36 protein-coding genes and 1 tRNA gene (2 of these 37 running past the window's edge) are annotated in these 57671 nt (G+C 68.5%); 23 read left to right on the top strand and 14 right to left on the bottom strand.

The features are described from left to right. From HMH01_RS07900 to HMH01_RS07945, 10 genes are all read left to right on the top strand, one after another. Window positions 1–20206: the 3' portion of an LEPR-XLL domain-containing protein gene (locus HMH01_RS07900; protein WP_171324068.1), read on the top strand. The gene continues 11108 nt to the left of window position 1, outside the view; 20206 of the gene's 31314 nt are visible here — the last part of the coding sequence; its start codon lies off the left edge, out of view; its stop codon occupies window positions 20204–20206. A 69-nt stretch (window positions 20207–20275) separates the two neighbouring features. Next, complete coding sequence (locus HMH01_RS07905; RefSeq protein WP_171324070.1) at window positions 20276–20590, top strand: DUF3467 domain-containing protein; 315 nt, start codon at window positions 20276–20278, stop codon at window positions 20588–20590. Next, window positions 20587–22497: an efflux RND transporter periplasmic adaptor subunit gene (locus tag HMH01_RS07910; protein ID WP_171324072.1), complete on the top strand. Its 1911-nt coding sequence runs from the start codon at window positions 20587–20589 to the stop codon at window positions 22495–22497. Before HMH01_RS07905 ends, HMH01_RS07910 begins: the two co-directional genes overlap by 4 nt. A 4-nt stretch (window positions 22498–22501) precedes the next feature. Next, window positions 22502–24646, top strand: coding sequence for a PqqD family peptide modification chaperone (locus HMH01_RS07915; RefSeq protein WP_171324073.1), 2145 nt, complete (start codon window positions 22502–22504; stop codon window positions 24644–24646). Then, window positions 24639–26681, top strand: a complete 2043-nt coding sequence (locus HMH01_RS07920) for a preprotein translocase subunit SecA (RefSeq protein ID WP_171324075.1) — start codon at window positions 24639–24641, stop codon at window positions 26679–26681. Before HMH01_RS07915 ends, HMH01_RS07920 begins: the two co-directional genes overlap by 8 nt. Further along, entirely contained in the window at window positions 26678–27475 is a 798-nt protein-coding gene (locus tag HMH01_RS07925; RefSeq protein WP_171324077.1) for a hypothetical protein, read from the top strand. The genes HMH01_RS07920 and HMH01_RS07925 overlap by 4 nt, the downstream gene beginning before the upstream one ends. Further along, window positions 27472–28353, top strand: coding sequence for a hypothetical protein (locus HMH01_RS07930; RefSeq protein WP_171324079.1), 882 nt, complete (start codon window positions 27472–27474; stop codon window positions 28351–28353). Before HMH01_RS07925 ends, HMH01_RS07930 begins: the two co-directional genes overlap by 4 nt. Further along, on the top strand, window positions 28340–29353 hold the full coding sequence (locus HMH01_RS07935) for a radical SAM protein (RefSeq protein ID WP_216366771.1): 1014 nt from the start codon (window positions 28340–28342) through the stop codon (window positions 29351–29353). Before HMH01_RS07930 ends, HMH01_RS07935 begins: the two co-directional genes overlap by 14 nt. Window positions 29354–29477: 124 nt before the next feature. Then, window positions 29478–30197, top strand: coding sequence for a SapC family protein (locus HMH01_RS07940; protein ID WP_171324081.1), 720 nt, complete (start codon window positions 29478–29480; stop codon window positions 30195–30197). 10 nt (window positions 30198–30207) lie between these two features. Next, window positions 30208–31719, top strand: coding sequence for a tryptophan 7-halogenase (locus HMH01_RS07945; protein ID WP_171324082.1), 1512 nt, complete (start codon window positions 30208–30210; stop codon window positions 31717–31719). Window positions 31720–31727: 8 nt separating this feature from the next. On the opposite strand, the gene HMH01_RS07950 is transcribed toward HMH01_RS07945, so the two are convergent. From HMH01_RS07950 to HMH01_RS07965, 4 genes are read right to left on the bottom strand one after another with little or no spacing between them, the layout of a single operon-like run. Beyond that, complete coding sequence (locus HMH01_RS07950; RefSeq protein WP_171324084.1) at window positions 31728–32204, bottom strand: DUF6505 family protein; 477 nt, start codon at window positions 32202–32204, stop codon at window positions 31728–31730. Next, window positions 32201–32923 carry a biotin/lipoate--protein ligase family protein gene (locus HMH01_RS07955; protein ID WP_171324086.1) on the bottom strand — a complete coding sequence of 241 codons (723 nt, stop codon included), beginning with the start codon at window positions 32921–32923 and terminating at the stop codon, window positions 32201–32203. The genes HMH01_RS07950 and HMH01_RS07955 overlap by 4 nt, the downstream gene beginning before the upstream one ends. Next, the gene (gene apbC, locus HMH01_RS07960; RefSeq protein ID WP_171324088.1) at window positions 32920–33984 is read right to left on the bottom strand and encodes an iron-sulfur cluster carrier protein ApbC; all 1065 of its coding nucleotides are present in this window, start codon (window positions 33982–33984) and stop codon (window positions 32920–32922) included. The genes HMH01_RS07955 and apbC overlap by 4 nt, the downstream gene beginning before the upstream one ends. After that, entirely contained in the window at window positions 33981–34184 is a 204-nt protein-coding gene (locus HMH01_RS07965) for a DUF6494 family protein (protein WP_171324090.1), read from the bottom strand. The genes apbC and HMH01_RS07965 overlap by 4 nt, the downstream gene beginning before the upstream one ends. 94 nt (window positions 34185–34278) lie before the next feature. Here HMH01_RS07965 and HMH01_RS07970 point away from each other — a divergent pair, with 94 nt between their 5' ends. Beyond that, window positions 34279–35082: a cytochrome c family protein gene (locus HMH01_RS07970; RefSeq protein WP_171324092.1), complete on the top strand. Its 804-nt coding sequence runs from the start codon at window positions 34279–34281 to the stop codon at window positions 35080–35082. Window positions 35083–35115: 33 nt separating this feature from the next. On the opposite strand, the gene HMH01_RS07975 is transcribed toward HMH01_RS07970, so the two are convergent. Next, window positions 35116–37056, bottom strand: a complete 1941-nt coding sequence (locus HMH01_RS07975) for a 4Fe-4S binding protein (RefSeq protein ID WP_171324094.1) — start codon at window positions 37054–37056, stop codon at window positions 35116–35118. Window positions 37057–37297: 241 nt separating this feature from the next. On the opposite strand from HMH01_RS07975, the gene HMH01_RS07980 reads away from it, so the two are divergent. The 11 genes from HMH01_RS07980 to rlmJ all read left to right on the top strand — a co-directional run bounded on the left by HMH01_RS07980 (window position 37298) and on the right by rlmJ (window position 47845). Beyond that, window positions 37298–37858, top strand: coding sequence for a DUF3305 domain-containing protein (locus HMH01_RS07980; protein WP_246237292.1), 561 nt, complete (start codon window positions 37298–37300; stop codon window positions 37856–37858). Beyond that, complete coding sequence (locus tag HMH01_RS07985; RefSeq protein WP_171324096.1) at window positions 37855–38469, top strand: DUF3306 domain-containing protein; 615 nt, start codon at window positions 37855–37857, stop codon at window positions 38467–38469. Before HMH01_RS07980 ends, HMH01_RS07985 begins: the two co-directional genes overlap by 4 nt. Before the next feature lie 96 nt (window positions 38470–38565). Continuing rightward, complete coding sequence (locus HMH01_RS07990; RefSeq protein ID WP_171324098.1) at window positions 38566–39183, top strand: molecular chaperone TorD family protein; 618 nt, start codon at window positions 38566–38568, stop codon at window positions 39181–39183. A gap of 23 nt (window positions 39184–39206) precedes the next feature. Beyond that, complete coding sequence (locus HMH01_RS07995) at window positions 39207–39401, top strand: twin-arginine translocation pathway signal protein (protein WP_171324100.1); 195 nt, start codon at window positions 39207–39209, stop codon at window positions 39399–39401. Window positions 39402–39501: 100 nt separating this feature from the next. Continuing rightward, a complete protein-coding gene (locus HMH01_RS08000; protein WP_171324102.1) occupies window positions 39502–42411 on the top strand; it encodes a formate dehydrogenase subunit alpha in 2910 nt (969 codons plus the stop codon). A gap of 18 nt (window positions 42412–42429) precedes the next feature. Then, entirely contained in the window at window positions 42430–43023 is a 594-nt protein-coding gene (gene fdh3B / locus HMH01_RS08005) for a formate dehydrogenase FDH3 subunit beta (protein ID WP_171324104.1), read from the top strand. A 186-nt stretch (window positions 43024–43209) separates the two neighbouring features. Then, complete coding sequence (locus HMH01_RS08010) at window positions 43210–44421, top strand: formate dehydrogenase subunit gamma (RefSeq protein WP_171324106.1); 1212 nt, start codon at window positions 43210–43212, stop codon at window positions 44419–44421. Window position 44422: 1 nt separating this feature from the next. Continuing rightward, on the top strand, window positions 44423–45742 hold the full coding sequence (locus tag HMH01_RS08015) for a c-type cytochrome (RefSeq protein WP_171324108.1): 1320 nt from the start codon (window positions 44423–44425) through the stop codon (window positions 45740–45742). Then, the gene (locus HMH01_RS17935) at window positions 45739–45864 is read left to right on the top strand and encodes a hypothetical protein (protein WP_281365949.1); all 126 of its coding nucleotides are present in this window, start codon (window positions 45739–45741) and stop codon (window positions 45862–45864) included. The genes HMH01_RS08015 and HMH01_RS17935 overlap by 4 nt, the downstream gene beginning before the upstream one ends. Before the next feature lie 98 nt (window positions 45865–45962). Beyond that, a complete protein-coding gene (locus tag HMH01_RS08020; protein WP_171324110.1) occupies window positions 45963–47027 on the top strand; it encodes a flavin monoamine oxidase family protein in 1065 nt (354 codons plus the stop codon). Between the two features lie 44 nt (window positions 47028–47071). Beyond that, entirely contained in the window at window positions 47072–47845 is a 774-nt protein-coding gene (rlmJ, locus tag HMH01_RS08025; protein WP_171324112.1) for a 23S rRNA (adenine(2030)-N(6))-methyltransferase RlmJ, read from the top strand. Here the strand turns inward: rlmJ and HMH01_RS08030 are convergent. From HMH01_RS08030 to HMH01_RS08065, 8 genes are all read right to left on the bottom strand, one after another. After that, window positions 47794–48798: a hypothetical protein gene (locus tag HMH01_RS08030; protein ID WP_171324114.1), complete on the bottom strand. Its 1005-nt coding sequence runs from the start codon at window positions 48796–48798 to the stop codon at window positions 47794–47796. The genes rlmJ and HMH01_RS08030 overlap by 52 nt on opposite strands. Window positions 48799–48909: 111 nt before the next feature. After that, window positions 48910–49848 carry an AEC family transporter gene (locus HMH01_RS08035; protein WP_171324116.1) on the bottom strand — a complete coding sequence of 313 codons (939 nt, stop codon included), beginning with the start codon at window positions 49846–49848 and terminating at the stop codon, window positions 48910–48912. Beyond that, window positions 49845–50645, bottom strand: coding sequence for an MBL fold metallo-hydrolase (locus HMH01_RS08040; protein WP_171324118.1), 801 nt, complete (start codon window positions 50643–50645; stop codon window positions 49845–49847). The genes HMH01_RS08035 and HMH01_RS08040 overlap by 4 nt, the downstream gene beginning before the upstream one ends. Further along, window positions 50638–51435, bottom strand: a complete 798-nt coding sequence (locus HMH01_RS08045) for a TatD family hydrolase (RefSeq protein ID WP_171324120.1) — start codon at window positions 51433–51435, stop codon at window positions 50638–50640. The genes HMH01_RS08040 and HMH01_RS08045 overlap by 8 nt, the downstream gene beginning before the upstream one ends. A 38-nt stretch (window positions 51436–51473) precedes the next feature. Then, window positions 51474–52598 (bottom strand): DNA polymerase III subunit delta', encoded by a 1125-nt coding sequence (locus HMH01_RS08050; RefSeq protein ID WP_171324122.1) that lies wholly within the window; start codon window positions 52596–52598, stop codon window positions 51474–51476. Next, window positions 52595–53224: a dTMP kinase gene (gene tmk, locus HMH01_RS08055; RefSeq protein ID WP_171324124.1), complete on the bottom strand. Its 630-nt coding sequence runs from the start codon at window positions 53222–53224 to the stop codon at window positions 52595–52597. The genes HMH01_RS08050 and tmk overlap by 4 nt, the downstream gene beginning before the upstream one ends. Window position 53225: 1 nt before the next feature. Then, window positions 53226–54380 (bottom strand): D-alanyl-D-alanine carboxypeptidase family protein, encoded by a 1155-nt coding sequence (locus HMH01_RS08060; protein WP_171324126.1) that lies wholly within the window; start codon window positions 54378–54380, stop codon window positions 53226–53228. 16 nt (window positions 54381–54396) lie between these two features. Beyond that, window positions 54397–55230, bottom strand: a complete 834-nt coding sequence (locus HMH01_RS08065) for an SPOR domain-containing protein (protein WP_171324128.1) — start codon at window positions 55228–55230, stop codon at window positions 54397–54399. A 240-nt stretch (window positions 55231–55470) separates the two neighbouring features. On the opposite strand from HMH01_RS08065, the gene HMH01_RS08070 reads away from it, so the two are divergent. Beyond that, window positions 55471–55558, top strand: a tRNA-Ser gene (locus tag HMH01_RS08070). A 169-nt stretch (window positions 55559–55727) separates the two neighbouring features. Here the strand turns inward: HMH01_RS08070 and HMH01_RS08075 are convergent. Continuing rightward, on the bottom strand, window positions 55728–57671 hold the 3' portion of the coding sequence (locus HMH01_RS08075) for an ankyrin repeat domain-containing protein (protein ID WP_171324130.1). 177 nt of this gene lie beyond the right edge of the window; 1944 of the gene's 2121 nt are visible here — the last part of the coding sequence; its start codon lies off the right edge, out of view — the gene reads right to left on this strand; it ends in the stop codon at window positions 55728–55730.

Genomic DNA, 57671 nt, shown 5'->3' on the forward strand with positions numbered 1-57671 from the left:
GACGAACTCGAAGCTGGTGTCCACCGCGGGCGACGTGGATGTGTCGGCCGATGCGCTGCAATCGATCAGCGCGCTGACCTTCGCGGGCTCTGCCGCGATTGCCGGCGGCTCCACCGGTGTCGCGGTCAGCGGCGCCGGCGTCTGGAACGAGAACGTCATAAATGTCAGCGTGCTGGCCGCCCTCGACGGCGATCACGCCACCGCCGCCGGCCCCATGGTCGAGGGCGGAAACGTCACCGTCGCGGCGACCAACGACAGCGCGATCACCGCCTTTGCCGGCGCGGCTTCCGTTGCCGCGGCCTTCGGCTCGACCGGCGCGGCCGTGTCGATCGGCGTGGCCCTGGCCCACAACGTGATCGGCGGCGCGGTCGAGGCGCGGATCATGGGCGTGGATGGCGGCACCGCAGAGGGCGTTCTTGCCCGCAGCGGCAATGTCGAAGTGTCCGCGACCGACAGCGCCGACATCACCGTCACATCTGCTGCGGCCGCGGTTTCCGCGGCGTTCGGTTCGGTCGCCGTTGCGGTCAGTGGCGCAGGTGCGGAATCCACCAACCAGCTCAACACCGCGACGCGGGCGCACATCACCGATTCAGATGTTGATGCGACCCTCGGCGACGTAACGGTCAAGGCCGATGCCGAGGGCGCGATCCGCGCCGTGGTCGTCGCCGCTTCTGCCGCGGTGGCTGTGGGGGCCACCGGGGTCGGTGCCTCCATCGGCGTGGCGGTCGCGCGGAACTTCGCGGGCTACGGCTTCGACGACACGGCGGCCCTGCACGACACCGGCGATGCGCTGAACGGGCTGACGAAGAACGTCACCACCGTGAAGATCCTGTCGGGTGCGCGCGCCGGGGACGTCTACCGCTATGTCGGCGAGAGCGTCGACCGCTCGGACAACAACGACGAGGTCTACAACCTCAATCAGCAGGATTACGGCAACACCGACCTGTGGCAGCTTGTCAACCTGGCCGAGGACCGCTCGACCGTCGAGGCGGCGATCGCGAATTCCGAGGTCGATGCCGGGGATGAAGTCCTGGTCGATGCCGAGTCGCGCCAGTCGATCCGCGCGACCACGGTTGCCGGTTCGGTCGCCGTCGCCGGCGGGTCTGTCGGCGTGGCGCTGTCGGGCAGCGGCGCCGCGGTCGTCAACATGATCGCCACCGATGTGGTCGCAGCGATCCGCGGCGCGTCCTCCGACGTGTCGGGGCGCACCGTGACGGTCAATGCCGACGACATCTCGGTGATCGACGCCTTCTCGGCGGCCTTCGCGATCTCGGCCGCCTTCGGGCAGGTCGGCGTGGCCGGTGCGATCGGGATATCGCTGGCGTTCAACCAGATCGCCACCGACGTGCTCGCCACCATCGAGACGGGGGCGCAGGTCAGCGCCTCCGGCACGAACGCGCTGGACGCGGGGATCACGGTTTCCGCATCGACGCCGGAACTGACGCTGGGCGAGACGCCGGTCCTGCCGACGCTTGCGGGCCTGTCGGGGGCCACGGCGCAGGACAAGGCGGATCTGCTGGACGACGCGGCCGCGGTCGACCAGGACGAGGACGGCAACGCCACCGTCGCCGACATCGACGACGACACCGACGTTCTGGCCGCGCTGAAGGCGGCGCTGGCCAACGCCGGCTACGAGGTAAAGCGCGACCTGCGCCTGAGCATGGTCGAGGAAGGCAAGCGCTGGACCGCCATCGACGCCGAGGGCAACAGCTTTGCCATCACCAACGAGAACGGCACCTTCAAGGCGGAACGCGCCGGCATCAACGCCGTGGCGCTGGCCGCGGCGCTGGCGGTCGGCGGCGGTCTTGTCGGTGTCGCCGTGGCGGGCGCCGGTGCGGTTTCGCTGAACGCGATCCTGGGCAACGTGACCGCCAGCATCGACGGCGCAAGCGCCATGACCACGAATGGCGGGGATATCGTCGTCGATGCCCGGTCCGACAAGGCGATCAATGCAGCGGTGCTGGCAGCGTCCGCCGCCGTGGGGATCGGCGCGGGTGGCGTCGGCGCATCGATCGGCGTTTCGGTCGCGCAGAACTATATCGGGCGCGACATCCATGGGACCGACATCGCCGATACCGGCATGGTGTCCGCGATCCTGCGCAATTCCAGCGCCGTCACCGGCGGCGCCGGCGATCTGCTGGTGAATGCCGAAAGCAGCCAGACCATCCAGGCGCTGGTCGTGTCGGGTTCCATCGCCGTGGGCGGCGGGGCCGTGGGCGTGGGGGCCGCGGGCGCGGGCGTCTATGCCGAGAACATCATCGATGCGACGACGCAGGCCGTCATCGACGGCGACGGGACGGGCGTGTCGGCGCGCAGCGTGACCGTCAGCGCGCGCGACGCCTCCACGATCGACGCTCTGGGCGGCGCGGTTGCGGTGGCCGCTGGCATCGGCGGCGTGGGGGCTGCCATGTCCGCGGGTATCTCGATAGGCGAGAACCGCATCTACAGCGACACGCTGGCCGAGATCCGGAACGCCGATACGGAGGTTCTGGCGCGCAACGGGTCGGTGCAGGTCACCGCCCAGAACGACGCCAACATCTCTGCGCTTACGGCTGCGGCCGCGGCGGCGGTCGGGCTTGGTGCGGTCGGCATCAGCTTTGCCGGTGCCGGCGCCACCGCCACCAACATCATCGAGACGACGACCACGGCAGCGATCACCGCATCGAGCGTGCGGGCGAACGGTCTTGCCGGCGACGTGATCGTGCGCGCCACCAGCGACGCCGAGATCGATGCGATGATCCTGGCCGCATCGGCCGCGATCGGCGGTGGCGCGGTCGGCGTCGGCGTGTCGATCGGCTTCTCGCTGGCCGAGAACCGGATCGGCGCGGGCGACGGCACCGGCGTCTTTGCCACCGTCACCGGCAGCACCATCACCGCAAGCCGCAACGTCACCGTCGAGGCGCTGATGGACCAGGCCACGATCCGCGCGGAGGTGGTGGCGTTGTCCGTCGCCATCGCCGGCGGGGTGGTCGCAGGTGCCGGGGCAGGCGCCGGGTCGGATGCGGAAAACACCCTCGACTACGCGGTGAAGGCAACGGTTTCGGGCGGGTCGATCACCGCCACCGGCGATGTCGTGACCGTCCGGGCCGAGGACAACAGCGTCATAGACAGCCATGTGGGCGCGGCTTCGGTCGCGGCCTCGGTGGGCGCGGTGGGCGGTTCGGTCTCGATCGCGGTCTCGCTGTCGCAGAACACCGTTTCCAACAGCGTCGAGGCGAGCGTCTCCAACGCGGACGTCACCGCCGGGGACCTGGTCGTCGAGGCCATCGACGACAGCACCGTGAACGCCTTTTCCGAGGCGGCGGCGCTATCGGCGACAACCGGGCTGGGCTTCAGCGTGTCGGGTTCCGGCGCGCGCACCGTCGTGAGCCACGAGAACACCGTCACCGCATCCGTTACCGGAAATGGCGGCGATATCATCAACCTGTCGCGCGATCTTCGCGTGCTGGCCTTGTCCGAGCCGAAGCTGACCGGCGTGACCGGCACCGCCTCGCTGGCGCTGGGTCTTGCGGCTGTCGCCGCCAATGGCGGCGTGGTCAGCGTGACCGCCGATCCCACGGTCAAGGCTTTCGTGCAGAACGTGACCGTCAATGCCGACGAGATGATCGTGGATGCCCGCAGCCGCATTGCGGCCAGCGGCGTCGCCTATGGCATGTCCGTGTCCACGGGCCTTTCGATGGGCGCGAACGTCGTCACCGTCGAGACGAGCCCCACGATCGAGGCCTATGCCGGGGGCTCCCTGAGCGATTTCGACATCCGCGACCTGACGGTCCTTGCCTCGGCCGAGCGGCTGGGCTCCTCTCACAATGCGCAGGCCATCGCCAATTCCTCGGCCGGGGGGCTGCTGATCGGCGCCACCTCGACCAATGCGGTGGCGCTCAACAGCGATGTGGTGCGCGCGTTCCTCAGCACGGGCGCGGATGTCACCGCGACCGGCACCGTCAAGGTCATCGCCCGCAGCCTGTCGAGCCAGTTCGCGCTTGCGGATTCCGCGGCGGCCGGCCTGATCGGGGCGGGTGAGTCCACCTCGCTGGCGGAATCCGACACCGACATCGAGGCGACGATCCGCTCGGCCGCGATCGTGAACGCGAACCGGCTGGAACTGACCGCCACCGGCACCGCGGCCAATGTCGCCGATACGGTCGCAGGCTCCGGCGGGCTTGTCAGTGTCGCGGGGGCGGCACCGACCTCGCGCACGGTGGCCAATGTCCTGAGCCAGGTCTGGGACGGCGCCACCGTCACCGTGGAAGGAACGGACGGCGCCTTTGTCCAGTCGGCCAGCCATGTGACGCAGCCGAATACCTTCGTCACGACCGACAGTTTCGGCGCCATTGCCGGGGCAGGTGCCGTGGCCAACACCATCGTCGACACGACGGTGCTGACGCGCATCGGCCAGCAGGATGGCGACCTGGCGGGCGCGTCGGTCACGGCCGAGCGCATGACCGTCACCGCCACCAACACGCTGACCAAGACGGCTGTCGCCGGCAACAACATCGATGGCGATGCAGGCGGCCTGGCCAGCGGCGCCTCGGCCAGTTCCGACTTCAGCATCTCCTTCGACACGCGGGTCGATTTCGACGACTACAGCAGCGTCACGACCACTGACGAGGCGGGCACCCTGCTTGCGCGCGCCTTCAACGACATCGTGCTGACCGAGGAAGTCGCACTCTTCACCGCGGGCGCGATTTCCGGCGCGGGCGCCTATATCGACCTGATCACGCCGAAGCTGATCGCCAGCGTCGAGGTCGGCGCCAACGCCACCATCCATGCCGCCGGCGACCTGGAATTCGAGGCGCAGAGCGAGAACGACATCTACCTGCAGTCCTATTCCGAGACCTATGGTCTGGGCACCGTCGCCATCGGCCATGCCAAGATGGACGTGACGCCGGACAACCTGATCACCATTCGCGGCAACGTGCTGGCCGAGGGCAACCTTTTCCTGAGTACCGGCACCGACAGGGATCGCGCCCTTCCCGCCAACAGCCTTGTGGCACGGGTGGACAATTTCGCAGGCTCGCTCATCCCGATCGACGATCTGGAAACGCGGGCGGTCTATGTCGCCGAGAACACGATCAACATTGCCTCGGGCGGCGTACTGGAAAGCTATCGCGACATCGCCCTGCTGGCCGACAGCGCGGGGCTTGCCCTTGTCGACGGCATCGCCAAGGCGACGAACTGGGCCTCGGCCGTGGGCGACGCGATCGACTCGGCGCTGGGTGGCAACAACACCGAGATCGGGCAGGGCGAGGGCATTGCGCGGGCCTATGGCAACGTCATCAACGACGGCCTGGTCAAGACGGGTGCCAAGCGGGTCAAGACGATCACCTTCGACGTCGGAAGTTCCGCGGGCTCGCAGGAACTCGAGATCGTGACCAGCGGCACAGGCGACATCACCTGGAGCCTGGGCGAGGAAAAGGTCATCTCCAGCCGGTACCAGCAGCTGATCGAGGCGCGGGAGAACCTTGCGCTCTATTCGGTCAAGGACGACGCGGGCAACTTCGTGAACCCCGACCTGGTGGCGTTCTACGAAACCCAGATCGAGCGCCTGACCACGGCGATGCTGGCCGAGGGCGAGGCGGTTCTGCTGGAACGCGACGTCGACGGCGACGGCACCATCGCCGAGGGCGAGGGCGACATCGCCCCGATCGAGCGGACGGTCTACGCCATCACGGTCGACCCGGTGCTGGCGCAGGCCGGCCGGGTGCAGGTCTTTGCCGACCAGCTGGCGGGATCGGGCACCTTCGATACCCCGCGAAACGCCCAGATCTCGATCCTGAACCGGACCCCCGCTTTCCTCATCATCAACGGGGCCATCATCCCGGAAGTGAATGGCGGGGTCGTGTTCAACGGCACCGACATCACGCTGGAAGCCGATCCGCTGGGCACCGTCCAGGCGATCAACGAGGATTATGTCGCAGGCGACAACAACAACCGCGACATCGTGGCGGACGTGGCGGTCCTGACGCCGGACTTCGGCTTTACCGCCGCCTCGACTGGCACGTCGAGCGATCCGGTCATCACGATCGTGAACGACTTTGACGCGATCGACGCCTCGATCGCCGGTGCCAACGGTGTCGTTCTGTGGAACGACATCATCATCAACGGCCCGGTCCTGAACCTGGGCGGCTCCATCGGGATCTTCAACAATTCGGCGAACCCGCTGACGGGGCAGGGTAATCCGTCGAGCACCGGCGACATCATCGTCAACGCCGAGGTCAACGCCAAGAACATCCAGATCGTCACCGGCGGCACCGTGACGGTGAACCAGCTGATCTACAACAACGGCGGCGACCCCTATGCCAAGTGGAAGACCCCGACGCTGACGGGCACCGACGGCATGGAAAATGCCGATCGGCCGTTTGTCGGCACCGCCTTCATCGACGCCTTCCTTGCGGTGCAGCCGACAGAGGTCACGCTCACCGGCAACCGGATCTTCATCGACTCCGAGTTCGTGAACGTGAACGGCATCATCAAGAGCGGCGAGGACGATTTCACCGTCACGCTCGATGACGATGTCAGAGCGGAAATCGAGAGGATCCGGGCATCGGGCAGCACCGAGGAGGAGAGGATCGAAATTCCCGGCAGCCCGTTCCAGATCTACTACGATCCGACCGGGAACAACGGGAAGGGCAAGGTCATCGTGACCGAGCTGCGCCCGGCGGGCGGCTATGTGGACATCACCGGCCATGTGCTGAACACCCGTAACGGCAAGATCATCGTCTATGGCGGGTACCCGAACATCCGCATCGACAACCAGATGGGCTACGCCGCGGGCGACGCGCCCGAGATCGAGTTGCAGCGCATCGACGCCAGCACCCGGGGCGAGGGGCAGCTGATCCTCAAGGATCTTGCCAAGCCGCCGCTGACCGGGGCCGGCGGCGAGACGGTTCCCTACACCACGATCTACACCATGAATGCCGATGGCACGGTCGATGTCAGCGTGAACGGCGTCACCACCACCGGCGGCGGCCTGAACCATACCTACGCCCCGCAGGCTGGCTATCGCTACGGCTGGACCCTCGCAGAGGGGGTGAGGACCACGCTTGTCGAGGAGTGGACGGAGTCCGACTGGCTGGGCATCGACGCCTTCAGCCCCGACTCGAGGGATCCGGACAAGGTCACCCCGGTATCCAGCGGTGCGGTTCTCGTGCCCGACTCCAACTACTTCTTCCTCGATGCGGCGAACGCGGCGGATCCCTACACCTATGCCACGGTCGAGACCGAGGACTACAATTCCGGCCGCATCCGCACCGGCTATGACACCTGGTCCACCTGGTACGGCACCAACTACACCTGGTTCCAGTACACGACCATCACCGACACCACGACCTACGCGACCCACACGATCAAGGCGGACAGGCCGATCGCGATCGAGTTCATCGGCTATACGACCGGCTCGATCTATGTCGAGGGGCAGAACTCCGACATCGTCGTCGCGGGGCCGTTGCAGAACGATACCGGCACCACGACGCTTCGCACCACGGGCACGATCGAGACCAAGACCGGCTTTGTCGGCGGCCTGATCGGCGGCAAGGTCATCAGCCTGACGGCCAATGCCGGAATCGGTAACGAAATCAGTCCGGTGCGGGTCGATCTTTCGAACACCGCCTCAAGCGGGCTGCGCCTGGATGCGGCGGCTGCCGGCGGGGCAATCTACATCGAGGAGATCAACGGCGATCTGCATGCCGGCACGATCACCGCAGGCGGCGGGCGGGCGGTCAGCCTGACCGCGAATGGCGGGATCCTGGCTGCCACGGGAAGCCAGCTCATCACCGGCGGGGCGATCACGCTCGTCGCGCTCGACGGGGATATCGGCGCGGCCTCGCGGCTCCTGCGGCTCGACAGCGGCACCGCGGATTTCCACGTCCTGCGTGCCTATGCCGATTTCGGCGGCGTCCATCTTTCCGAGACGGCGGGCGATCTGCGCCTGTTCGAGATCGTTGCCCGGGACGGTGTGACGGTCCAGGTGGTGTCGGGCGATCTGCTGGACGGCAACGTGAACGAGGTCAAGGACGAGCGTGCGATCGAAGAACTTCGCGCGGGCGTCTGGGCCTCGCTGTCGCTGACCGAGGATGCGGGCGCCGGGCAGAAGATCGTCGATGCCAAGAACGCCCTGAGCCAGGCGAAGACCGCCGAGTACCAGGCCTACTGGCAGGTGCGCCTTGCACAGCTCGAAGCGAAGGCGGCAGAGCTGCGGGCGGCCGATCCGGACATCACCGATGCCGAGGTCGAGGCGATCCTTGCCACCTGGCACCTGATCTTCCGCACGTCTGCCGACGAGTACGACGCGGACGCGCTGATCGCGTTCACCCCCGACGAGCAGGCCTACTGGGAGAGCCTTTACGGCGCGCAGTGGGACGATCTGACCGACAAGGGCGGCCAGACCCGCGAGGAGTTCATCGCCGCCGCGATCCTGACCCTGCGCACCAGCCGCACGGTGCAGTACCGCGATCTCGACGCCCGCTGGGGCGCCGATGCCGGCACCGACGGGGACGCGGACACCTATGACGCCGATTACCAGGTCGCCCTGACCCAGGCCGAGATCGACCGCATCGAGGGGTCGATCAAGATCTGGACCGAGGAAGAGCTGATCAACGCGATCGGCGCGGGGCTTCTGGCGCCCATCACCGACACCGACACGGTGATCGAGGATGTGAACATCAAGGCAGGGTCCATCACGCTCGACGTGTCGGGCAATATCGGCCGCACCGGCGGGCAGGAACTGATCGTCATCTCTGACGACCAGCCGCTGACCGACGACCAGCGCGTGCTGCTGGGCGCGGCGGAACGCGACGACGTGTTCTACCTGACCACCGAACGCTATTCCGCGACCGTCAGTTTCGACGCCTCTGCCGGCACCATCACCCGCACCAGCGGAACCTGGGATGCGGGCCTGGTGGGGCAGGTGATCCAGGTCGAGGGCAACACCGCCAACGCGACCGAGGAAGGGCCGTTCTACACCGTGATCGGCGTGGATGGCGCGACGCTGCTGATCGACACCGCGCGCGTGCCGCTGGCCGCGTCCGAGGCGAATGTCGCGGTGCAGGTGTCGGGTATCGCGCTCGATCCGCGCGGCGCGAGCGCCGCGGTCACGGCGAACCTGTCGGGCAACACCATCACCCGCACCGCGGGCGATGCGCTGGGTGCGCTGCGGGTCGGCATGAAGCTGCTGATCGCCGGCGACACCGAGAATGGCAACGACTCGGAGTCCCTTTACGAGATCGTGGCCATCGACGGCGACGTCATCACGCTGGGCGGCACGCCCAACCTCGACACCGAGACCGGGCGCGAGATCGTTCTCGACCAGTTCGTCGAACTCTACGCCATCCAGATCCAGCTGCGCGAGGATATCGACGTCGAGACCGCCGGCGCCATGTCCGGCACCGCGGGGGGCGAGGCCTTCATCGGCTCCAGCCTCGGGCTCAAGCTTGGCACCTTCGACGTGGGCGAGAGCCTGCGCATCCGCGCCCAGGGCGATATCGAGAATGCGCTCGACGGCTCTGCCACCAATATCGTCTCGGGCAACCTGGTGCTCGAGGCGGGCTCGGGCGGTATCGGCGGCGCGGCGGCGGACGACCGCATCTATCTCGACCAGCATGACGGCGCGACGCTGACCATGCGCGGCACGCTCGACTTCTTCGTGACAGAGCGGGCGGGCGACATGAACATCTCGACCGTGTTCTCGCGCTCGGGCAACGTGGACCTTGTAGCCGAGGGCAGCATCCTCGACGCGATCGGCAACGAGTTCGTCAACATCGAGGCCAACGACATCCGCCTGACCGCCGAAACCGGCGGCATCGGCGCCGACGGCAACGCGCTCGAGATCGAGGCGCGGGGCGACGGGCTGGTGACGGCAACGGCGCAGGGCGACATCTTCCTGACCGAAGCCTTCGGCGACATGAAGATCCGCAATGTCCTGTCGACTGCGGGCGACGTGACGCTGACCGCGCTGGTCAGCATCCTCGATGCGGTGGACCTGGTCGATCCGACCGATCCCGACAGCCTTGAGACGACCGGCAACGGCCGCGCCGACGTGCTGGCCTGGGGCAGCATCACGCTGACGGCCCAGGCCGGCTTCATCGGCGGCTTCGGCAACGAGCTGGACATCGACAGCCGCCGTGGCGGCGATGCGTCTGGCGGGGTGGTCACGTCCTCGAGCGGCGACAACACCTTCATCATCGAGACGGCGGGCAATCTGTACCTGTTCGAGGTCGGCACCGACTCGGTCGACCTGACCAAGACCGCCTATCTGACCGCCACCGTGGGCGGCATCTTCAACGGGCGCAACGATGGCGGCTCCAACGTCAGCGGCGGGCGGGCCTACCTGATCGCCCAGACCGATATCGGCACCACCACCAAGGCGCTCTTCACCGAGATCGGCGTGCTGCAATCGCTGTCCACCACCGGGTCCACCTATGTGCTGAACGAGGGCGCGTTGTCGGTCGACGTGATCGGCGGGGCGAGCGGGCTCGGCCAGCAGGCCGGCGGCGGCATCGAGGTTGCGGCGACCAGCCCGATCACCGTGTTTGCGGACGTGTCGGCGGGCGACGACATCAGCTACCTTGCCACCGAAAGCGCCCCGCTCGACTACGACGTGTTCACGCTGAATAGCGGCGTGACCATCGAGACGACGGGCGGCGACGTGCTGATCCAGGCCGGCGACCACATCGTGATCGAGGCCGGATCCAGCATCATCGCGACCGGCCTCATCACGCTCTGGGCCGATTTCGGCAGCACGGATGCCGAGGGCGGCGAAATCACCGTCAGCGGCACGCTGTCGGGCGGCAGCGTCCTGATCCTGGGCGACGGCAATGGCGACACCCTCGTGCTCGATGGCAGCATCTCTAGCGCGACCGGCGGCGTGACCGTGCAGACCGGCGACGATGCCGACAGCCTGGTGCTGACCGGCGACATCTTTGCCGCGACCGCCTTCCTGCTGGAAACCGGGGCCGCGGACGACACCGTGCTTGTCGAGGGCACCGTGACGGCCGGCGACATCCTGACGCTTCGGACCGGCGCGGGCGAGGATCGCCTGACCGTCGAAGGCGGGCTGACGGCCGGAAACGACATCCTGATCGACAGCGGCGCGACCCGCGATTTCGTCACGCTGGACGGAAACATCGTCGCGGGCGACATTCTGCGCGTGATCCTGGGCGAGGGCGACGACCGTCTCCTGATGACCGGCAGCATCGCCGCGACCGTTATCGCGGTCGATGGCGGCGTGGGTGACGACCAGATCCGCCTGGTCGATCCCACGGTGTTCACCGGCTTTGCCACCATCCTTGGCGGCACGGGCGACGATTTCGTGCAGGTCGTGCGGCTGGTCAGCCAGAACCGCGATACCGACAGCCTGCGCATCGACGGCGGGGCCGGGTCGGATGCGGTGGTGATCCAGACCCACGGCTCGATCACCGGGGCGGCGGTCGACTACATCATCGACGTGTTCGACAGCGGCGCGCCCGATGCCGGGGCCGACACCATGGTGGTGCTGGGCACCGCAGAGGACGACACCTTCCTCAGCCGCGCGAATTTCCTGGCGCTGCTGCACGGCACGCAGGACCAGATCACCGACGACGCGGCCGACCGGCCCGATACGGTCGAGCGGATCAACTACGACCGTTCGATCAATGGCCGCGTCACGATCGAGGCGCTGGACGGCGACGACCTGTTCGTCTCGGACGACAACGCCGCGATCATGACGCTGGATGGCGGCGCCGGGGACGACAGCTTCCAGTTCGGCCAGCTCTTCGCGGCCGATCCTGTCTTCGCCAACACGGCGACCAACGGCATCGCCTCGGGCGACGACATCGCCACGGTCGAGACGACGCGCGGGTTCCTGTCGAACGGCATCAGCCTGCCCACCGTCGCCTTTGGCGGCGAGGGCAACGACACCTTCACCGTCTATGCCAACCGCGCGCTTCTGAAGCTCGAAGGCGAGGCCGGGAACGACACCTTCGTCGTGCGCGCCTTCCTTCTGGCGGGCGGCGCCAGCAGTTCGCAGGACGTGACCGAGATCAACGCCGGCGACGGCGAGGACTCGATCCAGTACAACGTCAACGCCCCCGTGAAGATCGACGGCGGCGACGGCTTCGACACCGTGGTGGTGCTGGGCACCGAGGGCGCGGACGCCTTCGTAATCACCGAGGACGGCGTCTTCGGCGCGGGCCTGAACGTCCAGATCTCCAACACCGAGGAAAAGATCGAGGTGGACGGGCTCGAGGGCGACGACACCTTCTACATCCTCTCCACCGCGCCGGGCACGATCACCCAGATCATCGGCGGGCTTGGCTCGGACACGTTCAACGTGACCGGCGACGTGACCCAGCCGATCATCTCGGCCGATGTCGACGGCCGGTCGGGCCTGGTCAACCACACCAGCGACAGCACCGACGGCGCCTATGACAACGCCTTCGTGCCGGGGCTCGACACCACCATCGCCGATGCGCAGACCGGGGCCGTCCTGATCCGCGAGGGCGGCGACGATACGACGACCGTCTCCGAGTTCGACGACGCGCTCGACAGTTACACCGTCGAACTGGTCGAGCAGCCGACCGGCCCGGTCTATGTGACCGTCTCCGCGACGCGCGCCTCGACCACGGACCGGAACCTTGCCGTGCCGGTGATGTCGGACGGCAGCGAGATCAGCTTCACCGCGGGTGGCAACACCTTGAGCCGTGACGGCGGCAGCTGGATCGCGGACGGCTTCGACAGCTACCAGTCGCTGAGCCTGACCGGCGCGGGCGATGCCGATGGCGTCTACCGGATCGTCTCTGTCACCGAGACCGAGATCGTGGTCGAGGGCAGCTTCGCGACATCCGAGACGGCCCTGGCCGGCGCCAGCGTGACCGGTCAGGAGGCGGAGTCCGTCCTGATCTCTACCGATGGCGTGAACTTCAGCGAGAACCTCGTGCTCGTCTTCGACGGCACCAGCTACCAGACGCCGCAGACCATCTATGTCAAGGCGGTGGACGATGCTGCGGCCGAAGGCGAGCGGACCGTCGTCATCAGCCATTCGGTCCAGTCGGACGACCCGATCTTCGACAATGCCCAGGTGGCGAATGTCGAGGTGACGGTGCTGGACGACGACAAGGCCGGGCTGAAGATCGTCGAAAGCGACGGCGGCACGCTGCTGCTCGAGGGCGACGCCAACTCCCGGATCACCGACAGCTGGCAGGTCTCGCTGACCCGTGCCCCGGCCGCCGGTGAGACGGTCACCGTCACCCTGTCCGCCAGCACCGAACTGACGCTGGACAAGCCGGTGCTTACCTTCGACGCGTCGAACTGGAACATCGCCCAGACCGTGACCGCCACCGCCGTGGCCGATGGCATCGAAGAGAATTCCGAGCGCGTTCTCATCACCCACAGCGTGACCAGCGACACCGGCGAAACCTATGCCGCCATCGCCTCGGGCACGGTCCGGGTGCAGGTGGTCGATGGCGATACCGCCGGCGTTCTGCTGCGCGAGACGGGCGGCGACACGCTGATCGTGGATGCCCCCGGCGAGACCGACAGCTATACCCTTCGCCTGACCAAGGCGCCCACGGCCCCGGTCACCCTGTCTATCTGGGATGACGGCCAGACCCGCGTGGTCGAGGGTGGGCGCGTGACTTACGCGACGCTCGCCGACGTGACGCTTGGCGTCAGCTTCGTCGCGGATCCCGATGGGCAGGACTATGTCGAACGCGCCGCGGGCAGCTGGACCGCCGACGGCTTCGCCGCCGGTCAGATCGTCCGCATCGGCGGCACGACAGGAAATGACGGCGAGGTCGCGATCCTCGGCGTGTCCGAGGATGGCACCCGGCTTTACCTGAGCGGCACGCTGGCGGGCGAGACCGTCACCGACGCGACCTTCCTCGTGAACGTGGCGCAGGTCACCTTCGACAGCACCAACTGGTGGCAGGACGTGACCGTCACCCTCGAGGCGGATCCGGACTTCGTGCCGACCGCCCTTGACCGCGTGACCAAGGTCTTCGGCGCGCAGCAGCACACCACCTCGAAGATCAACGGACCCCTGCTGATCGAAGGCGGCCCGCTCGAGGGGGCCGACCGCTCGCTCAAGGCGCCGGTGATGCTGCCTTCCGAGCAGGACGCCGGGCCGCTCGACCTGGATCCGTCGATCACGGACCTGGACGAGACCGCGCAGGACGACCGCGTCAACATCTTCAACGACACCTCGCTGACCGCCGATACCGGCACCATGAAGGCGACCACCCTGCCGGGCGGCACCGAACCCGACGCCATCCTGATCAACGGGCTGGGCATGGGCGACGGCACCGTCACCTTCAACACCGGGGACGAGATCACCCCCGTGCCGATCACCTATGCCGAGGGCATCTCGATGCGCGGGGTCGAGATCATCGACCTGCTGCTCGGCCAGAAGGACGACAGCTTCCTGATTGAGGATACCAACCGCTTCTCGGATCGCGTGGGCGCCAAGCCGATCACGCTGGTTCATGGCGGCGGCGGGGCCGACAGCATCACCATCACCGGCGGCGCCGGACCGGACTCGCTGCTGGTCGTCTATGGCGACACCAGCACGGACGGCTCGCGCTACAACTGGCGCGGCGGCGCGCCGACCGGCGGTGGCCTTGTATTCGCGGGCAACACCGACCCCGCGCGGCACGGCGATACCATCGACGCCTCGGGGCTGATCCTGCCCGAAGGCACCAGCGTCGGCCTGACCATTTATGGCGGCATGGGCGATGACACGATCCTTGGCAGCTCGGCCGGCGATCACATCTCGGGCGGCTCGGGCGACGACACCATCCACGGGCTGGGCGGCGACGACCACATCTACGGCGATGCCGGCTTCAACGTGGACGCCGTCGCGCGGCTGCTGATCGTGGACGACAGCGTGCTGGACACCACGCCGGTCCTGGGCAGCACCGACACACGGGCCCCGGGCGCCGACACCATCGATGGCGGAGAGGGCGCGGACATCATCCTGGGCGACCAGGGCATGATCGAGCAGGTCGAAGGCACGCTCAGGCTGGCCACGACCGGCATGGTCACGATCGTTCGCACCACCAACTTCGCCAAGGGCGCCGACGACGATATCGAGGGTGGCGCCGGCAATGACGTGATCCTTGCCGGTCTGGGCGCGGACACCGTCACCGACCAGGGCGGCGACAACATCGTGTTCGGCGATCATGGCCGCGTCAGCTGGACCGAAGGGGACAGCGACATCGCCGACCTGGACCTGATCGTCAGCATCTCGACCGATCTTGGCGGCGATGACAGCATCACCACCGCGGGCGGCACCGACATCGTGCTGGGCGGCTTCGGGGACGACACCATCGCAGGCGGCGACGGGTTCAACATCCTGATCGGCGATGCGGGCGAACTGGTCGACGGTGCCACGGCAACCAACCTCGCGGCCCTTGCGATGGCATTGCGCAGCGTGCGCTCCATCGCCGATGGCACCGGCGGGGTGGACACCATCACCGGCGGCGCGGATGCCGACCTGATCCTTGGCGGTGCCGCGGGCGACACGCTCGATGCGGGCCAGGGCGACAACATCGTGCTGGGCGACAACGGCACGGTGACGGTGGATGCGGGCAGCCCCAACCTGGGGATGCTGCCGCTGACGCTGCTGTCGGTGGCGACGCAGAGCCCGACCATCGGTGGCGGGGACACGATCTCCACCGGGCTCGGCACGGATATCGTGCTGGGCGGCGCGGGCGGCGACGTGATCGCGACCGGACTGGGCGACGGCACGGACGGCTCGGACATCGTGCTGGGCGACCATGGCCGCATCGACTGGCTGGATTCGGGCGCGGCCCAGGCATTGCCGCAGGAAATCGTCAGCACCGACATGCTGGAGGGCGGCGACGACACCATCACCGCGGGCGCAGGCAACGACTTCGTCATCGGTGGCACCGGCGCGGACACGATCCATGGCGACGCGGGCAACGACCTGGTCTTCGGCGATCACGCGCAACTGACGGGCGATATCGACCCCGCCGCGCTGCCGCTGTTCGAGACGCGGCCCTTCGAGGCCATCTCGATCGCGACCGGCGCGGACCAGGGCGGCGGCAACGACGTCATCCATGGCGGCACCGGCGACGACATGATCCTGGGCCAGCAGGGCGACGACGTGATCCGCGGCGGCGACGACGACGACGACCTGATCGGCGGCCACAATGTCGATACCGGGATGACGGACTCGGATGGTGCCGACCGCATCGACGGCGGCGCGGGCGACGACGTGATCCTTGGCGACAACGGCAGCATCTACCGCTCGGACGCGCAGGCGGACCAGCGGATGCGCGCCCTGTCCGGCACCACGATCTATGGCACCGAGGCCGGGGTCAACGACGGCCAGGCGCTGGTGACGGGCACGGCCCAGACCCTGACCGGCGGCCCGGCACAGCGCATGGTCACCGTCTTCGACCATGGCGACCTGTTCGTGGGCGACGATCGCCAGCATGGCGACGACGCCATCGCGGGCGGCGCGGATCGCGACGTGATCTTCGGCCAGATGGGCGACGACACCATCCAGGGCGACGGGTCCATCGACATCGGGGCCGGCGCCGGGCGCGACCCGGAAACCGGGCTGCTGATCGTGAACGCCTCGGTCGATGCCGAAACCGACGGCGACGACTACATCGAGGGTAACGGCGGCAACGACGTGATCTTCGGCAACCTTGGCCAGGACGACATCGTGGGCGGGTCCTCCAGCCTGTTCGCCGGGCTCGATGGCGGCGAGGACAACCGCCCCGACGGCAGCGACCTGATCTTCGGCGGCTCGGGCACCGGCATCGATCGGAACGAGACCGGCGACACCAGCCCCGAGGCGCATGCCCGCGACGCGGACACCATCGCCGGGGACAACGCCAACATCTACCGGATCGTGGGCACGGGGGGCGTCTCGACCGGCGGCTACCTGACCTTTGCCTATGACAGCTATTCCCAGACCCTGCGGATCATCCCGCGGGCCGTGGAACTCCTCGACTACACCGAGGGCGGGCCGGCCTTCCTTGGCGCGGGCGCTGCCCCCGACAATGGCGCCGCGGACGAGATCCACGGCGAGGGCGGGGACGATACCGTCTACGGCCAGACCGGCAATGACGTGCTGTTCGGCGATGCCCAGAACGACGACCTGATCGGCGGCTGGGGCCATGACTGGATCTCGGGCGGCACCGGCATCGACGGGATCCTCGGCGATGACGGGCGGATCATGACCAGCCGCAACGGCGCGGGCGGAGAGGCGCTTTACGGCATCGCCGAGGCGGACGAGCTGGACAAGGTGATCTCGACCCCCGGCGACGTGCAGATCGCGACCATCAACGTCACCGGCGCGCTGAAGAAGACCGTCAACCTGACGCCGTTCCACCCCGATCCCGCCTTCGGCACGGATCCGGGCTATGACGGGGCGGACGCCGACGACATCCTGTTCGGCGGCTGGGGCGACGACTTCATCCATGGCGGCTTCGGCGACGATGCCATCTCGGGCGCCGAGGCGCCGGAAGAGGGCCATGTCATCGTGCTCTCGGGCGATGGCTTCGTGCTGGCCGACCCGGTCTCGGTCGGCTGGCTGACCCCGGGCAACCCGGGCGATGCGCTGCGCTTCGGCCTGCGCGGCGGCGAATTCGGCGCCTATGACGAATACGCGCCGATGGCCCGGATCGAGGCGGTCGAGGGCGGCATCACCTACCAGTTCTTCCTGAACTTCGATGCGACCGACGGCGAGGCGCTGGGCGGCGGCATCTTCACCGATGGCGACGACGTTCTCTTCGGGGATCTGGGCAACGACTGGATCGTGGGCGGCACCGGGCGCGACCATGCCTATGGCGGCTATGGCAACGACCTGATGAACATGGATGACGACCTGTCCACCAATGGCGGCGCCAACGACCAGCCCGACACCCACCCGAGCTACGAGGACCGGGCCTTCGGCGGCGGCGGGCGCGATGTGCTGATCGCAAACACCGGCGGCGACCGGCTGATCGACTGGGTGGGCGAGTTCAATTCCTATCTCACGCCCTTCGCGCCCTTCGGCCTTGCGACTGTCAGCCGCTCGCCGCAGCCGGCGCTGGCCGATTTCCTCTACGAGCTTGCCGCCAGCCAGGGCGCCGACCCGACCCGCGCCGCGGACGAGGGGGCGGCCAACAACAACCGCTACGGCGAGCCCTTCGGCGAACTGGGCCTCGTGATCCAGAAGGACCCCGACTGGCAGCAGCAGACCGGCGCTCCCGACGATCCGCAGGCGGGCAACGTGCCGGGCGGTCCGCGCGACGTGCTGCGCTCTGCCTCGTTCAACGGGCCGAGCAGCCAGACCGTGTCGGACGGCACCACCAATGCCGAGGGCTTCCTCGCGGACAGCGGTACCTGGGTGCAGCGCAACGGCCGCCTGACGGTCGCGCCGGAAAGCCTGGGTGGCGATGCCGCCAGCGTGTTCCTGCTGAACGACGCGCTTCCCAGCTATTACGAGGTGGTGGCGACCATCATCGCCGAGAAGCCGATCGCCGGGTACAACGCCAACAGCTACATCATCTTCGACTACCAGGGCGAAACGGACTTCAAGTTCGCCGGCATCAACATCTCGACCAACAAGCTCGAGATCGGGTACCGCGACGCGAGCGGGTGGCACACGATGCAGCAGGCCAACGCCAAGCTGCGGCCGGGTACCGCCTACAACGTCAAGGTGGCGGTGAACGGGCTGGCGGTCACGCTGGTCGTGGACAACAAGGACGTGTTCAGCCTGGCCTTCGCGCCGCGGATCGACCAGGACGGCTTTGCCTACGGGCTCAACACCGGCATGGTCGGCTTCGGCGCGCAGAACTCGCGGGCCTCGCTCGACAACGTGGCGGTGCAGGTTCTGCCGCCGGATCTGACCTTCGACGCCGAAGAGCAGTTCGACGCGGATACCGGGATCTTCGGCGAGAAGACCGGCGACTGGACCGTGTCGGGTGGCGTGCTGAGCGGCACCGCCACCGGCGGCCCCGCCTTCGCGCTGGCGCCGATCGAGGTGGATGCCAACTACTATGCGCAGATCTCGGCGGGGATCGACCGGGGCACCGGCGGCACGCTGGTCTTCGACTTCTACGATGCCGACAGCTTCAAGTTCGTGCGCCTGACTGCGGACGGCATGGTCGAGATCGGCCATGTCCGCGGCGGGGCTGAAAAGGTCGACGAAAGCTTCAGCGCCATGCTCGGCGGCGATGCAACCTTTGCCGAGGTGAAGGTCACGCTCTACGCCGGCACGGTGGATGTCGCCGTGGACGGCAAGGCGGTCGGGGCCGACGTCTATCGCGGTGTCGTATCCGACGGCCGGATGGGCCTTCTGTCGGACGGCGTGGCCCGCTTCGATTGGGCCGGGGTCGCGACCAACGATCCGAGCTACGACAGCAGCCTGATCGCCAGCCTGCGCGGAACGGGCGGCCACCCGACCCTGACCGATCCCGATGTGGCGCTTCTGCGCGACGAGGCGATCGAGCGGCTGGCCGCGGCCCACGCGCTGAGCGAGGAGGAGGTAGCACTTCTGGGCGCCACCCGCATCCGCATCGCGGATCTGGACGGCGTGGAGGTGGCCCGGCTCGAGGATGGCGAGATCCTGCTCGACATCGACGCCGCGGGCCATGGCTGGTTCATCGACCCCACGCCGGGCGACGATACCGAGTTCACGGACAGCGCGCCGCAGGGCATCGACCTGCTCTCGGTGCTGGCGCACGAGTTCGCCCATGTGCTGGGTCGCGAACATGGCGAGGACGGGCTGATGACGCTGAGCGTCGATCCCGGCGAGCGCCTGATCGCAAGCGACGGAACCATCATGGCGACCGGGACGGCCGACGCGCCGGCGCCCGCGCCGGAGGAGGAGCCGGTCGTCACCGACCCCGTGCCGGAAGAGCCCATCGTTGCAACCACCGCGCCGCGCCCGGGCCTGGACGAGGTGATCCGCCTGATCGAGACGAGCGAGATCCAGGTCACGACCACCAAGCAGGGCAAGGGCAAGAACGCCAAGACGCAGCAATCCGGCGGCACCTATGTCTATGACGACGCGACGGGCAGCTTCCAGCTGACCGCCTCCTCGCCCACGGACGCGCCGGTGGCGGATGCGCGCTACACGCTTCTGGACGCCGACGGCTCGGTCTTTGCCTATATCGACGCGAACAACGCGCTTTGGGTGATTGACGACATCGTGGAAAATCCCGGAGGCTATGCCGACGACACGCCGGATGACTGGATCTACCAGGGCGCCGTCTGAGACCCAGAGCATGAGCGCCCGGCCCCTGAACGGGGGCGGGCGCGGCAGGACTGAACCGGAGGGAAAATAATGGCAGACGATGCCGCGACCGGGAAAACAGGCACCGGCGGGGATCGCAGATCTTCCGAGATCGAATGGAACGATGGCGCGATGACCACGGATTTCGCCAACGTCGTGAACATCCAGGGCACGCGCGAACAGATCGAGTTGTTCTTCGGAACCAACCGGTCGTGGGAGACGGGCAAGGATGGCAAGGTATCGGTCGACCTGACCAACCGGATCATAATGACGCCCTATGCCGCGAAGCGGATGCTGATGATCCTTTCGGGCGTCCTGCGCGAATACGAGACGCGGCACGGCGTTCTCAAGGTGGATGAGCGTTGAGCGAGCCGACACCGCAAGCTGACGACGATGGGGCCCTGCGCCCGGATGGTGGGGCAACGGCCGGGATCTCGATGCTGGAGCAGAGCCTCTGGCGCCGTCTTGCGGGTGCGTCGGGCGTCGAGGAAACGGCACAGGCCTGGGCGCCGGCCATGTTCTCGATGCTGGACGCGGCCGATTTCTGCGTGGTGTTCCTGCACGATCCCGATGGCGGCCGGCTGCGTCCCGTCGCGGGCTGGCCGCAGGCCCGGATGGCCGGGGGCGCGCTGATCGCCGCCGCCGAGACGGCGATCGAGCAGGACCGCGGCACGGTGCGCGGCACGATGCCTGACGAGAACATGGGCCGCGCGGGCGCGGTCGCACTTGCCGTGCCGCTGTCGCTGGACGGTCGCGTGGCGGGCGCTGTGGGGCTGGAATTCGCGCCCCGTTCCCGCGCCGAGCTGCACGCCGCCATGCGCCGCCTGCAATGGGGTGCCGCCTGGATGCGCGATGCGCTTCGGGCGGATGCGGCGCAAGGCGCGCGGCGGCAATACGACCGCGCGGTTCACGCGCTGCATGCCGTCGCGGCCGTGGCCGAGCGGGGGGATTTCCCCACCGCCGCCCGCGCCGCCGCGACCGATCTTGCCACACGCTTCGGATGCGACCGCGTCTCGGTCGGGTTCCGCCGGCTTGGCCGCAGCCATGTCGTGTCCATTTCCCACTCCGCGCAGTTCGGCCGGCGCATGACGCTGGTGCGTCTGCTGGCCGCCGCCATGGACGAGGCGATCGACCAGCGCGGTGTCATCCTCTTTCCGCAGGCGGATGAAGAGGCGCCCCTTGCCGCGCACCGCCACGCGAAACTGGCCCGCGCGCAGGAAATCGGCCACATCCTGACCGTGCCGCTTTTCGCGGTCGATCGCTTCGTCGGCGCGATCCTGTTCGAGCGCCCCGCCGATGCCCCCTTCACCCAGGGCGAGACCGAGATGCTGGAGGCCGTGGCGACCGTGCTGGCCCCCGTGCTGGAGGAAAAGCGCCGCAACGACCGCTGGCTCGTGACCAAGGCCGCCGACCTGCTGGCCGCGCAGTTCGCGCGGCTGGTGGGGCCGGGGCGGCTGGCGCGCAAGGCAGGCGTGCTGGCGCTGCTGGCGGTGGTGGCCTTCTTCTGGGTCGCGCGCGATATCGACCAGGTGTCCGCCGATGCAAGGATCGAGGGCGCGGTCCAGCGCACCATCGCGGCCCCCTTCGACGGCTTCATCGCCGAGGCGGGCGCACGCGCGGGCGAGACGGTGTCCGAGGGTCAGCTGCTCGTGAAGCTGGATGACCGCGAGCTTGCGCTTGAGCGCCTGCGCCTCGAGACGCAGTTCGAAAGCCAGCGTATCGAGTATGACCGCGCGCTGGCGCAGGGCGACCGGGCCGAGGCCTCGATCCGGCGCAACCAGATGGACCAGTCGCAGGCGCAGATCGCGCTGGTGACCGCGCAGATAGGGCGCACGGCCATCCGCGCGCCTTTCGATGGCATCGTCACCTCGGGCGACCTGTCGCAATCCATCGGCGCCTCGGTCGGCAAGGGCAGCACGCTGATGACCGTGGCGCCCGCCGAGAATTACCGCATCGTGATGAACGTGGACGAGCGCCGCATCGCCGACATCGTGCCGGGGCAGGCGGGCAGCCTGCTGGTCACCGCGCTGCCCGACCGCAGCTTCGCCATGGTCGTGCGCCAGGTGACGCCGGTCGCGGAATATGCCGGCGGAACCACGACGTTCCGCGTCGAGGCCGACCTGACGGAACCGCCCACGGCGCTTCAGCCGGGGATGGAGGGGGTGGCCAAGGTCGATATCGCCGAGCGCCGCCTGATCGCGATCTGGACCCGGCCGATGGTCGACTGGTTCAAGGTCTGGTCGTGGCGCTGGTTCGGCCGCGAGCCGGAATAGCCCGATGCGCGGATCCTTCCTCTCGCAGGACTGGTATCGCGTCGCCGGGCTGAAGCCGCGGCTGCGCGCGCATGTCGAGTTGCACCGCCAGCGGTTCCGCGGCGATGTCTGGTACATCGTGCAGGATCTGCACACCGGCAAGTATCACCGCATCAGCCCGGCCGGAAACCTGATCGTCAGCCACATGGATGGCAGGCGGTCGGTCCAGAAGCTGTGGGAACTGGCCTGCGAGCGGTTCGAGGACGATCCGCCCAGCCAGGGCGAAGTGATCCGCCTGCTCTCGCAGCTGCATGCCGCCGACCTGATCGCGGGCGACACCCCCCCCGATCTGGAGGAGCTTGGCCGCCGGCATCACACCCAGGAACGCCGCTCGATGCTGGCGCGGCTGCGCAATCCGCTGGCGCTGCGCTTCCCGCTGTTCGACCCCGACCCGTTTCTCGAGGCGACGGTGGCGCTGGCGCGCCCGTTCTTCACCGTCTGGGGCTTCGTCGCCTGGCTTGCGCTGATCGTGGCGGGCGTGGTGCTTGCGGTAATGAACTGGGCGCCCCTGACAGAGGACGTGGTGGACCGTGTGCTGTCGGCGCAGAACGTGCTGCTGCTGGCGCTCGCCTTCCCGCTGGTCAAGGCGATCCACGAGTTTGGCCATGCCTATGCCGCCAAGGTCTGGGGCGGAGAGGTGCACGAGATCGGGCTCATGTTCCTCGTGTTCATCCCGGTTCCCTACGTTGACGCCTCCAGCTCTGCCGCCTTCCCCGAAAAGACCCGCCGCGCGGTCGTGGGCGGCGCCGGCATCATGGTCGAGCTGGCGCTGGCCGCACTTGCGCTGATCCTGTGGCTGAACGTCGAGCCGGGGCTGGTCAGCGCCTTCGCCTTCAACGTGATGCTGATCGGGGGCGTGTCCACGCTGCTCTTCAACGGCAATCCGCTGCTGCGCTTCGACGGCTATTTCGTGATGGCCGACCTGGTCGAGATCCCGAACCTGGGCGTGCGGTCCAACAAGTATTTCTGGTACCTGGTCCAGCGCTACCTGCTGGCCGTGCCGTCGGCCGAGAACCCCGTGACCGGGCGGGGCGAGCGTCCATGGCTGTTTCTCTACGCGGTCGCGGCGTTTCTCTACAGGGTCAGCATTTCGATCGCGATCTCGCTTTTCGTGGCGCAGAAGTTCTTCTTCATCGGCATCATCCTTGCGATCTGGGCGCTGGCGAACGTGTTCGTGATGCCGCTCTTCAAGGGCGTGCAGTTCCTTCTGTCGGGTGAGGCCCTGCGCGGCCGGCGCGGGCGCGCCTGGGCCGTGACGGCCGCGCTGGGGGGGCTGGCGGGCCTTGGGCTTTTCGCGATGCCGGTGCCGCACCGGACGCTGGCCGAGGGCGTCGTGCTGCTGGAGGAAGACCAGATCCTGCGCGCCGAGGTCGAGGGTTTCGTCGCCGCCGTCCCGCAGGCCGACGGTGCGGTCGCGCCCGGCGCCCCGCTGGTCACGATGGAGGATCCGACGCTTTCGGCCGAGACGCGGCTGGCCAGCACCCGGCTCGAGGAAATGCGCCTGCGTCTTGGCTCGGTGATGCCGAGCAACCAGAGCCAGGCCAACGCGCTGCGCGAACAGGTGCGCTTTCTCGAGCGGCGCCTTGCCTATTACCAGGCGCGGGACCGCGCGCTGAACATCGCAGCCCCCCGCGCGGGCGAGGCGCTGATCCCGGTGGCGGCCGATCTGACCGGGCAGCTTGTCCCGCAGGGCAGGGTGCTGGGCTATGTGCTGGCCGATGGCCCCCCGCGCATCCGGGTGGCGGTGCCGCAGGCCACGGCCGAGCTTGTGCGCCAGGACACCCAGGGCGTGGCCGTGATGCTGCGCCGGGATCTCGACCGTGCCTTGCCGGCCCGCATCATCGCCGCCGCCCCCGAGGGGCAGCGGATGCTGCCCTCGCCCGCGCTCGGGTCCGAGGCCGGCGGGCGTTTCGCGCTCGATCCGTCCGACCCCGAACGGTTGCGCACGGTCGAAAGCCTGTTCCTGTTCGACGTCGCGCCCGACGGCTTTCCTGGATCGCCGATGGTGGGAGAGCGGGTGCTGGTCCGCTTCGATCACGGGGCCGAGCCGGTCGCCTGGCGCATCTGGCGCGGGCTGCGGCAGCTGTTCCTGCGGCAGTTCAATGTCTGACATCGCCGCGCCCCGCCTGCCGCCCGCCCCGTCGCGCCCCGCGGCCCGGCTGCCCGATATCCTCGACTATGCCGAGCGTCCGGAGGTCGAGGAAACCGGCTTCGACGTGCTGGGCCAGCGGGCGCTTGGCGTGGTGGTCGCCTGGGGGGGCGGGCTGCGGGCGCGGCGGCTGCGCGCCATCGTGCCGGCCACGGCCGCGAAGGCCAGCCATTTCGCGGCCCTTGACGATACCGGGTTGCGGGCCGAGGCCGCGCGGCTGCGCGTGGCGCTGCGCCGCGCCGCGTCCGAGCCGTCCCGCCTGCCGGTCGCCGTGACCGGAGAGGCATTTGCCCTGGTGCGCGAGGCTGCTGCGCGGACGCTTGGCCTGCGCCCCTATGACGTGCAGATCATGGGGGCCTGGGCCATGCTGCGCGGGATGATCGCTGAAATGCGCACGGGCGAGGGCAAGACGCTTTCCGCGTCCCTCGCCGCGGCCACCGCCGGGCTGTTCGGCGCCCCGGTCCATGTCATCACCGCCAACGACTACCTGGCCGAACGCGACGCCGAGGAACTTGGCCCGCTCTACCGGTTTCTGGGGCTCTCGCAGGGGCTGGTGCTGCCCGGCCAGGATGCCGCGGCGCGCCGCGCCGCCTATGCCGCCGACGTGGTCTACGGCTCGAACAAGGAAATGGCCTTCGACTACCTGCGCGACCGCATGGCCCTGCGCAAGCGGCCCGGCAACCTGATGCGCAAGCTCGACCGGCTGACGGGCGGCGCCACCGGAGAGCCTGCGCGGATGCGCGGCCTGCATTTCGCCATCGTGGACGAGGCCGACAGCGTGCTGATCGACGAGGCGCGCACGCCGCTCATCATCTCGGGCGAGGAGGAGCGGCAGGCCGGCCAGGATCCGGCCCTGTTCCAGGCGGCGCTGGACGCGGCCCGGCTGCTGACGCAGGGGACGGACTTCCGCCTTCAGCCCGACGATCACCGGGTGGAGCTGACCGAGACCGGGCGCGACCGGCTGGAGGACATGGCCGAAGACGGCGGAGAAACCGGGGGCGCCTTCCGCGTCGCGGCGATCCGCGAGCACATGGTCACGCAGGCGCTGACCGGGCTGCACCTGTTCCATCTGGATGACGACTACATCATCCGTGACGGCAAGGTGCAGATCGTGGACGAGTTCACCGGCCGCGTGATGGCCGACCGCAGCTGGTCGGACGGGTTGCAGCAGCTGATCGAGCTGAAGGAAGGGCTGGAGATCACCCTGCCACGCCGGACCATGGCGCGGATAAGCTACCAGCGCTATTTCCGCCGCTACCGGCACCTGTGCGGCATGACCGGAACGGCGCGCGATGCCTCGGCCGAGCTGTGGGCGGTCTATCGCCTGTCCGTGGCAAGGATCCCGACCCACCGCCCCGAGGCGCGGGTCTTTGCGCGCGACCGGCTGTTTGCCCGCGAAGAGTCGAAGTGGCAGGCCATAGGCCGCCGCGTGGCCGAGTTGCAGGCGCAGGGCGTGCCGGTCCTGCTGGGCACGCGATCCGTGGCGGCATCCGAGAAGGGTAGCGCCGCGTTGTCGCTGCTGGCCATCCCGCACGAGGTGCTGAGCGCGCGCCAGGACGCCGAGGAAGCGGCGATCGTCGCCCGTGCGGGACAGCGTGGCGCGGTAACGGTGGCGACCAACATGGCCGGGCGCGGCACCGACATCAAGCTGGGCGAGGGGGTGGCCGCGCTGGGCGGGCTGCATGTCATCCTGGCCGAACGCCATGACAGCCGCCGCATCGACCGCCAGCTCGAGGGGCGCTGCGGGCGGCAGGGCGATCCGGGCCGGGTCGAGGCATTCCTCTCGCTGGAAGATGACCTGATGCGCGGCTCTTCCGCCGCCTTGGGCCGTCGGCTCGCGCGGGTGGCGCTGGCCCTGTCGCCGCGCGCGGCGGCGGGCCTGATCCGCCTGCGCCAGCGCCGGATCGAGCGTAGCCACGCCCGGGCGCGCCGCGACCTGCTCAAGGCGGACCGAAGCCTGGGCGAGATGCTGGCATTCTCGGGGCAACTCGAATGAGCGCCCCGGCCGGGATCGAGGCGCCGGAAGGCGACGCCAGGGCCCTGCTCGACGCGCTGTCGGGTGTGGAACGGCCCTGGCTGGTCGAACGCTCGGTCCGGGTGGCGGGCACGACCCTGCGCCCGGGGCGCTTCCTGGTCAGCTTTCCGCGCGGCGCGCTGGGGCCGGGCCCTTCGCGGGTGCTGCGCGGCATCTGCATGGACCTGGGGCTGGAGGAGCAGGCCTTCGCGCCGCTCGACGCGCTGCAATCCGCCGCCGTGTCGGTGCATTTCGGCTTCGAGCCGGAGCCGGGCGGCGCGCGCGTCAAATGCTATCTCGAGTTTCCCGCCGATGCGCGCCCAGAACGCGATGCGGTGTTCCTGGCGCTGAAATGGAAGCCGGGACAGCAAGGACACCATGTGCTGACCCGCTACCTTGCCCGCGACGGCCTGCGGCCCGACGCGCAGGCCGCGCTGATCCGCGATATCGTGGAGGCGGGCGCGCTGCGCGACCTGATGCTCGGCGCGCTGGACCTGGCGGGCACAGCGCCGGGGCTGCGCCTGCTGGAGGTGGTGGAGGACGCAAACCCCCGCCGCTCGGTCGATCTGAACCTCGCCGATGCGCGGATGACCCTGGAAGCGGCGGGCGACCTGTTGTTGCCGGTCATGGGGCCTGCGCGCGGTGGGCGCGCCTATCTCGACGCCCATGCCGGCGACCGGCTGGGCCATGTCGCGGCGGGCACGGGCCGTGATGGCAGGCCCTTCTTCACGCTCTATCACGGCGCGCGCCGCCTGCATGCCGGAGAGCCCGCATGAACTGGCGGCTCGAAGATCGGCTCGAGGCGGCGGAGGCGCGTGACGCCCCGCTGGATTTCTGCCAGTGGCCCTATGAGCGGCCCGTGGCCCCCGCGCCCGACGCGCTGCGGACCTCGGCGCTGCTTTACAAGTCCTTCGCGCTGGCGGGGGTCTCGGGCCGGATGCTTGAATTCTGCGACGCGCTGGTCGCAAGGCTGGGCCGCTTCCGCACCGTCTGGGGTATCAAGTGGGCCGACGGCCGGCTGAGCTGGGAGTTCTATTTCTACGATTACGCCCGGATGGAGCGCCGCTTCGGCATGGGCGATTTCATCGACCTGGCCCGGCCCTTCTTCCCGGTCACGGCGCCCGCGCTGGACGGCGTGCCGCATTTCATGTTCTCGGTCGAACTGGATGCCGCGCTGATCGCGGGGCAGGGCGCGCTCGACCGGATCGACATGTACATGGGCAATCCCGGCAGCGCGGTTTCCTCGGGGATCTGCTATGGTGTCTCGCGGCAGGGATGCGAGATGCGGAATTTCTACTTCTTCTTCGATGCGCGCAGCCAGATGCAGGAGGTGCGCGAGAAACTGGTCTCCAACGCCCATCTGCCGATGCGGCAGCTGGAGCTTGACCGCCTGCTCTGGCCACGGATGAAGGATGCACAGATCGTCGTGGTGGCGAACAAGCGGTGGAACGACGGGCTCTATTTCTCGCGCATCGGGATCGATCCCCTGGTCCATTTCCTCGAGCGCCTGCGCTTTCCCGAAGGCCTGACAGGCTTTGCGCGCGAAAGCCGCGACCGGCTGGCGCATCACCTGTTCGATGTGGGCTATGACCATGCGCCGGGGACAGGGCGCGATCCGGTCCTGCTGAAGGGAAGCATCTATGGCCTGCTCTGACGACCCGGCGGGCGACGCGCCGATCCTGCGCAGGCTAGATGCGCCGGGGCTGCGGCTGGGCCTGACCGCGCCCCCCGAAGCCGCACCCGGCGAAAGGCTGTCGCTGCGCGATCACGCCGACTACGTCTCGATAACGATGGAGTTCCGCTGCAACCTGCGCTGTGTCCATTGCATGATCGAGGGCACGATGGACCGGCTGAAGCCGGCGCCCGACGACCTGTTCGCGCGGGTGCTGGCCGAACAGCACGCGAGCGGGCGCTGGAAGGGGCTGGTGCTGACCGGGTCCGAGATCACGCTGCGCCGCGACCTGCCCGACCTGGCCCGGGCCGCGCGCGAGGCGGGGTTCGAAAGGATCCGCATCCAGACCCATGGCATGCACCTTGCGCGGACCGATTACGCCGACCGGCTGCTGGCGGCGGGGGTCAACGAGTTCTTCGTCTCGGTCGCGGGATCGGATCGAGAGAGCCATGACCGGATCACCGCCGTGCCGGGCGCCTGGGACAAGATGCTGGCGGGGATGGAATATCTCGACCGGCAGGACGGCGTGCGGCTTATCACCAATACCGTGGTCACGGCGCTCAGTCACGAATTGCTGCCCGGGATCGTCGATCGGCTCTCGCACCTGGAGCGGCTGGTTCAGATGGAGTTCTGGACCTATTTCCCGATGGCCGAGACGGACGAGAAGGGATTGTGCGCCCGCCATGCCGACATCCTGCCCCACTTGCGCGCGGCGATCCTGCGGGCCCGGGCGCTGGGCCGCTTCGTCGAGGTGAAGAACTTCCCCGAATGCCTGCTGGGCGATCTGCGGGATGCGCTGGTGAACGCCCAGCCCACGCTGATCATCGACCCCGAGTTCTGGACCGAGTTCGACCGCAACGGATTCTACCGCTGCGTGCACCAGGCGGAATGCGGCTCGAAGGAGTGTCTTGGCCTGACGCCCGCCTATGCCGCCCGCTTCGGCTGGGAGGAAGACCGGCTCACGCCGTTTCCCAAGGGCTGATCGGTTCCGGAAATGGTGTGAAAAGTCATGTATCTGTCGCGAATTCCTGTTTGAACCACATGGCCACCGGGTTAGCCTGCGGCGCAGCGAAGATTTCGAATTCAAGAACCAGGGAGCACACAGAATGGCCAAGCAATTGATGATCTACGAGCGTGCGGTGCCCATATCCTCCGACCGGCATCGCGACTGGTCGGTCAAGGTCGGCGACAGCTATGCCTTTGCCCGCGAAGTCAATTCCGTGCCGCTGCTGGCGGCGGAATTCCTTGCCGCCGCGCCCGAGCACACGATCGTCTTTGCCGGTGACGGCGATGCGGTGTTCCCGACCGTGATCCTGGGCACGCAGGACAAGCAGAACGCCTTCATCGGGACCGATGGCGCGTGGTCGGGCAAATACATCCCCGCCTTCGTCCGGCGCTATCCTTTCGTGTTCGCCCGTTCTGAGGACGGCAAGACCTTTACACTGTGCATCGACGAGGAATTCGAGGGCTTCAACAAGGACGGCCGCGGCGAGCGGCTGTTCGATGCGGATGGCAAGCGCACCCAGTATCTCGAGACGATGCTGACCTTCGTGCGCGAGTACCAGGCGCTGTTCGAGCGCACCCAGCTGTTCTGCAAGCGCCTGAAGGAAAACAACCTTCTCGACCCGGCGCAGGCACAGTTCAAGCTGCCCTCGGGCGAGTCGCGGTCGCTGGCGGGCTTTTTCACCATCAACCGCGACCGGCTGAAGGAACTCGCCCCCGAGAAGCTGGCCGAGATGGTGCGCACCGACGAGCTGGAGCTGTGCTACGCGCATCTGCACTCGTTGCGCAACCTTCAGCCGATGGCCGAACGCGCCGCCGCCTGAGGCACGGACCGTGACGGAAACCGGATCCGGGGCGGGTCGGCCGCTTCGGGTGCTGATCGTCGGCGGCGGCTCTTCCGGCTGGATCACCGCCGCCACGTTCCTGCAACGATTGAACGCCGGGGGGCACCCGCCGGTGGCGATCAGCCTGATCGAGTCGCCCACCACGCCCCGCATCGGCGTGGGCGAGGCGACGATCCCCACGATCCGCAACCTGCTGAAGGGCGTGGGCCTGTCCGAAGCCGCCTTCCTGCGCGGATGCGAGGCGACGTTCAAGCACGCGATCCGCTTCGACGACTGGGCGGGGCCTGGCAGCCGCACCCTGCATCCGTTCCACCGTCACCAGTCGCCGCTGCTTGATGGGGCGCTCGGGGCCTGGCTTGCGGGGCCGCGGGCGCGGCCCTTTGACGATCTCGTCAGCCTGCAAGGCGATCTGATCGACCGCAACCTGGCGCCGCGCGGCCTGTCCGATCCCGACTATGGCGGCGCGATCCCGTACGCCTATCACATGGATGCCGAGATGTTCGGCGACCTGCTGGCCGCGCATTGCGCCGCCCGCGGCGTCACCCATCTGCGCGGCCATGTGACCCAGGTGGCGCGGCGCGAGGACGGCTCTGTCTCTGCCCTGCGGCTTGAGGATGGCCGCCTGATCGAGGCGGATCTCTATGTCGACTGCACCGGGTTCCGGGCGCTGCTGGCCCCGGACCAGACGGACTGGATCGACCAGTCGGATCATCTGCTCTGCGACCGGGCGGTTGCGATGCGGGTACCGAATGCCGAAGGGGCGGTGCCGCTGCCCTTCACCCGGGCCCGCGCGCTGTCGGCGGGCTGGTGCTGGGACATCGGGCTGCAAAGCCGCCGGGGCAGGGGCTATGTGTTCTCTTCGCGCTTTCTCTCGGACGAGGCGGCAGAGTCGGAACTGCGCGCCGACGAGGGGCCGGGCTGCGCGGGCATCCCCGCGCGGATCGTGCGTTTCCGCGTCGGCCGCCGCGCCGCGCCCTGGGTCGGCAACGTCGTGTGCATCGGCCTGTCGGCGGGATTCCTCGAGCCGCTCGAGTCAACCGGCCTGTTCCTGTCCGACTTTGCCGCCCGCGCGCTGTGCGAGTTCTTCCCGCGTGGCGCCGATCCGGCGGCCATGGCCGGGCTTGCCTGGCGTCACAACCAGCTCATGGGCGAGTTGCACGACACCATTCTCGATTTCATCCTGTTCCACTACGCGGTCGCCGGGCGGCGGGATACCGAGTTCTGGCGGCAGGCCGGCGATCCTGCGCGGCTGACCCCGCAGCTGGCCGGGCTGATGGAGGTCTGGCGCAGCCGCCCGCCGTCATTCGCCGATTTCTCGCAGCGTTTCGCGCCCTTCAGCCACCAGAATTACGAATTCATCCTGGCGGGCAGCAGCCCGGGCTACGGCAGGGCCGGACCCGCGCCCGTCGTGCCGCCCGAGCTGGAGTTTCAGCGCCGCAAGCTTGTGACAAGCCTGCCCGGCCACGCCGAGCTGATCCGCGCGCTGAGCGCCGCGGGCTGAAGCGGGTCTCAGTCCACCTCGCCGTGGATGGCCAGTTGCGTCAGATCCGTCATGTCCGCCTCGATCACGCGGTACTGCTCGCGCACGCCGGCTTCTGTCAGTTCGCGGTGCACGGTCAGAAGCGTGTTGGGCGCATGGTCGTCGCACATCTCCTGCATCTGGGCGATCTCCTCGGCGGCGACGGGGCGCGCCGCTTCAACGCTGGGCGCGCCGTAGAGATCCACGAAATGCCGCGCCAGCGCCTCGATCAGCGCGTCGCGTTCGGCCGGCTCGATCCGCGTCACCGCAACGAATGTGGCCCGGCCAAATGTCTCCACCCCCAGCCAGCCGTTGGCGAAGGCCTGCCGCGCCTTGCCGGTCAGGTCGGCCTCGGCCCAGTTCGAGAATTCGAACCCGCCGCTGATCGCCCATTCCCCGGTACGGGCGGGTCGGTGAAACACGTTCATGTCGCTTTCGTCGAAATGGATCGTGCGCGCGAGGTTCATGGCGTCTGCCTTTCCAGAAGCTCTGTCAGCGGTATGAGTTTCGTGCCATCGGCGGTCCTGAGCAACAGGCCGAAGGCGTCGTCCGTGCCCAGAAGCGTGCCGCTCACCGCGCGCCCCTCCAGGGTCTGGGTCGTCTCCTCGCCCCGACCGTACAGCGTGCCGATCCACTCGGCATGCAGGGGCTTGGGGCCCTCTTCCTCCCAGCGGTTGAGCCAGACCAGCATGTGGCGCGTCCAGCTTTCCAGAAGTCGTGGCGGGTCGAGATCGCCACAGCCTTCGGCATAGAGCCCGGTCTCGTCGGGCGTCTCGCCCGGTGCAAGCGGCGGCGGCACGAAGCGCAGGTCGAGCCCCACCACCAGCCAGTCCGGCACAGCCCCGGGATCAGAAGTGGAGGCCGCCATCCTGAGCCGCCCGCAGCGCCCGCCATTCACGCGGATGGTCCCGTTCCATTCCAGGTGCAGCGCGACGCGGGGCGGGGCCAGCACGCCCAGCGCATTGGCAAAGCCGGTGCCGCAGACGACCAGCATCTGGGCCGCCTGCGAGAGCGGCACCTCGGGGGCGAAGACGATCGCCGCTTCCAGCGCGTCGGGGGCCTCGACGTAAACGACCGTGCCCCCGTCCACGCCTTCCCGCGCCATGGCGATCGCCGTGCCGAACGCATCCTCGCGCACGGCGCGCCCCGTCAGGAGCGGCGGAAAGCTGGGCGCGGTCGCGGTCATGCGACGCCCTTGTCCATCAGCGCGCGCGCCACCTTGCGGAAGGCCTGCGCCTGCGGGCTGTCGGGCTTGGACACGACGATCGGCGCGCCGCCATCGCCGGCCAGCCGGATATCCAGATGCAGCGGGATTTCCGCCAGCAGGGGCACGCCCAGCTTTGCCGCCTCGGCCTGCACGCCGCCATGGCCGAAGACATGCTCCTCATGGCCGCAGTTCGAACAGATATGCGTGCTCATGTTCTCGATCATGCCCAGGATCGGCGTGTTCATCTTGCGGAACATGTCGATGCCCTTTCGCGCGTCCAGAAGCGCCACGTCCTGCGGCGTCGAGACGATCACCGCCCCGTCCACATGCGCCTTCTGGGTCAGCGTCATCTGCACGTCGCCGGTGCCTGGCGGCAGGTCCACGATCAGCACGTCGAGCGCGCCCCACTGCACCTGGTTCATCATCTGCTGGAGCGCGCCCATCAGCATCGGTCCGCGCCAGACCACGGCCTCGTCCTCGCGGGTCAGAAGCCCGATCGACATCAGCGTGACGCCATGGTTCCGAAGCGGCAGGATCGTCTTGCCGTCGGGGCTGGCGGGACGGCCGGAAATGCCCAGCATCCGCGGCTGGCTCGGCCCGTAGACATCGGCATCGAGCAGGCCCACGCGCCGCCCCTCGGCGGCAAGTGCCGCGGCGATGTTGGCGGCCACGGTGGACTTGCCGACGCCGCCCTTTCCGGACGCGATGGCGATGATGTGGTTGACGCCGGGGATCTTCTGCGGGCCCTGCGGTTCGGACCGCCGCGCGGTCAGTTCGGGCGGCGCCTTCTGCTGGGCATGGGCGGTCATCAGCGCCGAGACGCTGACGACGCCCGGCAGCGCCTCGACCGCCGCCTGCGCCTCGGCGCGGACCGGCTCCATCGCGCTGGCGCGGCTGCCGTCGATCTCCAGCACGAAGCGGACCTTGCCCTCTTCCAGGGTCAGCGCGCGCACGATGCCCGCCGCCACGATGTCGGACTTGGTGAAGGGATCCTCGATCTTCGACAGGGCCGCCAGAACGGCCTCGCGGGTCACGCTCATTCGTCCCGCCCCGCGATCTTGCCGGTCACCACATGGTTCAGGTCGATCCCGTCCACCGTCAGCACCATCTTCGCCTCGAAGCTCTTGCCCGCGGTCGCGTCCACGCCCGCCTTGCGCATCGCATCCTCGATCGCCTGCTGGGAGGTCACGCCCACCTGCTTGAGGAACTTGCGCATGGACATGTTGAATTCGTCGCTCATCGTCTGGTCCTCCTGTGACCGGTTATTTCCTTTTGACGCGGCAGGTGGCCTGCTCTTACCCTCACCCACGCCCTAAACGGACCGGTTCGCGCCAATGCTCGCTCGCTTCAAGATGGGCCTTCTGGGCCTCGTTTTCAGCCTTTCCGCCGGCGTCGCGGCCGCGCAGCAGAAAAGCTTCACGCTGGTGGTCGCGCCCGAACTGTCCGGCTCCGGGCTTCTCGACTACATGCTTCCGCGCTTTGCCCTCAAGACCGGAATCCGCCCGCAGGTCGTCGTTCGCGACGCGGACGGGGCCGAAAGCGGCGAGGACGTGCTGCTGGTGGCGCGCAGCGACATAGCGGGCGCCGCGGACACCGCGCGCGTCTTCGACGATGCCGAAGGGCGCGCCTATCACCTGACATTGACCGGGCAGGCGGGCGAGGGCGCCGCCCATGGCGCTAGCTTCGCCGAGTGGCTTCGTTCCGATGTGGGGCAGAAAACCGTCGCGGCCTATGCGCCAGACGGGGCCGCGCTGTTCACCGCGACCGCGGGGCAGGTCGAGACGGTAGAGCAGATCGTCTATCCCGGCGATCCGGCGCGCGGGGCGGAATTGTCGCAGCTTCATTGCGGGCGCTGCCATGTGGTCGATCCGGCGAAACGCTACGGCAGCCTGGGCTCCACCCCATCCTTCGGCGCGCTGAAGGCCATGGCGGACTGGGACTACCGTTTCCAGGCCTTCTACGCGCTGAACCCGCATCCATCCTTTACCCTGATCGACGGGGTCACGCCGGATTTCGACGAAACCCGGCCGCCGCCCATCGTGCCGGTGCGGCTGACGCTGGACGAGCTCGACCACATCCTTGCCTTTGTCGCAGGGATGGCTGCGGCCGATCTGGGCGCACCGGTTCAGTCCAGGTAGGGCGGGCAGGCACATCGGCGGGGCCGGTCCGGCTCAGTTGAGATAGTCGTCGGTGGTGCGCACGCGTGGGCGCGGCCCCATCGCGAAGGGGTTGTCCTGCTCGTGGAACTGCGCGCGGACCCGGCAGTCGTCGCACATGCGGATCATCCGCCCCTGCGCGCTTTCGGCAAACATCGGGTGCTTGCCTTCCAGCCGCTCGACAATGCGCTCGATGGTGGATCTCACGCCGAATTCCTTGCCGCATTCGATGCAGGGATAGGGCTCTTCCTCGTGCAGAACGCGCTGCGACAGGGCCGCGTCCGACAGGTCCATCTGCGGGACCAGCGCGATCGCCTGTTCGGGGCAGATCGTGGCGCAGAGCCCGCATTGCAGGCAGGCATCCTCCTGGAAGCGCAGCTGCGGCTTGTCGGGATTGTCGCCCAGCGCGCCCGATGGGCACAGGCCCGCGCAGCTCAGGCACAGCGTGCACTTGTCTGTGTCGACCAGCACCGCGCCATAGGGCGCGCCCGCGGGCAGCGGGACCGGCGCGTCCGTGTCGGGGCGCAGCGCCCTGAGCGCCAGCCGCGCCACGTCGCGCCGCCCGCCAAGGGGCAGCACCGGGGCGCACAGCGTGTCGGCCTTGCCCCCGTAAAGCGCGTCCGACAGCGCGTCGGGGTCGTTCAGGTCCAGCAGCCGCACATGCTCCGCGCCCAGCATCGCGGTGGCCAGCGCGGTTTCCCGTTCCAGCGCGTCGCGCTCGGTTTTCGGGGCCAGCAGGATGTCCACCGCGCCAAAGCCCGAGGCAAGCGCCGCCAGCATCTCGGCATGGCCGAAGCCCGAGATCGTCTCGAGTTCCATCGGGATCACGTCCGCGGGCAGGCCACGGCCGTAGCGCGCGGAAAGCGAGATCATCTCGGCCCCGAAGTCGCCGTCATGGACCAGCAGCCGCGGGGTGCCGCCGCCCGCGTTGCGATAGGTCTCGGCCAGCAGCCGCATCCGGCGGAACAGCGTCTCGGGGGTGGGCATGTCGTAGGAAATGGCGCCGGACGGGCACAGCGCCGAGCAGGCGCCGCAGCCCGCGCAGATCAGCGGGTCCACCGCCACATGTTCGCCGGCCGGGCTGATCGCGCCCGTCGGGCAGATGTCGAGGCAGTTGCTGCACCCGGTCTGGCCCGCCCGCGAATGGGCGCAGAGCGATTCCTCCAGCCGGACGTAGATCGGCTTCTCGAATGTGCCGACCATGTGCGAGGCGTCGAACACCGCCCGCGCCACGCCCAGCGCGTCGCCCGGATCGGCGCGCAGGTAGCCGTCGCGCTTGTGGGGCGCCGGAAACAGCGGCGTGCCGCCCGACAGGTCCAGGATCAGGTCGCAATGCGAGGTTCCGCCGTCGCGGGGTGCGCCCAGCGCGAAATCGCCGCGCCCGCCCGGTTCAAGCTGGCGCAGCGCGTCGATCACCACCTCGAACCGGCCGAGGCTGCCGCGCGCCTTGCGCAGCCGGCCGGTGATCATGTCATGGCTGCGGGTCAGCGGCAGCGCCGCCCCCTCGGGCAGAAGCAGCGTCACGGCCAGGTGCCCGGCCAGTCGCGCGGCCGCATCCATGGCCGCCTCGCCCGCGCCGATGACAAGGCAGGTGCCTTCGGAAACGACATCCAGACTGCGCGCGGCCGGCTGAACGAGCCCCGCATCGGCGACCAGCGCCGCCATCTTGGGCGTGGTGTCCGCCTTGCCGTCGGTCCAGCCCGCGCGGTCGCGGATATCGACGAACGAGGGGGGCTCGGCGCCCGTCTCCTCGGCCAGTTCCTCGAAGACGGCCCGCTCCTGCTGGCAGGCGATGCGGCAGGCGCCGCCCTCGATCAGTTTCGCCGCCTCGCCCAGCTGATCGGTGCAGAGCGCGGTGAACACGCGCGAGCAGGGCAGGCCGGTGGCGCGTTCCAGCGCCGCGCCGTCGATCTGCTGGGTGCCGTTGCAGTCGCACAGGACCAGTTTCTCGGACATGTTCTCTCCCCCGTCGCCGGGCGTGCCGTCCGTGGCCTGCGGACCCCGCCCCGATGCGCCTGTCAGATACCCATGATCCGAGGCTGGCGTAAAGGGCTGCATGCAACTCGTGCCCCGGTCCGGGGGCGGGGGGCGCATTTTCCCTCTGGAATGCCGGGTTTGCCGGGCCTACTCTCGGGGTGATGCGGGCGCGGTATGCAATTCGCGCCGCGCAGGCAACCTGGGGGGAGAGCGGGTCGTCATGGTGTCACGGCACGAATCCATGCCGGTGGGGGTGGTCATCCGGCGTACGCCCGGCGTGACGCGCTGGGCGAAATACGCGTGGAAGGGCGTTTCGGCGCTGCCGGGCGCACCCGATGAGGTCTGGCGCGAGTTGCGCAGCGACGGAGAGGTTGTCGACATCCATGTCGGCACCCGACCGCTGGAATTGTGGCGATCGGAGGCGGAGGCCTACCTGGCGGCGTTGTCCTCCGAGGTGCCCTCGATCTTTGCCGTGCTGCGCAAGGTTCCCGGCGCGCCCGCGGATCGGCCCTTCGACCTGCTGCTGGTCACGGCATCGCCCTACGAGGCGCAGGACTATACCGAGGGCGGCGACGAGATCGTGGAGCAGATCCCGATGCCCGACGCGGTGCGCGCCTGGATCGGCGCCTTCGTCGAGGCGCATTACGAGGAAGAGACATTCGTGAAGCGTCGCCGCGACAAGCGGGCGGAGCGGCACGAGGATGGGCGCGGCGATCCGCGCATCCAGCAGCCGGGCGATGTCTATCGCTCGCCGGGCGCCCTGCGCCGGAGGATGGAATGAGCGCGCGCAGCGGCGATTTCTGGAGCAGGCGCAAGGCCCGCGTCGCCGCCGAGGAGGCGGCCGAGGCCAAGGCCGCCGAGGCCACCGAAGAGTCCCGCGACCGTGACGCGCTGGAAAGCATGCCCGACGAGGAGGCGCTGGAAAAGCTGGGCCTGCCGGACCCGGACACGCTTCAGGCGGGCGACGATTTCTCGGCCTTCCTGCGCGGCGCCGTGCCCGAACGGATCCGGCGCCGGGCGCTTCGCAGGCTGTGGATCAGCAATCCCATCATCAACGCCCATGACGGGCTGACGGATTACGCGGACGACTACCGTGCGATGGCCGAGGCGTCCTCGGGGGTGGTTGCGACTGTATACCAGGTCGGCAAGGGGCTCTTGCCGAAGGTGCTGGCGGACGAGGCGGCGGCGGCACCCGCGCAGTCGGCGCCCGCTGCCCGGCAAGCGCCGCCCGAGCCGGCAGCGGAGTCGCCGGCGGACGGCGCCGAAAGCCCGAAAGGCAAGGTCGAGACGCCTTCCGCCGGGCCGGACGCGGAAGCGCCCGCAACCGCGGAGCAGGCGTCGGCCGAGACGCTGCCCGCGCCGCGCAGGATGCGCTTTCATTTTTCGGACTGAGGCGGATTTTTGCTGGACATCCGCATGCGGTTGCATACAAACTTTCATCCAAATCGGATCCGCATTGAAGCGGACTGAATCGCGAGAGGGGAAACGGTGACGGCAGGAACTGGGCATTTCGACATACCCGAAGAAGACATCCTCCGCGCCAACCTTTATGACTTCCTGAGCATAACGCTAGCCAGACCGCCCGGACAGGCGGTTCTTGACCGCTGCGCGGGGCTTGAGGGCGACGCGACGCCGCTGGGCGAGGCGGTGCAGGCGCTGGCAAGGATCGCGTCGTCCACCAGCCCGCGCGCCGCAGAGCGCGAGTTCAACGGTCTGTTCATCGGGCTGGGCCGGGGCGAGGTGCTGCCCTATGCCAGCTACTACATGACCGGTTTCCTGAACGAGAAGCCGCTTTCGGTTCTGCGCAACGACATGGCGCGGCTCGGGATCACCCGCGCCCCGAACGTGTTCGAGCCCGAGGACAACATCGCCAGCCTGTTCGAGATGATGGCCGGCCTGATCCTTGGCCGTTTCGGCGATCCGGCCAGTCTCTCGGCGCAGCGCGACTTCTTCAATCGACATGTCGGCCCTTGGGCCGAGCATATGTTCTCTGACCTCGAAGGGGCGAAATCCTCGGTCTTCTATGCCGCTGTCGGCAGGATCGGTCGCACCTTCGTGGGCATCGAGAAAGAGGCTTTCCGCATGATGGCGGAGGCCACGGCATGAGTACTCAAAACGGGAGGAACCAGATGAGCACGAAGGAAGAGAAGGTGGCCTCGGGCCGTCGCGATTTCCTCAAGCTTGCAGCGGTGGCGGCACCGGCGGCAGCCGCGGGCGTCACGCTGGGCGGCACCGAAGCGGCCGCCGATACCGCAATGGCCGGGGGGGCCGGCCTGCGGGATACGGAGCATACGCGCGCCTATTTCGAAAGCGCCCGCTTCTGAGGTGACGGGCGCGCGCCGCCGACCGCAGGGTCGGGTGCGCGTCCCCTGGGATCTGGCGGGAGCGGTGCAGAGCCGGGCCCGCGAAGGGAGAGAAAAGACAATGCTCAGGAAAAAGACGAACGGCGTTGCGCGCAGGTCGCATCGGGCCGGACTTCTTCAGAACGTGGCCGGCACGACCGTCGACCGGCGTGGCTTCCTGCGGGGCTCGGGCCTTGCGATCGGGGGGCTTGCGGCGCTTGGCGCGACCGGCGGGACCGTCACGAAGGTCAGCGCGCAGCAGGCCGTGAACGGCGCCGTGCAGACCGTCAAGTCGATCTGCCCGCACTGCTCGGTCGGCTGCACCGTGGTCGCGGAAGTGTCGAACGGCGTCTGGGTCGGGCAGGAGCCCGGCTGGGACAGCCCCTTCAACCTGGGCGCGCACTGCGCCAAGGGCGCCGCGGTCCGCGAGCATGCCCATGGCGAGCGGCGCCTCAAGTACCCCATGAAGAAGGTCAACGGCGAGTGGACCCGCATCTCGTGGGAAGAAGCCATCAACGAGATCGGCGACAAGATGCTCGAGCTGCGTGAGCAGAGCGGGCCCGACTCGGTCTACTGGCTGGGCTCGGCCAAGCACAGCAACGAGCAGTCCTACCTGTTCCGCAAGTTCGCCGCCTACTGGGGCACGAACAACGTGGACCACCAGGCCCGGATCTGCCACTCGACCACCGTGGCCGGGGTTGCGAACACATGGGGCTACGGCGCCATGACCAACTCCTACAACGACATCCACAAGTCGAAGGCGATCTTCCTGATCGGCGGCAACCCCGCCGAGGCGCATCCGGTTTCGCTGCTGCACATCCTGAAGGCCAAGGAAGAAAGCAACGCGCCGCTGATCGTCTGCGATCCGCGCTTCACCCGCACCGCGGCCCATGCCGACGAGTATGTGCGCTTCCGCCCCGGTTCGGACGTGGCGCTCATCTGGGGCATCCTGTGGCACATCTTCGAGAACGGCTGGGAGGACCGCGAGTTCATCCGCACCCGCGTCTGGGGAATGGACCAGATCAAGGAGCATGTGAAGCAGTGGAACCCGGCCGAGGTCGAGCGTGTGACCGGCGTACCCGGCAGCCAGCTTGAGCGGGTCGCCCGCACGCTGGCCAACAACCGCCCCGGCACCGTGATCTGGTGCATGGGCGGCACCCAGCACCACAACGGCAACAACAACACCCGCGCCTACTGCGTGCTTCAGCTTGCGCTGGGCAACATGGGCGTCAGCGGCGGCGGCACCAACATCTTCCGCGGCCATGACAACGTGCAGGGCGCGACCGACTTCGGCGTGTCCTCGGACTCGCTGCCCGGCTACTACGGCCTGGCCGACGGTGCCTGGGCCCACTGGGCCCGAGTCTGGGGCGAGGATCTGGACTGGCTGCGCTCGCGCTTCGACGTGATGCCGGGCGCCGGGCCCGAGGGCAAGGACCGCATGATGATCAACGAGACCGGGATCCCCGTGTCTCGCTGGATCGACGGCGTGCTCGAGGATGCGGCCAACATCGATCAGCCGGACAACGTGAAGGCGATGGTGTTCTGGGGCCATGCGCCGAACTCGCAGACCCGCATGACCGAGATGAAGACGGCGATGGAAAAGCTCGACCTGCTGGTCGTGATCGATCCCTATCCGACCGTCTCGGCCGTGCTGCACGACCGCACCGACGGCGTCTACCTGCTGCCCGCCTCGACCCAGTTCGAGACCCGCGGCTCGGTGACCGCGTCGAACCGGTCGCTCCAGTGGCGCGACAAGGTGTTCGAGCCGCTGTTCGAAAGCCTGCCCGACCATGTCATCATGACGAAGTTCGCCAAGAAGTTCGGCTTTGCCGACCGCATGCTGCGCAACTACGCCATGGACAGCGAGGACGAGCCGAACATCGAGGACATCACCCGCGAGTACAACCGCGGCATGTGGACGATCGGCTATACCGGCCAGTCGCCCGAGCGGCTGAAGCTGCACATGGCCAACCAGCACACCTTCGACAAGACGACGCTGCGCGCGGTGGGCGGTCCGGCCGATGGCGATTACTACGGCCTGCCCTGGCCCTGCTGGGGTACGCCGGAGATGAACCATCCGGGGACCGCGAACCTCTATGACATGTCGATGCCGGTCAGCCAGGGCGGCCTGACCTTCCGCGCCAATTTCGGGCTGGAGCGGGACGGCCAGTCGCTGCTGGCGGATGGCGTCGCCTCTGTCGGGTCGGAGTTGCAGGACGGATACCCCGAGTTCACCATGCAGATGCTGATGGAACTCGGCTGGGACACCGACCTGACCCCCGAAGAGCGTGCGGTGATCGAGCAGATCGGCGGCGACAACATCGGCGCGGTGAACTGGAAGACCGATCTTTCGGGCGGTATCCAGCGCGTCGCGATCGCCCATGAGTGCGCGCCCTTCGGCAACGCCAAGGCGCGGGCGGTGGTCTGGACCTTCCCGGATCCGATCCCGCTGCACCGCGAGCCGCTCTATTCGAACCGGCGCGACCTGGTGGCGGATTACCCGACCTATGCGGACAAGAAGTTCTGGCGCGTGCCGACCATGTACGAGTCGATCCAGAAGAACGACTTCAGCCAGGATTACCCGATGATCCTGACCTCGGGTCGCCTGGTCGAGTACGAGGGCGGCGGCGACGAGAGCCGGTCGAACCCGTGGCTGGCCGAATTGCAGCAGAACATGTTCGTCGAGGTGAACCCGCGGGACGCCAACGACCTGGGTCTGCGCGACGGCGCCGATGTCTGGGTCGAGGGCCCCGAGGGCGGCAAGGTCAAGGTCATGGCCATGGTCACCGAGCGCGTGGCCCCGGGCGTCGCCTTCATGCCCTTCCACTTCGGGGGGCACTACCAGGGCGAGGACCGCAGATCGAAATACCCCGCGGGCGCGGATCCGTATGTGCTGGGCGAAAGCACCAACACGGCGCAGACCTACGGCTACGACTCCGTCACTCAGATGCAGGAGACGAAAGCCACGCTCTGCAAGATCTGGGCAGCGTAAGGGAAGGGAGAGAGTAGAATGGCAAGAGCAAAATTCCTCTGCGACGCCGAACGCTGCATCGAGTGCAACGCCTGCGTCACCGCGTGCAAGAACGAGCACGAGGTGCCCTGGGGCATCAACCGGCGCCGGGTCGTGACCATCAACGACGGCAAGCCGGGTGAGCGGTCGATCTCGGTCGCCTGCATGCACTGCTCGGACGCGCCCTGCATGGCCGTCTGCCCGGTGGACTGCTTCTACCAGACCGCCGATGGCGTGGTGCTGCACTCCAAGGACCTGTGCATCGGCTGTGGCTACTGCTTCTACGCGTGCCCCTTCGGCGCGCCGCAGTATCCGCAGGCGGGCAACTTCGGTTCGCGCGGCAAGATGGACAAGTGCACCTTCTGCGCCGGCGGCCCCGAAGAGGACATGTCCGATATCGAGTTCCAGAAATACGGCCGGAACCGGATCGCCGAAGGCAAGCTGCCGATCTGCGCCGAGATGTGTTCGACCAAGGCGCTGCTGGCGGGGGATGGCGACGTCGTCGCGAACATCTACCGCGAGCGCGTGGTCGCGCGCGGCTTCGGCTCGGGCGCCTGGGGCTGGGGCACCGCCTACGACCAGAAGGGCGGCTGATCCCGACCGGGTCGGGGACCGGGCCAGGGCCCGGTCTGCGGCCCGTCGGTGGGGTGCCGGGCCAAGGCCCGGCTTACGCCCCATCGCCCTGTAGACCGGGCCTTGGCCCGGGATTTCAAGGACCGAAGGGCGGACCGCATGGCCCGCCCTTCTTTGCCAGTCAGACCACACCGGGGGCCCTTCGACATGACCCGTTTCCTTATGATCGCCGCGATGCTGCTGACCCTCGGACTGGGTGCGGCACCGATGGCCGCGGCCCAGGACGCGCCCGAGGCCGAGCCGCGGGCCGCCACCGGCGGCGCCAGCACGCTCGAGGACATCCTTGCCCGCCAGCGTGGCGAGCAGGTGGACGACGCCTATCGCCGCCTTGATACCGGCGATCCCGACAGCGCCGCCGGGACCGTGGATCAACTGGGCACGCTGGGCTTCGCCTCCGACAGCGAGGTCTACCGCGCGCTGCGCTACGGCACCGCCGACGTGACGGTATCGACCTCTGCCGCCGCCGCGGGCGTGCTGATCCAGGATCGTGGCATGTGGTGGCTTCAGTTCCGCCAGGGACCGCTCTTGACCTGGGGCGGCTACGGGCTGCTGGGCGTGATCGGCCTTCTGGCGGTGTTCTACCTGCTGCGCGGCCGCATCCGCATCGACGGCCCCGTCACCGGCGAGAAGATCCTGCGCTTCAACAGCGTCGAACGCTTCGCGCACTGGCTTCTGGCGGGATCCTTCATCCTTCTGGGGATCACCGGGCTCGTGTCGCTTTTCGGCCGGATCGGGTTGATCCCGCTCCTGGGCAAGGACAGCTACGCGGTTCTGGCCGGGGCCAGCAAATGGGTGCACAATAACGTCTCATGGGCCTTCATGCTCGCGCTGGTGATGATCTTCCTGTTCTGGGTGATCGAGAACATCCCCAACCGGCACGACCTGAAATGGCTGGCCAAGGGCGGCGGCCTGTTCTCGAAGGGCGTCCATCCCCCCGCGAAAAAGTTCAACGCAGGCCAGAAGCTGATCTTCTGGGCGGTGATCGTGCTGGGCGGCTCAATCTCCGTCTCGGGCCTGTCGCTGCTGTTCCCGTTCGAGCTGCCGATGTTCGCCTTCACCTTCGAAAAGCTGAACGCGATCGGCGTGCCGGGCTGGCTGGGCATGGCGCCCTTCCCGACCGAGCTTGCGCCGCACGAAGAGATGCAGTTCGCGCAGCTGTGGCACGCGATCATCAGCTTCGTGCTGATGGCGATCATCATCGCGCATATCTATCTCGGCTCCGTGGGCATGGAGGGCGCGTTCGACGCCATGGGCTCGGGCGAGGTGGAGAAGCAGTGGGCCAGGGAGCATCACGGTCTCTGGGTGGCCGAGCTCGAGGAAAAGACGGCCCGCAAGGCCAGGGCGACGCCCGCCGAGTAAGATGACCCGCGCCCCGGTCCTGACCGCGCTGGCGTTGATCCTGCTGCCGCCGCTTTCCGCGGCGGCGGCGGAATTCTTCACGCTCGAGGGGCATGGCGGGCCGATCAAGGGCATCGATGTCGCCCCGTCGGGCGAGGCGATCCTGACCGCAAGCTTCGACTATTCCATCGGCCTGTGGTCCGGGCCGGACGCCGCTCCGCGCTGGCTCGAAGGGCACAATGCCGCCGTCAACGCCGCTATCTTCGTCGATGCCGCCCGGGCCGTTTCCGGCGGGGATGATTTCGAACTGCGGCTGTGGGACATCGCGGCCGGTCGGTCCACGGTTCTGGGCCGACACCAGGGCAAGGTGAACCATCTCGCGCTGTCGCCCGACGGGCGCTGGGTCGCGTCGGCCAGCTGGGACGGCACCATCGGTCTCTGGCCGCTTGGGGATGGCAGTCCGCAGATCCTGCGCGGGCATGACGGCGCGGTGAACGCCACCGCCTTCGCCCCCGATGGCACGCTCTTCTCGGTTTCGGCCGACGGCACGCTCAGGCACTGGACGCTGGGCGAAACGCCGTCGGACCGGCTGATCGTCAACCACGGTTTCGGGATCAACACGCTGGTCCTTGGCACCACGCGGGGCTGGCTGGCCTATGGTGCGGTCGATGGCGGCACGCGGGTGATCGACGCCGCGACCGGGGCGGAGCTGGCCGACCTGACCGCCGACCGTCGCCCGATCCTCGCGATGGATGTCTCGCCCGACCTGACCCGACTGGCGGTCGGCGACGGCGAGGGCTACATCATGGTGGTCGACACCGCCGACTGGTCGATCGAACGCGATTTCCGTGCCGCCACACGCGGCCCGATCTGGGCGCTGCACTACAGTGGCGATGGGCAGGGGATCCACGCGGCGGGGATCGATGACGCCTTGTTTTCATGGCCCGCGGGCGATCCGGGCGGCGGGGCGGCACTGGCTTCGGACGAGCAGAGCTTCCTGCGCGACCCCGCCACGATGGGCAATGGCGAGCGGCAGTTCATGCGCAAATGCTCGATCTGCCACGAGTTGACCGGCGACGGCGCGCGCCGGGCAGGGCCCAGCCTCGAGGGGTTGTTCGGGCGGCGGGTCGGGGCGCTTGAGGGGTATGCGTATTCGGCGGCCTTGAAGGGGTTGGGGTTTGTCTGGGACGAGGGGACCATCGACGATCTGTTCGAGCTTGGGCCCGAGCATTTCGTTCCGGGCAGCAAGATGCCGATGCAGCGGATCGCTGCGCAATCAGACAGGGATGACCTGATCGCCTTTCTCAGAAAGGCGACACTCCCGCAGGAGGACAAGCAATGAAATCAATGATCTTCGCCTTCATCGCGATCGTCGTGATCGCCTTTGCCGCGAATGAGGGGCTCAGGATGGCGGGCTTTTCCAGTGCCGAGCAGACGGCCTCGGACTCGGTCCGGCTGAACTGACGGACGGGCGGCGCGGGCCGCCCGGAGGTGTCTGGAAAGCGTATGGCAAGTGTCGGCTTTGCGTATGGCAAAGTGCCATACACAGAGGCGGAGAACTTATGGGCGAAAGCCTTGATGCAATCGTGATCGGGGCCGGCATCGCCGGTCTGACGGCGGCCCTGCAATTGCACGAGGCCGGGCGCGGGGTGCTGCTGCTGGAGGCCGCCGACCGGATCGGCGGGCGCGTTCATGGCTTGCACGATGACAGGGGGGCGGTGCTGGCCGACCTGGGGCCGTCCTGGGTCTGGCCGCGCTGGCAGCCTGTGGTTCAGGCGTGGATCGACAGGCTGGGGCTGACGCCCCTTGCCCAGTTCGAAGCTGGGGATGCGGTGCTGGACGGCTGGGGGCCGGGGCCGATCCGGCAGCTTCTGCCGGGCCAGGACGGGATCGCGCGGATCCGGGGCGGACCGTCGGCCATCGTTCAGGCGCTTGCGGCGCGGCTGCCCGCGGGCACGGTGCGGACCGGGGCGGCGGTGGCGGGGATCGCGCCGGAGGGGGAAGCCCTGCGGATCACGCTTGCCGATGGCGCGACACTCACGGCGCCCCAGGTCGTGCTGGCCGCGCCCCTGCGCGTGATCGCCGAGCGGATCGCGGTCGAGGGGCTGGCGCCCGGCGCGCGCGCGGCGATGGAGGCGACGCCGACCTGGATGGCGCCGCAGGCCAAGGCGGTGGCGGTGTTCGAGCGCCCCTTCTGGCGTGGGGCGGGGCTTTCGGGGCGGGTCGCAAGCCGGCTGGGGCCGCTGGTGGAGATGCACGACCTGACGCCCTATGACGAGCGGTGCGGCGTGATCTTCGGCTTCGTCGGCGTGCCGCCCGAGGGGCGGGAGCCGGGGCCGCTGGAGGCGGCGATCCGCGCGCAACTCCTGCGCTGCTTCGGGCCGGAGGCGACGCCAGAGCGCATCGTCGTGCAGGACTGGGCGCGCGATCCGCTGATCTGCGCGGCGCGTGACCTGAGGGGGCCGCAAGCGCATCCCGAGACGGGGCCGGAGATCCTGCGCGCGGGCCATCTGGGCGGGCGGCTGTGGCTGGCGGTGTCGGAAGTGTCGGAACTGAGCCCCGGCCTGATCGAGGGGGCGCTGGCCGCCGGGTCGGCCGCGGCTGAAAGGGCGATGGCGGCAAGCTGATCGCCGCGCTTGCGGCTTTTGCGCGGGGGCGTTACCGCATTCCCATGCTGTCCTATCAACACATCTACCACGCTGGGAATGCGGCCGATGTCCAGAAGCACGCGCTGCTGGCGTCGATGCTGGATTACCTGACCGCGAAGGACAAGCCGCTCAGCTATCTTGAGACCCATGCCGGGCGCGGGCTTTACCGGCTGGATGCCGAGGAAAGCCTGCGCACGGGAGAGGCGGCGGCAGGCGTCGCGCGGCTGGCGGCGGGGTTCCCTGCCGATCACCCCTATGCGCGCTGCCTGAGGAAAGTGCGCGCGCGCCATGGGGCGTCGGCCTATCCCGGTTCGCCGCTGGTGGCGGCACTCGGCCTGCGGCCCGGCGACCGGATGCACCTGGCGGAGTTGCACCCGCGCGAGCACGAGGCGCTGGCGGAAGTGATGGCGCCCTTCGGGGCCGATGTGCGGCGCGAGGACGGGTTCGAGATGGCGCTGTCGATCTGCCCGCCCATGCCGCGGCGGGGGCTGGTCCTGATCGACCCCTCCTACGAGGTGAAGGGCGATTATGCGGCGATCCCGCGCCAGATCGCGGCGATCAGGCGCAAGTGGAACGTGGGCATCATCGCGCTGTGGTATCCGATCCTGACAAGCGGTGTGCACGCGGACATGCTCGAGGTGCTGACGCGGGATCACCCGGACGCGCTGCGCCACGAGGTGCGTTTCGGCCCCGCGCGGGCGGGGCACCGCATGGTCGGCTCGGGCGTGTTCGTCATCAACCCGACCTATGGGCTGGAGGCAGAGGCGGCCCGGCTGACGGCGCTGTTCGCGGGCTGAACGGGCCGCGACAGGCTTTCGGTCATCAGGAGCAGGAAGCCCAGCGCGCAGAGGAACTCGCGCCCCTCGGCCATGTTCATCGGCACCCGTGGCAGAAGGGCGAACACGCTCCAGTCATGGATCAGCGAGGCGGCGGCGAAGCCGAGGGCAAGCCCCGCGGAGGCGATGGGCAGCCCGGTCAGGTCGGCCGCGCCGTGGATCGCGGGGCCGGTCCGCGCCAGAAGCGGCAGCATCACGCCATAGAGCGCCACGCCCGCCATGAAGATGTGATCGGCCGAGTACCCGAAGGAGTTGTGCAGGTTGAATTCGCCCTGCGCGTTCAGCGCGTCGAGCGTTGCGGGCGTGGAATAGTCCAGAAGGCGCTGGCCCCAGCTGATTTCCTCGCCCGCGCAGACGAGAAAGCCAAGCGCGAGGGCGAGGTGCATCAGGGCGTAGCGGCCGCCCGGGCCGCGGCGCGAGGCGGCGAAGGCAAGGCCCGCGGCGATCACGAAGAGCAGGGCCGTGGCGTATTCGACGGGCCCGTCCTCGAGCCCGATGACGGGGGGAAACAGCGCCGGGTTCCGCCCGCCCAGGGCGACCCAGGCGAGAAACAGCAGCGTCGCCCCGAGCAGGATCGCGCCGGAGCGGCGGGAGACATGGGCGGCGGACAGGGGCAGCGCCGGGCGCGAGGCCAGCCAGCGGATCGGCGCGGTTTCCCGCAGGCGCGGCCAGAAGGCCCAGAGCGCCAGCAGCGACAGCCCGCCAAGGGCGAGGGCCACGCGCAGGGCGGCGATTTCCAGCAGCGTGATTTCGGCCGTGCGGCGGATGGCGGGGATGTCGGAGGCCAGCCTTTCGGCCGGGGGGCCGAGGTCCGGAAAGATGGTGGTGGAGAGAAGGGCCGCGGCGGCGAGGGCGGCAAGGCCGGTCGCCATTGCAAGCGGCGGGTGCTCGGTCGAGAAGGATGCGTGAGCCATGGGACACCTGTGGCGGCGGGATCGTGCAACGCCCCAGGATGCGCGCGAGTGGGCGCCCGCGGCCTGCGTTTTGTCATCGAAGTGTCACGAAACCGTCGCGCGCGGCGGTCGTCAGATGCCGCCCAGCACCAGAAGCCAGACCGAGATCGACAGGACCGAGGTGACGGTGCCCAGAAGCACCGCGCTGGCCGCCACGTCCTCGGCCCGCTTGTACATGCTGGCGAAGACATAGGCGTTGACGCCCGGCGCCATGGCGGCGGTCAGCACCGCGCCCTGCACGAAGACGCGCGGCAGGTCGAACACGACATGGGTCAGGAACAGCGTGATCGCCGGGTGCAGGATCAGGCTGAGGGTGGTGACCATCGCCGCCTCGCCCAGGGTGGCGCTGAGGCGGTAGCGGGTCAGCACGCCGCCCAGCGCGAAAAGGGCGACCGGCAGGGCCGAGGCCACGACGAGGCCGAGCGCGTCGAGCACGGTGTCCGGCAGGGCAAGGCCGGTCAGGTTGACCGCGAAGCCAAGGGCGAGGCCGATCATCAGCGCGTTGCGCAGCATGGCGTTGGCGACCGCCTTTGCCGTGTCGGCGGCGGAGCGGCCGTCGGCGCGCGAAATCTCCATCACGGTGATGCCGAGCAGGTAGCAGAAGGGGGCGTGGATGGTGATGATGGCGAAGCTGGCCGCCAGCGCCTCGGGCCCGAAGGCGCGGTCGACGATGGGCACGCCCAGGATGACGGAGTTCGAGAAGAGCGCGCCGAAGGCGATGGCGACGGCTTCGCCGGGGCGGCGGCGGAAGATCAGCCGCGCGCCCAGCAGGCCCATCAGGAAGGCGGTGGTGTTGCCGGCGTAGAAGGAGAGAAGGAGCCTCGGGTCGAAGACGGCGGCGAGGTCCAGTTCCATCGCGGCGCGGAACAGCAGGGCGGGCACCGCGAAGGCGATGGCGTAGCGGTTCATGCCGTCGATATGGGCGTCGGTGAAATAGCGCAGGCGGACGGCGGCGTAGCCGGCGGCGGTCACGAGAAAGACCGGGATGACGACTTGCAGGAGGGCGCTCATTTCAGGGCGAGGCGCAGGGTCAGCCCGTCATGCGCGGGGGTGACATGGGGCGGGGTCTCGCCCTCCAGCGTCGCGTAGTCGAGATCCACATGCATGTTGGTCAGCACCGCGCGGGCGGGCCTTGCGCGGTCGATCCAGTCGAGCGCCTTTTCCAGGTGGATATGCGTCGGGTGCGGCGTGTAGCGCAGCGCGTCGAGGATCCAGCAGTCCAGGTTCTCCAGCAGGGGCCAGTGCTCTTCGGGCATGTCGGACACGTCCGGCAGGTAGGCGAGGTCGTGGATGCGGAAGCCCAGCGCGTCGATCCCGCCATGGGCCACGCGGAAGGGGTGGAAGGGGATCGGGCCGGCGGGGCCGTCCACCTCGAAGGGGCCGTCGATGGGGTTCAGGTCCAGGATCGGGGGATAGCTGCTCCAGTCGGGCTGCACGAAGGCGTAGCCGAAGCGTTCCATCAGCGCCTGCGCGGTGGGGGCGTCGGCCCAGACCGGCAGGCGGGCGCGGCGGTTGAAGACGATCATGCGCAGATCGTCTAGCCCGTGGGTGTGGTCGGCGTGGGCATGGGTGAACACGACGCCGTCGAGAAGCCCCACATCGGCATCGAGCAGTTGCGCGCGCAGGTCGGGCGAGGTGTCCACCAGCACCCGCGTCACCGCGTCGCCGCTGCGTTTTTCCAGAAGGATCGAGCAGCGGGTGCGGCGGTTGCGCGGGTTCTTCGGATCGCAGGCGCCCCAATGGCCGCCCAGCCGCGGCACGCCGCCCGAGGAGCCGCAGCCGAGGATGCGGACGACCAGCTCAGCCATGCGACGCCGCCTTGGCGAACAGCCGGTCGAAATTGGCGGTGGTGGCAGCCGCGAACTCGGCAGGGGTCAGACCGAAGACCTCCGCCCCCTTGGCGGCGGTGTGGGCGGTATAGGCCGGCTCGTTGCGCTTGCCGCGCCGGGGCACGGGGGCAAGATAGGGGCTGTCGGTTTCCACCAGGATCCGGTCGAGGGGGGCGGCCGCGAAGATGTCGCGCAATTCCTGCGATTTCGGGAAGGTCGCGATCCCCGACATCGACAGGTAGAAGCCCAGGTCGAGTGCTGCGCGGGCAAGCTCTGCGCCGGAGGAAAAGCAGTGCATCACGCAGGAATAGGCGCCGTTGCGATGCTCGGCCGTGAGGATGTCGGCCATGTCGCGGTCGGCGTCGCGGGCATGGATGATGAGCGGCAGGCCGGTCTGCCGGGCCGCCTCGATATGCAGGGCCAGGCTTTGCTTCTGCGCGGCGGCGCTGTCGGCGGTGTAGTGGTAGTCGAGCCCGGTTTCGCCGATGCCGACGAATTTCGGGTGGGCTGCCAGCGCCACCAGCGCCTCGACGGTGGCCATGGGCTCGGTCGCTGCGTTCATCGGGTGGGTGCCGGCGGCGTAGAACACGCCCTCATGCGCCTGGGCGATGGCGCGCACGGCGGGTTCCGAGGAAAGGCGGGTGCAGATCGTGACCATGCGCGTGACGCCCGCCGCGCGGGCGCGGGCGACGATCTGGTCGGTTTCCCCGGCGAAGTCGGGGAAATCCAGATGGCAATGGCTGTCCACGAGGGCGGGGGCCTGTATCACGTCTCTCTGCTCTGATCCTTGCGCGGCCCGCGCGAGCCTCAGGCGGGGAGGGCTGCGATCCGGGCGGACATGCGGTCGATTGTCAGGAACATATCAAGGATCACCTGTTCGGGGTCAAGGTTGACCGCGCGCGCGTGCGCGATCCGGCCCGCCAGGTCCTGCTGCTGCTCGGCCCATTGCCGGGCGGCCATGGGGCCGGGGCAGAGCCGGTCGACAATGGCTGCTTCCTGCGGCAGGAGAGGGGCCGCGCTGCCGGCGCCGGCGCGGGTCAGCCGGGCGAGCGCCAGCATGGTCAGGTCGGTCAGCATCTCGTAGGTGGCGGCGTTCTCGCGACCGGGCGCGAGCGAGGCGAGGCCCGCGATCGCCTCGCGGTCCATGCGCGGCGCGCCTTCGAGAAGCGACAGGATGCGGGGATAGATCTCGGCGCCGTTCCCTTCGAGAAAGCGCACGGCATCGCCGGCCGATCCGCCGGTCAGCGCGTGCAGAAGCGGCAGCGCATCAAGCGGCTGGCCCGCCTGCGCCAGCGCCCGGCCCATGTCCTCCTCGGAGAGGGGGGAGAGCCGCAGCACCCGGCAGCGCGAGCGGATGGTCGGCAGAAGGCGCGCGGGCTGGTGGCAGACCAGCAGCAGCGTCGCATCCGCCGGGGGTTCCTCGAGCAGTTTCAGCAGCGCGTTGGCGGCGGCGGTGTTCATCTCGTCGGCGGCGTCGATGATGGCGGTGCGCCGCCCGCCATCGGTGGCCTTGAGGCTGAAGAAGCCCTTGAGGCGGCGGATCTCCTCGACGCCAAGCTGGGTGCGCAGGCGGTTGGTCTTTTCATCCACGCCGCGCCGGCAGAGCGCGATGCGCGGCTCGCCGAGCGACAGGCTGCGGCGAAAGACCGGGTGATCGGGGGCCATGTCCAGGGTCGGGGCCGTGTCGCCGAACAGGCCCGTGTCGGGCGCGGCGGGGCCTGCGGCAAGGAAGCGCGCGATGCGCCAGGCGAGCGTCGCCTTGCCCACGCCGCGCGGGCCGGTCAGCATCCAGGCATGGTGCATCCGGCCCGAGGCAAAGGCGTCGAGGAAGGCGGCCTCGGCCGCCGTCTGCCCGAACAGTTCCACCGTCTCGCGCGGATGCGGCGCGCCGCCCACGCGGTCGGCTTCGGGGGTGTCGGGATCGTCGCTCATGGCAGGGTCCGTTCTGCCCGGGCCCAGACGCGGGCGGCCACGTCCTCGGGCGTGCCGGTGCCGTCGATCAGGGCGCAGCGGCCGGGCTGCGCTGCGGCCAGCGCGCGGAAGCCTGCCGCAAGCCGGGCCTGGAAATCGGCGCCCATGTCCTCGAACCGGTCCTCGCCGGACTTGCGGGCAAGGCCGCGGGCAAGGGCCGCGTCGGGGTCCATGTCGATGATCAGCGTCAGGTCGGGCTCGCGTCCGATCATCAGGCGGTGCAACTGGTCCACCACGGCGCGCAGATCGGCCCGCGCGGTGCCCTGGTAGACGCGGGTGCTGTCGGCGAAGCGGTCCGAGACGACGATCCGCCCCTCGGCGAGCGCCGGCTCTATGGTGCGTTCCAGGTGGTCGCGGCGCGCGGCGGTGAAGAGCAGGATCTCGGTTTCGGGCGACCAGCGGGCGGGATCGCCTTCGACCAGCAGGCGGCGGATTTCCTCGGCGCCGGGGGATCCGCCGGGCTCGCGCGTGAGCACCGCGTCATGGCCCGCGGCCCGAAGGCGGGCGGCCAGCAGGCGGGCCTGGGTGGACTTGCCCGAGCCGTCGATGCCTTCGAGACTTATGAACAGGCCGCGCCGGGCCGCCATCTCAGCTGTCGCCGCCGATGGCTGCGGTCCGCGCCTTGTCGAAGAGGATCGTGGCGGCTGCCTCGACCTTTCGCAGGAAGCCCGCCTCGGGGACCGGCGCCATGGCCTGAAGCGGGTAGCGCGTCTCGCCGATCTCGGGCACGGCCAGCACGAGTTCCGCCACGGTCTGCCCGGCGGCGACGGGCGCCTCGAGCGGGCCCTGGTATTCCACCCAGGCGCGGATGTCGTTCTGCGCGGCCCAGGGCACGATGGCGGTGATCCCGGTCTTGGACACGAGCGGCACCTCGCGCTCGGCCCCCAGCCAGACGCGGGCATTGGTGATCGGCACGTCGGGGCCGTACAGTTCCTGCACGGCGAATTCGCGGAAGGCCCAGTTCATCAGGCGCTCCGTCTCTGTCAGGCGGGCCTGTTCGCTGTCGAGCCCGGTGACCATCAGCGTGACCCGACGCCCGTCGCGTTCGCCCGAGGCGACGAGGCCGTAGCCCGCTTCCTGGGTATGGCCGGTCTTGAGGCCGTCTGCCCCGATGCCCAGGCCCAGCAGCGGGTTGCGGTTCGACTGGGTGATCCCCTCCCAGGTGAATTCCGTCTCGGCGAAATAGGGGTAGTACTGGGGGAATTCGCGGATCAGCAGCGTGGCCAGCGTGACAAGGTCCCTGGCGCTCATCCGGTGGTCGGGATGCGGCCAGCCGGTCGAATTGGCGAAGACCGAGTCGAGCATCCCGAGCTCGCGCGCGCGCACGGTCATGCGCTGGGAAAACGCCTCTTCCGAGCCGGCGAGCCCCTCGGCCACCACGACGCAGGCGTCGTTGCCGGAATGGATGATGATGCCGCGGATCAGGTTCTCGACGGTGATCTCGTCGCCGACATTCACGAACATCTTTGACCCGCCCATCCGCCAGGCCCGTTCCGAGACGCGGAAGGTGTCGTCAAGCGCGAGGCGGCCGTCCTGCAGCGCCTCGAACAGCATGTAGAGCGTCATCAGCTTCGACATGGATGCGGGCGGCATCGGCGTGTCGGCGTTCTTCGACAGAAGCACGGTGCCGGTGTCGTGGTCGATCACCAGTGCCGCGCGGGCCGAGGTGTCGAGCGCGTGCGCGGCCGTGGTCGACAGCAGCAGCGCGAGGGCCGTGGCGATGGCGCGGGCGGGTCTTGTCATGGTCTGTCCTCCGGTCTCAGCGCACCGCGAAGGCGTCGGCGTAGCCCAGTTCGCGGATGCGGGCGAGCGCGGCGTCATAGGCGTCGGCGTCGGGGAAAGGGCCGGCCACGACGCGGTAGATCGCGGTTCCATCGGCAGCCTGGGCGGTGCGGATCTCGGCCGGGATCTCGGCCCCGCGCAGGCGGCGTAGAACGGCGTCGGCGCCTTCCTGGTTGCTGCCGCTGGCGACCTGAAGCCGGCGGCCCGAGGCGGGGGCCGCGGGCTGTGCGGGGGGCGGCGGTGCCCCGGCGTCGGCGTCGGCCGCCTCGATCGCCGCCAGTGCCGTGGTCGCGATGGCACCGTCGGCGGCGGCTTCGGCGGGGGTTTCCGCGGCGGCTTCCGGGGGTTCCCCGGCAGGCGTGGCCGCGGGGGCGGCCGGCGGCGGGGCGGGGATCTCGACCGTCTCGGTCCTGAGCGCCACGACGCGCATCTCGACGGGGGTGCCGGCCTGCATCCCGAGCGCCTCTGCCGCGTCCATCGACACCATCAGCGGCGGTCCGGGCAGGTTGACCTCGCGCCGGAAGAGCCCGCCCTCGATCGCGCGGCCATTGGCAAGGTTCACGATCCGCACGCGTTCCGCATCGACCTGGTCGGTCACCGCGACCCAGCGTCCGCCCAGCGAGAAACGCCCGTCCCACAGGCCGCGCGCCTCGAGCTCATAGATGTCGGGGCGCTCGACCTCGCGTTCCTCGATGCGCAGGATGCCGGGTCCGTCGCTGCCGCTGCCGGTGGCGGCAGCGCCAGGCATCTCGGCGCAGGCGCCGAGCAGGGCCAGCGCCATCGCCGCGGCCGAAGCACGGCCCAATGCCATGTGTGAAACTCGGTATCGCCTGTTCATCCTGCTTTTCCCGGTGCATTTCCGCCCGCCCCCGAAGGCGCGTCGCGGCCCGCTGATATCGCTCGACGGCCGGCGGCCCCGGCCTGGTTCTTGTGGATTCACATTAGTCGGAACGCGCGCGGATGCAAAGCCCGAGGCCCGGCTCGGCGGGTGCTCGCCGCAACGTGACCGCCCTTGATCTGGAAGGTCGCGCGGTCTAGACCGCGAACGCACGGAGAGGTGGCAGAGTGGTCGATTGCGGCGGTCTTGAAAACCGTTGAGGCGCGAGCCTCCCTGGGTTCGAATCCCAGTCTCTCCGCCACACTTACGCTATAACCCATTGTCAAAGAGTAGATTTTTTCTTTGATGGGACCTCTGGTCCCCCAACCAGTCCCCCAGCTACCACGCGATGGCGCAAGGCTCGGATCGAGCTTGTACTGCGAAGCCTGCGTTTGGACGGTACTCAGTTGAAGCAACCGAGGCGCGAGTTACTACCGATCACGCAGGGCGAGTCGATCCATCGCTGAAACGCGCGCCATCAGTTCAGTGGCCAGCGAAGCGTGACCACGGGCATGGAGGATGTGGTAGGCGGTCATGCCGTTCTTCAAGCGTGAGCCAACGTCTGCATCGTGTTCGAGAAGCTGCCAGAGAAGCCATGGATTGCCGATCTCAGCGGCGAAGAGGAATGGCGTAAACCCGGCCTCACCCACGACCGCATTCACGTCGGACCCATAGTCAAGCAATGTCGTGACTATACTTCGGCGTACCTCTTCCTGGCCACGAAGGTGCTGCTCAAGCCTCTCTGCGATCAGCCAGTGTCGGTCAGGCCGGTCGCTCCGACGAGCCTGCTGCGCGGCGACGTGATCCGGCAGGAACGGTGAGCCTGACACCCGGAATGCCGGCGGCATCAAACGGGCCGAGTTTTCCATCGCTACAGGATCAGACGCAATCGCTTCAGCCCAGTTCTCCTTGAACTTCCCAACCGCCTGATAAAGCGGCGTGCTGTCCAGCCAGCAGCGCAGATCGACGTGAACACCGGCTTCCAGCAAGGCGCGCACCCAATCCGGGCGCAGCTGGCTGATAGGCTCCGAAAGGAGGTTGTGGCCGTCTATCGTGCGGGCGTTCAGCGTTGCCTTGTCCGTCACGGGCAGGAGCAGATGAAAACAGGCGTCGCTTCCACCCAGCAAAGCATTGAGCAACGGCGACCCGCCTTGCGCGTCGAGCTTGTTCGGATCGGCACCTCGTTCAAGAAGCGCCTTCACTTTTTCAGGGTCATCACAATTCGCGAAGATGGACAGCTGCGGTTTCGGGCTCGTGCCATATCCCTTCACCTCCCGATCCGGGTGCCGCATGTCAGGTGAGCGGCTGGCCCAACTCCGCAGCTGGATGAGGCCATATTCATGGGGCTCCAGCCTCGGCACGGGATTGCCCTCGGGATAGAAGTGTCGAATATTCCGGTGCAGAAGGAGCTTGGGGCGCCGCAGATCGGTCTTGACGCCCAGCGCCTCGCACCACCCTTGCCATCGGCCCAGGCGGCGCTTGTCGCCGAGATAAGAGGCAACGATCATCAGGTCGGCCAATGGCCTTGTCAGCAACGGTCCACTTCGGAAAGCGAAGCGCTCGCAGGCAGACTCGAAATCGTTAGCGGCCGTTGCGAGATCGCCTATTTGCAATGCATGCCGGCCAAAAGTGAACCCGAGACCTGCGAGTTCCGGTCGCCCATGAAGGCGAGCCTTCAACCTCTCGATCAACCGCTTCGCTTCAGCCGCATCTCCTTCCTGTTTGGGGCGCTCCACATCGACCAGGTTTCTGAGGACTATCAAATCCTGGGCTACGTCCTCCGGAACGTCATGAAGGTCCGGATAATCTTCGATCTTGAGGCGATCGAGCGCTGTCTGCGGCGATATTTCGAGCGAAAGGAACCGAGACCGGTGGAGTGCGGGATCGATGCCCGAGAGGGAACAATACCGCTTATAGGCGCGCACGAAGACCAGCGCCGCACCCAGCGCTCTGTGTCGGCTTGCCATTAGCGCCAGCAGTGCCGACATCGCAGGCTCCCTGCCATTCCTCCAGTCGCGCAGACGCCGCTCCCAATTTTCAGATTGCGGCACGCTGGGCGTGTTCCTCCCGAGGTCTTCGGCCAACTCTCTCCAGCTGCGCCCTTTTCGGCACGCGTCCAGAATGGTTGGGATCGCGGCGTGGGGTTTGCTGATAATGTCCGATGGCGCCAGCCCAAGCGGCTTCAGGAGCGGCCCTCCCAGGCGGAGGAATATGACGAGGGCCAGCGGATCCAGTACCTCCCGTCGAACCGCCTCTGACGGCAGGTTGCCGCAATCGTGCTCCAGAACGAGTTGGCGGTAGATCTCGAAGCCCTCGTCCAACAGTTCGTTCGCCCGTGCCGAGGCAGATGCGTGTTCGCGAAACGTCCGTGTGTG

The sequence above is a fragment of the Halovulum dunhuangense genome (assembly GCF_013093415.1).
Lineage (GTDB): Bacteria > Pseudomonadota > Alphaproteobacteria > Rhodobacterales > Rhodobacteraceae > Halovulum > Halovulum dunhuangense.

Coding starts and splice junctions, on each gene's coding strand:
- HMH01_RS07905 (WP_171324070.1), top strand. CDS start 20,276: ATGGCAGACGATGCCGCGACCGGGAAAACAGGCACCGGCGGGGATCGC.
- HMH01_RS07915 (WP_171324073.1), top strand. CDS start 22,502: ATGCGCGGATCCTTCCTCTCGCAGGACTGGTATCGCGTCGCCGGGCTG.
- HMH01_RS07920 (WP_171324075.1), top strand. CDS start 24,639: ATGTCTGACATCGCCGCGCCCCGCCTGCCGCCCGCCCCGTCGCGCCCC.
- HMH01_RS07925 (WP_171324077.1), top strand. CDS start 26,678: ATGAGCGCCCCGGCCGGGATCGAGGCGCCGGAAGGCGACGCCAGGGCC.
- HMH01_RS07930 (WP_171324079.1), top strand. CDS start 27,472: ATGAACTGGCGGCTCGAAGATCGGCTCGAGGCGGCGGAGGCGCGTGAC.
- HMH01_RS07935 (WP_216366771.1), top strand. CDS start 28,340: ATGGCCTGCTCTGACGACCCGGCGGGCGACGCGCCGATCCTGCGCAGG.
- HMH01_RS07940 (WP_171324081.1), top strand. CDS start 29,478: ATGGCCAAGCAATTGATGATCTACGAGCGTGCGGTGCCCATATCCTCC.
- HMH01_RS07950 (WP_171324084.1), bottom strand. CDS start 32,204: ATGAACCTCGCGCGCACGATCCATTTCGACGAAAGCGACATGAACGTG.
- HMH01_RS07955 (WP_171324086.1), bottom strand. CDS start 32,923: ATGACCGCGACCGCGCCCAGCTTTCCGCCGCTCCTGACGGGGCGCGCC.
- apbC (WP_171324088.1), bottom strand. CDS start 33,984: ATGAGCGTGACCCGCGAGGCCGTTCTGGCGGCCCTGTCGAAGATCGAG.
- HMH01_RS07965 (WP_171324090.1), bottom strand. CDS start 34,184: ATGAGCGACGAATTCAACATGTCCATGCGCAAGTTCCTCAAGCAGGTG.
- HMH01_RS07970 (WP_171324092.1), top strand. CDS start 34,279: ATGCTCGCTCGCTTCAAGATGGGCCTTCTGGGCCTCGTTTTCAGCCTT.
- HMH01_RS07975 (WP_171324094.1), bottom strand. CDS start 37,056: ATGTCCGAGAAACTGGTCCTGTGCGACTGCAACGGCACCCAGCAGATC.
- HMH01_RS07980 (WP_246237292.1), top strand. CDS start 37,298: ATGGTGTCACGGCACGAATCCATGCCGGTGGGGGTGGTCATCCGGCGT.
- HMH01_RS07985 (WP_171324096.1), top strand. CDS start 37,855: ATGAGCGCGCGCAGCGGCGATTTCTGGAGCAGGCGCAAGGCCCGCGTC.
- HMH01_RS07995 (WP_171324100.1), top strand. CDS start 39,207: ATGAGCACGAAGGAAGAGAAGGTGGCCTCGGGCCGTCGCGATTTCCTC.
- HMH01_RS08000 (WP_171324102.1), top strand. CDS start 39,502: ATGCTCAGGAAAAAGACGAACGGCGTTGCGCGCAGGTCGCATCGGGCC.
- fdh3B (WP_171324104.1), top strand. CDS start 42,430: ATGGCAAGAGCAAAATTCCTCTGCGACGCCGAACGCTGCATCGAGTGC.
- HMH01_RS08010 (WP_171324106.1), top strand. CDS start 43,210: ATGACCCGTTTCCTTATGATCGCCGCGATGCTGCTGACCCTCGGACTG.
- HMH01_RS08015 (WP_171324108.1), top strand. CDS start 44,423: ATGACCCGCGCCCCGGTCCTGACCGCGCTGGCGTTGATCCTGCTGCCG.
- HMH01_RS17935 (WP_281365949.1), top strand. CDS start 45,739: ATGAAATCAATGATCTTCGCCTTCATCGCGATCGTCGTGATCGCCTTT.
- HMH01_RS08020 (WP_171324110.1), top strand. CDS start 45,963: ATGGGCGAAAGCCTTGATGCAATCGTGATCGGGGCCGGCATCGCCGGT.
- rlmJ (WP_171324112.1), top strand. CDS start 47,072: ATGCTGTCCTATCAACACATCTACCACGCTGGGAATGCGGCCGATGTC.
- HMH01_RS08030 (WP_171324114.1), bottom strand. CDS start 48,798: ATGGCTCACGCATCCTTCTCGACCGAGCACCCGCCGCTTGCAATGGCG.
- HMH01_RS08035 (WP_171324116.1), bottom strand. CDS start 49,848: ATGAGCGCCCTCCTGCAAGTCGTCATCCCGGTCTTTCTCGTGACCGCC.
- HMH01_RS08040 (WP_171324118.1), bottom strand. CDS start 50,645: ATGGCTGAGCTGGTCGTCCGCATCCTCGGCTGCGGCTCCTCGGGCGGC.
- HMH01_RS08050 (WP_171324122.1), bottom strand. CDS start 52,598: ATGAGCGACGATCCCGACACCCCCGAAGCCGACCGCGTGGGCGGCGCG.
- tmk (WP_171324124.1), bottom strand. CDS start 53,224: ATGGCGGCCCGGCGCGGCCTGTTCATAAGTCTCGAAGGCATCGACGGC.
- HMH01_RS08060 (WP_171324126.1), bottom strand. CDS start 54,380: ATGACAAGACCCGCCCGCGCCATCGCCACGGCCCTCGCGCTGCTGCTG.
- HMH01_RS08065 (WP_171324128.1), bottom strand. CDS start 55,230: ATGGCATTGGGCCGTGCTTCGGCCGCGGCGATGGCGCTGGCCCTGCTC.